The 55,798-nt window shown below is 73.2% G+C and carries 48 protein-coding genes, 3 pseudogenes and 1 riboswitch (1 of these 52 only partly in view); of the genes and pseudogenes, 31 read left to right on the top strand and 20 right to left on the bottom strand.

What is annotated here, in order from left to right; translation table 11 throughout:
- The 4 genes from ACFYTE_RS05075 to ACFYTE_RS05060 form a co-directional block, all read right to left on the bottom strand.
- Positions 1 to 821: the start of an MFS transporter gene (locus tag ACFYTE_RS05075; protein ID WP_388705013.1), read on the bottom strand. The gene continues 901 nt to the left of window position 1, outside the view; only the first 821 of its 1,722 coding nucleotides appear in the window; it begins with the start codon at positions 819 to 821; the stop codon falls past the left edge of the window.
- 84 nt (positions 822 to 905) lie between these two features.
- Entirely contained in the window at positions 906 to 1,373 is a 468-nt protein-coding gene (locus ACFYTE_RS05070) for a MarR family winged helix-turn-helix transcriptional regulator (protein WP_388705010.1), read from the bottom strand.
- Positions 1,374 to 1,467: 94 nt separating this feature from the next.
- Positions 1,468 to 4,842, bottom strand: coding sequence for a pyruvate carboxylase (locus ACFYTE_RS05065; protein ID WP_388705193.1), 3,375 nt, complete (start codon positions 4,840 to 4,842; stop codon positions 1,468 to 1,470).
- Positions 4,843 to 5,022: 180 nt separating this feature from the next.
- Positions 5,023 to 6,030: an ion transporter gene (locus ACFYTE_RS05060; protein WP_388705007.1), complete on the bottom strand. Its 1,008-nt coding sequence runs from the start codon at positions 6,028 to 6,030 to the stop codon at positions 5,023 to 5,025.
- 207 nt (positions 6,031 to 6,237) lie between these two features.
- Here ACFYTE_RS05060 and ACFYTE_RS05055 point away from each other — a divergent pair, with 207 nt between their 5' ends.
- The gene (locus tag ACFYTE_RS05055; protein ID WP_388705005.1) at positions 6,238 to 6,861 is read left to right on the top strand and encodes a TetR/AcrR family transcriptional regulator; all 624 of its coding nucleotides are present in this window, start codon (positions 6,238 to 6,240) and stop codon (positions 6,859 to 6,861) included.
- A 669-nt stretch (positions 6,862 to 7,530) separates the two neighbouring features.
- Here ACFYTE_RS05055 and rpmG read toward each other — a convergent pair.
- Together rpmG and ACFYTE_RS05045 are read right to left on the bottom strand one after the other, a co-directional pair.
- Positions 7,531 to 7,695 carry a 50S ribosomal protein L33 gene (gene rpmG / locus ACFYTE_RS05050; protein ID WP_388705002.1) on the bottom strand — a complete coding sequence of 55 codons (165 nt, stop codon included), beginning with the start codon at positions 7,693 to 7,695 and terminating at the stop codon, positions 7,531 to 7,533.
- A gap of 144 nt (positions 7,696 to 7,839) precedes the next feature.
- Positions 7,840 to 8,103 (bottom strand): hypothetical protein, encoded by a 264-nt coding sequence (locus ACFYTE_RS05045; protein WP_388704999.1) that lies wholly within the window; start codon positions 8,101 to 8,103, stop codon positions 7,840 to 7,842.
- 186 nt (positions 8,104 to 8,289) lie between these two features.
- On the opposite strand from ACFYTE_RS05045, the gene ACFYTE_RS05040 reads away from it, so the two are divergent.
- From ACFYTE_RS05040 to ACFYTE_RS05000, 9 genes are all read left to right on the top strand, one after another.
- Positions 8,290 to 9,936: a multicopper oxidase family protein gene (locus ACFYTE_RS05040; protein ID WP_388704996.1), complete on the top strand. Its 1,647-nt coding sequence runs from the start codon at positions 8,290 to 8,292 to the stop codon at positions 9,934 to 9,936.
- 222 nt (positions 9,937 to 10,158) lie between these two features.
- Entirely contained in the window at positions 10,159 to 10,623 is a 465-nt protein-coding gene (locus ACFYTE_RS05035; RefSeq protein WP_388704994.1) for a hypothetical protein, read from the top strand.
- Positions 10,624 to 10,759: 136 nt separating this feature from the next.
- On the top strand, positions 10,760 to 10,948 hold the full coding sequence (locus ACFYTE_RS05030) for a hypothetical protein (RefSeq protein WP_388704991.1): 189 nt from the start codon (positions 10,760 to 10,762) through the stop codon (positions 10,946 to 10,948).
- A 248-nt stretch (positions 10,949 to 11,196) separates the two neighbouring features.
- Positions 11,197 to 12,207: a substrate-binding domain-containing protein gene (locus tag ACFYTE_RS05025; protein ID WP_388704989.1), complete on the top strand. Its 1,011-nt coding sequence runs from the start codon at positions 11,197 to 11,199 to the stop codon at positions 12,205 to 12,207.
- A gap of 165 nt (positions 12,208 to 12,372) precedes the next feature.
- Positions 12,373 to 14,742, top strand: coding sequence for a nitrate- and nitrite sensing domain-containing protein (locus ACFYTE_RS05020; RefSeq protein WP_388704987.1), 2,370 nt, complete (start codon positions 12,373 to 12,375; stop codon positions 14,740 to 14,742).
- Position 14,743: 1 nt separating this feature from the next.
- On the top strand, positions 14,744 to 15,175 hold the full coding sequence (locus ACFYTE_RS05015) for a roadblock/LC7 domain-containing protein (protein ID WP_388704984.1): 432 nt from the start codon (positions 14,744 to 14,746) through the stop codon (positions 15,173 to 15,175).
- A gap of 1 nt (position 15,176) precedes the next feature.
- Positions 15,177 to 15,533: a DUF742 domain-containing protein gene (locus ACFYTE_RS05010; RefSeq protein WP_388705190.1), complete on the top strand. Its 357-nt coding sequence runs from the start codon at positions 15,177 to 15,179 to the stop codon at positions 15,531 to 15,533.
- Positions 15,534 to 15,596: 63 nt separating this feature from the next.
- Positions 15,597 to 16,277 (top strand): ATP/GTP-binding protein, encoded by a 681-nt coding sequence (locus ACFYTE_RS05005; RefSeq protein WP_388704981.1) that lies wholly within the window; start codon positions 15,597 to 15,599, stop codon positions 16,275 to 16,277.
- 111 nt (positions 16,278 to 16,388) lie between these two features.
- The gene (locus ACFYTE_RS05000) at positions 16,389 to 17,396 is read left to right on the top strand and encodes a polyphosphate kinase 2 family protein (RefSeq protein WP_388704978.1); all 1,008 of its coding nucleotides are present in this window, start codon (positions 16,389 to 16,391) and stop codon (positions 17,394 to 17,396) included.
- Here the strand turns inward: ACFYTE_RS05000 and ACFYTE_RS04995 are convergent.
- The 3 genes from ACFYTE_RS04995 to ACFYTE_RS04985 all read right to left on the bottom strand — a co-directional run bounded on the left by ACFYTE_RS04995 (position 17,388) and on the right by ACFYTE_RS04985 (position 21,150).
- Positions 17,388 to 18,011, bottom strand: coding sequence for an HdeD family acid-resistance protein (locus ACFYTE_RS04995; protein WP_388705187.1), 624 nt, complete (start codon positions 18,009 to 18,011; stop codon positions 17,388 to 17,390). The genes ACFYTE_RS05000 and ACFYTE_RS04995 overlap by 9 nt on opposite strands.
- Before the next feature lie 180 nt (positions 18,012 to 18,191).
- A complete protein-coding gene (locus tag ACFYTE_RS04990; RefSeq protein WP_388704975.1) occupies positions 18,192 to 18,389 on the bottom strand; it encodes a hypothetical protein in 198 nt (65 codons plus the stop codon).
- A 115-nt stretch (positions 18,390 to 18,504) separates the two neighbouring features.
- Positions 18,505 to 21,150 (bottom strand): LuxR C-terminal-related transcriptional regulator, encoded by a 2,646-nt coding sequence (locus tag ACFYTE_RS04985; protein ID WP_388704972.1) that lies wholly within the window; start codon positions 21,148 to 21,150, stop codon positions 18,505 to 18,507.
- A gap of 583 nt (positions 21,151 to 21,733) precedes the next feature.
- Here ACFYTE_RS04985 and ACFYTE_RS04980 point away from each other — a divergent pair.
- Positions 21,734 to 23,188: a glyceraldehyde-3-phosphate dehydrogenase gene (locus ACFYTE_RS04980; protein ID WP_388704969.1), complete on the top strand. Its 1,455-nt coding sequence runs from the start codon at positions 21,734 to 21,736 to the stop codon at positions 23,186 to 23,188.
- 423 nt (positions 23,189 to 23,611) lie between these two features.
- Positions 23,612 to 24,754: a glycoside hydrolase family 19 protein gene (locus tag ACFYTE_RS04975; RefSeq protein ID WP_388704966.1), complete on the top strand. Its 1,143-nt coding sequence runs from the start codon at positions 23,612 to 23,614 to the stop codon at positions 24,752 to 24,754.
- Between the two features lie 28 nt (positions 24,755 to 24,782).
- Here ACFYTE_RS04975 and ACFYTE_RS04970 read toward each other — a convergent pair whose 3' ends face one another.
- The 3 genes from ACFYTE_RS04970 to ACFYTE_RS04960 all read right to left on the bottom strand — a co-directional run bounded on the left by ACFYTE_RS04970 (position 24,783) and on the right by ACFYTE_RS04960 (position 27,138).
- Positions 24,783 to 25,250: an SRPBCC domain-containing protein gene (locus tag ACFYTE_RS04970; RefSeq protein WP_388704963.1), complete on the bottom strand. Its 468-nt coding sequence runs from the start codon at positions 25,248 to 25,250 to the stop codon at positions 24,783 to 24,785.
- A gap of 74 nt (positions 25,251 to 25,324) precedes the next feature.
- A complete protein-coding gene (locus ACFYTE_RS04965; protein WP_388704960.1) occupies positions 25,325 to 25,963 on the bottom strand; it encodes a class F sortase in 639 nt (212 codons plus the stop codon).
- 107 nt (positions 25,964 to 26,070) lie between these two features.
- Positions 26,071 to 27,138 (bottom strand): hypothetical protein, encoded by a 1,068-nt coding sequence (locus ACFYTE_RS04960; RefSeq protein ID WP_388704957.1) that lies wholly within the window; start codon positions 27,136 to 27,138, stop codon positions 26,071 to 26,073.
- 177 nt (positions 27,139 to 27,315) lie between these two features.
- Between ACFYTE_RS04960 and ACFYTE_RS04955 the strand changes: the two genes are divergently transcribed.
- Positions 27,316 to 27,753 (top strand): VOC family protein, encoded by a 438-nt coding sequence (locus ACFYTE_RS04955; RefSeq protein ID WP_388704955.1) that lies wholly within the window; start codon positions 27,316 to 27,318, stop codon positions 27,751 to 27,753.
- 38 nt (positions 27,754 to 27,791) lie between these two features.
- On the opposite strand, the gene ACFYTE_RS04950 is transcribed toward ACFYTE_RS04955, so the two are convergent.
- Both ACFYTE_RS04950 and ACFYTE_RS04945 read right to left on the bottom strand, forming a co-directional pair.
- Entirely contained in the window at positions 27,792 to 28,244 is a 453-nt protein-coding gene (locus tag ACFYTE_RS04950; protein ID WP_388704952.1) for a flavodoxin family protein, read from the bottom strand.
- 115 nt (positions 28,245 to 28,359) lie between these two features.
- Complete coding sequence (locus tag ACFYTE_RS04945; protein ID WP_388705185.1) at positions 28,360 to 30,315, bottom strand: DUF1996 domain-containing protein; 1,956 nt, start codon at positions 30,313 to 30,315, stop codon at positions 28,360 to 28,362.
- Positions 30,316 to 30,660: 345 nt separating this feature from the next.
- Here ACFYTE_RS04945 and ACFYTE_RS04940 point away from each other — a divergent pair, with 345 nt between their 5' ends.
- From ACFYTE_RS04940 to ACFYTE_RS04930, 3 genes are all read left to right on the top strand, one after another.
- On the top strand, positions 30,661 to 31,893 hold the full coding sequence (locus ACFYTE_RS04940; protein WP_388704950.1) for a PP2C family protein-serine/threonine phosphatase: 1,233 nt from the start codon (positions 30,661 to 30,663) through the stop codon (positions 31,891 to 31,893).
- 146 nt (positions 31,894 to 32,039) lie between these two features.
- Positions 32,040 to 32,194, top strand: a riboswitch (cyclic di-AMP (ydaO/yuaA leader).
- Between the two features lie 9 nt (positions 32,195 to 32,203).
- Entirely contained in the window at positions 32,204 to 33,550 is a 1,347-nt protein-coding gene (locus ACFYTE_RS04935) for an NlpC/P60 family protein (protein WP_388704947.1), read from the top strand.
- Between the two features lie 149 nt (positions 33,551 to 33,699).
- Positions 33,700 to 35,064, top strand: coding sequence for an FAD-dependent oxidoreductase (locus ACFYTE_RS04930; RefSeq protein WP_388704944.1), 1,365 nt, complete (start codon positions 33,700 to 33,702; stop codon positions 35,062 to 35,064).
- A 453-nt stretch (positions 35,065 to 35,517) separates the two neighbouring features.
- Here ACFYTE_RS04930 and ACFYTE_RS04925 read toward each other — a convergent pair.
- A pseudogene (locus tag ACFYTE_RS04925) lies at positions 35,518 to 35,727 on the bottom strand (sensor histidine kinase); the annotation flags it as partial.
- 318 nt (positions 35,728 to 36,045) lie between these two features.
- Between ACFYTE_RS04925 and ACFYTE_RS04920 the strand changes: the two are divergent.
- The 3 genes from ACFYTE_RS04920 (at position 36,046) to ACFYTE_RS04910 (ending at position 40,834) form a co-directional block, all read left to right on the top strand.
- Positions 36,046 to 37,215, top strand: coding sequence for a hypothetical protein (locus tag ACFYTE_RS04920; protein ID WP_388704941.1), 1,170 nt, complete (start codon positions 36,046 to 36,048; stop codon positions 37,213 to 37,215).
- 83 nt (positions 37,216 to 37,298) lie between these two features.
- A complete protein-coding gene (locus ACFYTE_RS04915; protein ID WP_388704938.1) occupies positions 37,299 to 37,586 on the top strand; it encodes a DUF1232 domain-containing protein in 288 nt (95 codons plus the stop codon).
- A gap of 500 nt (positions 37,587 to 38,086) precedes the next feature.
- Positions 38,087 to 40,834, top strand: coding sequence for a SpoIIE family protein phosphatase (locus ACFYTE_RS04910; protein ID WP_388704935.1), 2,748 nt, complete (start codon positions 38,087 to 38,089; stop codon positions 40,832 to 40,834).
- 9 nt (positions 40,835 to 40,843) lie between these two features.
- Here the strand turns inward: ACFYTE_RS04910 and ACFYTE_RS04905 are convergent, their stop codons facing one another.
- On the bottom strand, positions 40,844 to 42,688 hold the full coding sequence (locus ACFYTE_RS04905; protein ID WP_388704932.1) for a glycoside hydrolase family 15 protein: 1,845 nt from the start codon (positions 42,686 to 42,688) through the stop codon (positions 40,844 to 40,846).
- A gap of 215 nt (positions 42,689 to 42,903) precedes the next feature.
- Here ACFYTE_RS04905 and ACFYTE_RS04900 point away from each other — a divergent pair, with 215 nt between their 5' ends.
- From ACFYTE_RS04900 to ACFYTE_RS04860, 9 genes and pseudogenes are all read left to right on the top strand, one after another.
- Positions 42,904 to 43,110, top strand: a complete 207-nt coding sequence (locus ACFYTE_RS04900; RefSeq protein WP_388704929.1) for a hypothetical protein — start codon at positions 42,904 to 42,906, stop codon at positions 43,108 to 43,110.
- Between the two features lie 85 nt (positions 43,111 to 43,195).
- Positions 43,196 to 43,318: a hypothetical protein gene (locus ACFYTE_RS04895; RefSeq protein ID WP_388704925.1), complete on the top strand. Its 123-nt coding sequence runs from the start codon at positions 43,196 to 43,198 to the stop codon at positions 43,316 to 43,318.
- 74 nt (positions 43,319 to 43,392) lie between these two features.
- Complete coding sequence (gene sthA, locus ACFYTE_RS04890) at positions 43,393 to 44,781, top strand: Si-specific NAD(P)(+) transhydrogenase (RefSeq protein ID WP_388705182.1); 1,389 nt, start codon at positions 43,393 to 43,395, stop codon at positions 44,779 to 44,781.
- A gap of 237 nt (positions 44,782 to 45,018) precedes the next feature.
- Positions 45,019 to 46,491, top strand: coding sequence for an APC family permease (locus ACFYTE_RS04885; protein ID WP_388704922.1), 1,473 nt, complete (start codon positions 45,019 to 45,021; stop codon positions 46,489 to 46,491).
- Positions 46,492 to 46,504: 13 nt separating this feature from the next.
- Positions 46,505 to 47,464, top strand: a complete 960-nt coding sequence (locus tag ACFYTE_RS04880; protein ID WP_388704919.1) for a hypothetical protein — start codon at positions 46,505 to 46,507, stop codon at positions 47,462 to 47,464.
- Between the two features lie 126 nt (positions 47,465 to 47,590).
- Positions 47,591 to 48,250 carry a DedA family protein gene (locus ACFYTE_RS04875; protein WP_388704916.1) on the top strand — a complete coding sequence of 220 codons (660 nt, stop codon included), beginning with the start codon at positions 47,591 to 47,593 and terminating at the stop codon, positions 48,248 to 48,250.
- A complete protein-coding gene (locus tag ACFYTE_RS04870; protein WP_388704913.1) occupies positions 48,247 to 48,849 on the top strand; it encodes a phosphatase PAP2 family protein in 603 nt (200 codons plus the stop codon). The genes ACFYTE_RS04875 and ACFYTE_RS04870 overlap by 4 nt, the downstream gene beginning before the upstream one ends.
- Positions 48,846 to 49,604 carry a phosphatase PAP2 family protein gene (locus tag ACFYTE_RS04865; protein ID WP_388704910.1) on the top strand — a complete coding sequence of 253 codons (759 nt, stop codon included), beginning with the start codon at positions 48,846 to 48,848 and terminating at the stop codon, positions 49,602 to 49,604. The genes ACFYTE_RS04870 and ACFYTE_RS04865 overlap by 4 nt, the downstream gene beginning before the upstream one ends.
- Positions 49,558 to 49,747 (top strand): annotated as a pseudogene (locus ACFYTE_RS04860) (response regulator); the annotation flags it as partial. The gene ACFYTE_RS04865 and the pseudogene ACFYTE_RS04860, both read left to right, overlap by 47 nt.
- 49 nt (positions 49,748 to 49,796) lie before the next feature.
- On the opposite strand, the pseudogene ACFYTE_RS04855 reads toward ACFYTE_RS04860, so the two are convergent.
- Positions 49,797 to 49,994 (bottom strand): annotated as a pseudogene (locus tag ACFYTE_RS04855) (hypothetical protein); the annotation flags it as partial.
- A gap of 71 nt (positions 49,995 to 50,065) precedes the next feature.
- On the opposite strand from ACFYTE_RS04855, the gene ACFYTE_RS04850 reads away from it, so the two are divergent.
- Positions 50,066 to 50,806, top strand: coding sequence for a response regulator transcription factor (locus ACFYTE_RS04850; RefSeq protein ID WP_388704907.1), 741 nt, complete (start codon positions 50,066 to 50,068; stop codon positions 50,804 to 50,806).
- A 36-nt stretch (positions 50,807 to 50,842) separates the two neighbouring features.
- Here ACFYTE_RS04850 and prcB read toward each other — a convergent pair whose 3' ends face one another.
- The 3 genes from prcB to ACFYTE_RS04835 all read right to left on the bottom strand — a co-directional run bounded on the left by prcB (position 50,843) and on the right by ACFYTE_RS04835 (position 54,295).
- Positions 50,843 to 51,697, bottom strand: a complete 855-nt coding sequence (gene prcB / locus ACFYTE_RS04845) for a proteasome subunit beta (protein WP_388704904.1) — start codon at positions 51,695 to 51,697, stop codon at positions 50,843 to 50,845.
- A gap of 166 nt (positions 51,698 to 51,863) precedes the next feature.
- Positions 51,864 to 52,811, bottom strand: a complete 948-nt coding sequence (locus ACFYTE_RS04840) for a lysylphosphatidylglycerol synthase domain-containing protein (RefSeq protein WP_388704901.1) — start codon at positions 52,809 to 52,811, stop codon at positions 51,864 to 51,866.
- Positions 52,808 to 54,295: a hypothetical protein gene (locus ACFYTE_RS04835; protein ID WP_388705179.1), complete on the bottom strand. Its 1,488-nt coding sequence runs from the start codon at positions 54,293 to 54,295 to the stop codon at positions 52,808 to 52,810. Before ACFYTE_RS04835 ends, ACFYTE_RS04840 begins: the two co-directional genes overlap by 4 nt.
- A gap of 169 nt (positions 54,296 to 54,464) precedes the next feature.
- Here ACFYTE_RS04835 and ACFYTE_RS04830 point away from each other — a divergent pair, with 169 nt between their 5' ends.
- Together ACFYTE_RS04830 and ACFYTE_RS04825 are read left to right on the top strand one after the other, a co-directional pair.
- Positions 54,465 to 54,848 (top strand): BlaI/MecI/CopY family transcriptional regulator, encoded by a 384-nt coding sequence (locus ACFYTE_RS04830; RefSeq protein WP_388704898.1) that lies wholly within the window; start codon positions 54,465 to 54,467, stop codon positions 54,846 to 54,848.
- Positions 54,845 to 55,738: a M48 family metalloprotease gene (locus tag ACFYTE_RS04825; protein WP_388704895.1), complete on the top strand. Its 894-nt coding sequence runs from the start codon at positions 54,845 to 54,847 to the stop codon at positions 55,736 to 55,738. The genes ACFYTE_RS04830 and ACFYTE_RS04825 overlap by 4 nt, the downstream gene beginning before the upstream one ends.
- Positions 55,739 to 55,798: the final 60 nt, after the last annotated feature.

Genomic DNA, 55,798 nt, shown 5'->3' with positions numbered 1-55,798 from the left:
GCGGTGCCGTAGCGGGCCTGCAGACGGGGAGCGAAGAAGACGCTGAAGGCGGCCACCAGCAGACCCCAGCCGGTGAAGACCAGGCCGAGCTGATGGGCGCTCAGCTCCATCGGGTACGGCGCGTACCCCAGCATGGTGAAGAAGCCCCAGTTGTACAGCAGCGCCATGATGCCCATCGTCAGCAGGCCGCGGTGGCGCAGCGCCTTGAGCGGGTCGAGCGGCGAGCTGCGGCGGGCCGGCCGGGGCAGGGTGGGCACGAAGGCGAGGGTGGCGACGAGGGCGATGGCCATCAGCGCCGCGACGCCGAAGAACGGTCCGCGCCAGCTGATCGCGCCCAGTTCCCCGCCCAGCAGCGGGCCGACGGCGATGCCGAGGCCGAGGGCGGTCTCGTACAGGATGATCGCGCCGCCGAACCCGCCGCTGGCCGAGGCGACGATCACCGCCAGTGAGGTGGCGATGAACAGGGCGTTGCCCAGACCCCAGCCGGCCCGGAAGCCGACGATGCCGTTGATGGAGCCGGAGGCGCCGGCCAGCGCGGCGAAGACGACGATGACCGCCAGGCCTATGACGAGGGTGCGCTTGGCGCCGAAGCGGCTGGAGAACCAGCCGACGACGAGCATGGCCACCGCGGTCACGATGAGATAGCTGCTGAACAGCAGGGAGACCTGGCTGGGCGAGGCGTGCAGGCTCTCGGCCAGCGCGGGCAGGATCGGGTCCACCAGGCCGATGCCCATGAACGAGATCACGCAGGCGAACGCGACGGCCCAGACGGCCTTGGGCTGCATGAAGGGACTGGCGGCCTTTCCATGGGATGCACTCATGTGCGTTTCTCTTCCGGAGCGTTGACGGGGACGGGCAACAAAGAGCCCGCGGGGAGAGTGGGACAGAGAGGGAACACGACGGGGTCAGGAGGGGGCCGGGCGCTCGTGGTCGTCCCCGATGACCCGGGCGAGGGCGGGCAGCGCGATGTTCACCGCGTCCCGTTCGGCCTCGGTCAGCTGCGCGACCAGGTCCTGGAGCGCCTCGGCGCGCTCTGCGCGTCGCTGCCGGAAGACATCGAGGCCGGTGCGGGTGGCCGCCACCAGGACGCCCCGGCCGTCGCTGCGGTCGGCGGTGCGACACGCAAGACCGGCCCGCTCCAGCCGGGTGATCAGCTGGGTCATGTTCGGCTGGGAGACGCCTTCGGCGCGGGCCAGTTCGGTCAGCCGCTGGGGGCCCTCGCGGCCGAGCCGGGCCAGCACCGAGGAGGCCGCCGTGCTGAGGCCGCCGGCGGTGGCACTGCGGCGTACGTGGCGGACCAGCTGCTCGACGGCAATGATCAGGTCCTCCGGTGAGGCGCCGGGGCCCGCCGGATCCATAACCCGCTTATGCATAACCGCATTATGCACTTAGATGTAATGTGAAACAAGATGCCGGAACGGATGCCCGGAGCCGACCCCGGTACGTCGGCGACGCTTTGTTCGGGGGTTACGTCAGCTCGGCCAGGAGGTCGCCGCCCTCCACCTGCTGGACGGGGTTGATGGCCAGCCGGGACACCCGGCCCGACCGCGGGGCGGTGATCGCGGCCTCCATCTTCATCGCCTCGATGGTGGCCACCGTCGACCCGGCCGCCACCTCGTCGCCCTCGGCGACCGCGAGCGTCACCACGCCCGCGAACGGCGCCGCCACATGACCGGGGTTGCCGCGGTCGGCCTTCTGCGTGGCCGGCACCTGCGAGGCCGCCGCCCGGTCGCGCACCTGGATCGGCCTGAGCTGACCGTTCAACGTGGCCATCACCGTGCGCATGCCCCGCTCGTCGGCGTTCCCGACGGCCTGCAACTCGATCAGCAGCCGCACCCCGGGCTCCAGGTCGACGGCGTACTCCACCCCGGGGCGCAGCCCGTAGAAGAAGTCCTTGCTGTCCAGCACGCTGGTGTCGCCGAAGGTCTGCCGGTGGGTCTCGAACTCCCGCGTCGGGCCGGCGAACAGCAGCCGGTTCAGCGTCGCGCGCCGGGACTTCTCCAGGCCCTCGCGGTCGTCGGTGGTCAGCTCCGGCACGGGCTTCGCCTCGGCCCGGCCCCGCAACGCCTTGGTGCGGAACGGCTCCGGCCAGCCACCGGGCGGGGTGCCCAACTCGCCGCGCAGGAAACCGATGACGGAGTCGGGGATGTCGTAGCGGTCCGGTGCGGCCTCGAAGTCCTCCGGGCGCACATCGGCGCCGACCAGGTGCAGGGCGAGGTCCCCGACGACCTTGGAGGACGGGGTGACCTTGACCAGACGGCCCAGGATCCGGTCGGCGGCGGCGTACATGGCCTCGATGTCCTCGAACCGGTCGCCGAGCCCGAGCGCGACGGCCTGGGTGCGCAGGTTGGACAGTTGTCCGCCGGGGATCTCGTGGTGGTAGACCCGCCCGGTCGGCGAGGCGAGGCCCGCCTCGAAGGGCGCGTAGATCCGGCGGACGCTCTCCCAGTACGGCTCCAGGTCCCCGACGGCCTGGAGGCCGAGGCCGGAGGGCCGCGCCGTGTGGTCGGTGGCGGCGACGATCGCCGACAGCGACGGCTGCGAGGTGGTGCCCGCCATCGACGCCACCGCGCCGTCCACCGCGTCCGCGCCCGCCTGGACCGCGGCGAGGTAGGTGGCGAGCTGACCGCCCGCCGTGTCATGGGTGTGCAGATGGACCGGCAGGTCGAACTCGCGGCGCAGCGCCGTGACGAGCGTGGCCGCGGCGGGGGCGCGCAGCAGTCCCGCCATGTCCTTGACCGCGAGGACGTGCGCGCCCGCGGCGACGATCTCCTCGGCCAGGCGCAGGTAGTAGTCGAGGGTGTAGAGGCGTTCGGACGGGTCGCAGAGATCGGCGGTGTAGCACAGGGCGACCTCGGCGACCGCGGTGCCGGTCTCGCGCACGGCGTCGATGGCCGGGCGCATCTGTCCGACGTCGTTGAGCGCGTCGAAGATCCGGAAGATGTCGATGCCGGTGGCGGCTGCCTCCTGCACGAAGGCGTCGGTGACCTCGGTCGGGTACGGCGTGTAGCCGACGGTGTTGCGGCCGCGCAGCAGCATCTGCAGACAGATGTTGGGCACGGCCTCGCGCAGGGCGGCCAGCCGCTCCCAGGGGTCCTCGGCGAGGAAGCGCAGGGCGACGTCGTAGGTGGCGCCGCCCCAGCATTCCAGGGAGAGCAGTCCGGGCAGGGTGCGGGCGACGACGGGGGCGACCGTGAGGAGGTCCTTGGTGCGCACCCGGGTGGCGAGCAGCGACTGGTGGGCGTCGCGGAAGGTGGTGTCGGTGACGGCGAGCGTCGGCGACTCGCGCAGTCGGCGGGCGAAGCCCTCGGGGCCGAGCGAGACGAGTCGCTGCCGGGACCCGGCGGGCGGCTCGCCCGCGGGCAGCGGGGGCAGCTTGGTGACCGGGTCGATCAGGTCGGGCCGCTCGCCGTGCGGCTTGTTCACCGTGACGTCGGCGAGATAGGTGAGCAGTTTGGTGCCGCGGTCGGCGGAGGAACGCGCGGTCAGCAGGTGGGGGCGTTCCTCGATGAACGAGGTCGTCACCCGTCCGGCCTGGAAGTCCGGGTCGTCGAGGACGGCTTGCAGGAAGGGGATGTTGGTGGCCACACCGCGGATGCGGAACTCGGCGACGGCGCGCCGGGCGCGGACGATCGCGGCCTTCAGGTCCCGGCCCCGGCAGGTGAGTTTGACCAGCATCGAGTCGAAGTGCGCGCTGATCTCGGTACCGGCGTGGGTGGTGCCGCCGTCGAGACGGATGCCCGAGCCGCCCGGCGAGCGGTACGCGCTGATCCGGCCGGTGTCCGGGCGGAAGCCGTTGGCCGGGTCCTCGGTGGTGATGCGGCACTGCAGCGCGGCGCCGCGCAGGGTGACGGACTCCTGGGTCAGCCCCAGGTCCGCGAGGGTCTGCCCGGCGGCGATCCGCAACTGGGCCTGCACGAGGTCGACGTCGGTGACCTCCTCGGTCACCGTGTGCTCCACCTGGATGCGCGGGTTCATCTCGATGAAGACGTGGTGGCCGGCGCGGTCGAGCAGGAACTCGACGGTGCCGGCGTTGCGGTAGCCGATCTCGCGGGCGAAGCGTACGGCGTCGGCGCAGATCCGCTCGCGCAGCGCGGGGTCCAGGTTCGGCGCGGGCGCGAGTTCGATGACCTTCTGGTGGCGACGCTGCACGGAGCAGTCCCGCTCGAAGAGGTGCATGACGTCGCCGTCGCCGTCGGCGAGGATCTGCACCTCGATGTGGCGCGGATCGACGACCGCCTTCTCCAGGAAGACGGTGGGGTCGCCGAACGCGGAGGCCGCCTCGCGGGACGCCGCCTCGATGGCCTCGCGCAGCTGGGCGGGTTCCGCCACCCGGCGCATCCCGCGGCCGCCGCCGCCCGCCACCGCCTTCACAAACACCGGGAAACCGATGTCGTCGGCGGCCCGGACCAGTTCGTCCACGTCGGTGGAGGGCGCCGAGGAGCCCAGCACGGGCACGCCCGCGGCGCGGGCGGCGGCCACGGCACGCGCCTTGTTCCCGGTCAGTTCGAGCGTGTGGGCGCTGGGTCCGACGAAGGTGATGCCCGCCTGTTCGCAGGCCCTGGCGAGTTCCGGGTTCTCGGACAGGAACCCGTAACCGGGGTACACGGCGTCGGCGCCCGCGCGGCGTGCCGCGCCCACGATCTCCTCGACCGACAGGTAGGCCCGTACCGGATGCCCGGGTACGCCGATCTCGTAGGCCTCGTCGGCCTTGAGCCGGTGCAGTGAATTGCGGTCCTCGTGCGGGAACACGGCGACGGTGCGCGCGCCCAGCTCGTAGCCGGCGCGGAATGCGCGAATCGCGATCTCACCACGGTTGGCGACCAGCACCTTGCGGAACATCATCGACCCCTTCGGCCTGCCGGCGACGAACACCATCGTGTCGGCGACTCCCCTGCCCTGCCACGCGGCAACGTTAGGGGCGGGCGGACGACGGCTGAAAGAGGCGAACATCACATTGACATCCGGGCCCGCCCGGGGGATCGACCGAAGCCCGCTCGCGCCCCGGGGCCCGGCCGGGTGTCAGGGGCCGCTGCCCGGTGCCGGGAGCGTCGGCTCCCCCGCCACGGCGAGCGGGGACCGGGCACGGCCGCGGTCGGCATCCCGTTCGATGTCGCGTTCGGTGGCGCGTCGGAGGTCGCGTTCGGTATCGCGTTGGAGGTCGCGTTCGAGGTCGTCGAGCGCGCGGCGTGCGGTCGCGATGCGTTCCGCGAGGTGCCGCCGCTCCTCGGGTGCGACGGGGGCGGGGCGCCGCGCGGGCGACTCGTCCCGTTCCAGTTCGCGGGCCTCTTCGAGCGAGGTCAGGACCACTCCGATGAGCACGTTGACCAGGACGAAGGAGGCCAGCAGGACGTAGGAGGCGTAGTAGAGCAGGCTCCAGCGGGACACCTCAAGGCCGGCCCGGACCGCGTCCCCGATGCCGTCCAGCGTCATCAGGAGGAAGAGGGAGAGGACGGCCCGGCCGACGGACCCGTAGTGCTCGGGGTCGGACCCGCCGAAGAAGACCCAGCCGACCATGGCGTACACGTACAGCAGCAGCGCGCCGACGAGGAGGAAGCTCAGCGTGCCGGGCAGGCTGCGGGCCACGGCGACCAGCACGATGCGCAGTTGCGGCAGGAACCGGGCGGTGCGCAGCACCCGGGCCAGCCGCAGCAGCCGCAGCACGGTGGTGTTCTCGCGGACGACGGGCAGGAAGGCGCACAGCACGACGGCCAGGTCGAAGAGGTTCCACGGGTCCTTCCAGAACTCCCGTGGCCGGTCCGCGTGGGCCGCCAGGCGCAGCAGGATCTCGACGGTGAAGACGGCCAGACAGGCGTGTTCGGCGAGCCTCAGCCAGTGCTGCCAGTCGGCGACGAGGCCGGTGTAGGTCTCCACGCCCAGCAGCGCCGCGTTCGCCAGGATCACCGTGAAGACGGTGAGGGCGAACCAGCGGGCCTCCGTGACGGCCCGGCAGCGCCGGGCCAGATCACGCCGGGCGGATAACGGCACCGGCTCGGCCGCGTGCTGGTGCTGGTCCGACTCGTCCGACATGGTGCTGCTTCCGCTCCTTCACGCGCCGCGCTCACCCGGCCGGCCGGGCCCGCCGGCACGGCTGTCGAGTGATCACCTTCCGAGAGATTTCTACAGCACTGTAGAAAGCGGCGGGGAACGGGCGGGCGGCTCGGGCCCGCGGGTTGCGGCACGGCGGCGCGGCCCCCGGGCCTAGAATGGACCCGCGAGTCCACAAGGAGGCGTCCTATGTCCAGCCCGCACCGGACGAAGCTCACCGCCAAGGGCGCGGCCACCCGGCGGCGCATCGTCGAGGGCGCCGCGGCCGAGATCCGCGCCCGGGGTGCGGCGGCCACCACACTGGACGACATCCGCGCGCGGACCGCCACCAGCAAGAGCCAGATCTTCCACTACTTCCCCGGCGGCAAAGAGGAGTTGCTGTACGCGGTGGCCGCCCGGGAGGCCGACCGGGTGCTTCAGGACCAGGAGCCGCATCTGAGCGACCTGAGCACCTGGCAGTCCTGGCGGGACTGGCGGGACGCGGTGGTCCTGCGCTATCGGCACCAGGGCGTGGACTGTCCGCTGGGCGTACTGGTCACGGAGTTGGGCCGCACCACACCGGCCGCGCAGGCGCTCACCGGCCGGTTGATCGAGCAGTGGCAGCAGGCGCTGCGGACGGGGATCCGGCGCATGCAGGACGGGGGCGCGATCGACCGGCGGCTGGACGCCGACCGTACGGCGGCCGCGCTGGTCGCCGCGGTACAGGGCGGGGTGGTCATCCTGATGTCGACGGGCGGCATCACCCATCTGGAAGCGGCGCTCGACACGACGCTGAGCCTGCTGCGCCGCTCCACCCCACCACCCGCAACCTGACCACGCCGTCCGCCCCTGTCACCCCCCGCCCCGCGACCCGACACCGCCGGGCCACCACGGCGGTTGCCGGACGGCTCAACGCGACCGGGGCACGGGCCGGAGCGACCGTCAGCGGGCCACCCGGGCAGATGGCGGGCGGCTCAGCGCGGCCGGGGCACGGGCCGAGGGCGACCATCGACAGGCCACCCAGGCGGATGGCGGGCAGCCCAGCACGGCCAGGACACAGGCCGAGGGCGACCATCGACAGGCCACCCAGCACGGCCAGGACACAGGCCGAGGCGACCGTCAGCGGGCGACCCAGGCGGGTCGAGGGCGGCTCAACGCGACCGGCACACGCGCCGAGGGCGACCATCGACAGACCCCCCAGGCAGATGGCGGGCAGCCCAGCACGGCCAGGACACAGGCCGAGGGCGACCGTCGGCGGGCCACCCGGGCGGGCGCCCGCGGCCGGGGCACGGGTCGGGGGTGAGGCGGCCGACGCCGGGAGCGCGGCGTACTCGGACGCGCGTCCAAAACGTCGGCCGAGGGCGCCCGGCCCCCCACGGACGCGCCCCCTCGGCCGCCAGCCGGGCCCGCAGCCGGCCGGCGTCCGGCGACGCGGCCCGCTTGACGGGAGCCGTCGGCAGGCCTGAGGCCGCCGACCGTCTGCCCGGGGTGCTCTCGGCAGGGTCAGCGTTCCTCGCGGAAGGCGACGTGCCGCCCCGCCACGGGGTCGTACTTGCGCAGAACGAGCCGGTCGGGGTCGCTCAGTCGGTTCTTGCGGGTCACATAGGTGACACCGGTCGCGGCCGTCGACCTCAGCGTGACGACGGGACGCGTGGTACTGCGTGCCATGGGAATCTCCTCTCCGGCCGCATCCGCACTTTAGTAGTGCGCATGACAGCCACGGACCCTGCAACAAGATCCCCGGGGCCCGCATTCCCACCCGCCACGGGCCACCCTCACGCCGGGTTCGGCCGCCGGGTCCGGCCGCCCCGGTCAGGGCGCGTCGCCGCGCCAGTCGTAGTGGCGGCCGTCCGCCCGGGGCGCGTACAGGGCCCGGCCGCCGGGGCCGTAGCGGCCCAGCTCGGTCACCAGCGCCACCTGCTCCCCCGTCGCCCGCTCGGGTCGCCCGGTGACGTCCAGGAGCAGCCCGTCCAGGGGACCCCCGACCAGCTCCGCGTAGCTGCGGCCGGGCCGGGGGCCCGCGTCCTCGTGATCGGCCCCGTACACCCGGCCCCGCATGAACTCCCGCTCATCCATGCCGTGCAGGGTCGCATCCGACACTGACAGCGCACACTGACAGCGCACCGCGCCCGGGTCCCGGCACTCCTTCCCGCCCCCGCATCACCACGCCCCGCCTGCGGCATCATGACGCGCCACCCTCGACATCATGACGCGCCGCCCCAGATACCGGACATATCAGCTTCAAACGTGTGTTATTCATCCATGCACAAACCTTCGCGGCGTACCTTGCTCACCGCCTCGGTCGCGGCCGTCGGCTCGGGACTCCTGTCGGCCTGCACCGGAAACGGCTCGCACCCGCAGTCCCGACCACAAGCCGGCGCGACGGCCAAGGGCCCCAGCCACGGCTTCGTCCCCCCGGGACCCAGGGGATTCGTGAACCCCTCCGGTCCCGAGGTGCACGCCGTCGAACGCAGACGCGGCTCCGGGCCCGTACGCAGGTTCAAGTTCACCGCCGCCGAGACGACCGTGGACCTGGACGGACGAAAGTTTCGCACCTGGGCCTACGGTGACAGCCTGCCGGGCCCACTGGTCCGCGTCACCGCCGGCGACGTCCTCAGCCTCACCGTCGCCAACCACCTGCCCGCCGAGACCACGCTCCACTCGCACGGCGTGCGCATGCGCTGCGACATGGACGGCGTGCCCAGCCTGACCCAGGACGCCATCGCGCCCGGCTCCGACTTCACCTACCACTACACCGTCAGCCACCCCGGCACCTACCTGCTGCACTCCCACTCCGGCATGCAGCCCGACCGCGGCCTGTACGCCCCGTTCATCGTCGACGACCCGAGGGAGCCGCTGCACTACGACAAGGAGTGGCTGATCGTCCTCGACGACTGGATCGACGGCGTCGGCGGCTCCACCCCGGACGGTGTCCTCACGGAACTGCGGCACGGCAAGACCATGTCCATGGACGGCATGGGCATGGACAAGGGGATGGGCAACGGCCCCGAAGCCGGCGGCCACGGCGCCCCCGCCGCGCCGCACCCGGCCCCAGCGAAGCCGAAGGGGCCCTCCCGCATGCTGCACGGCAAACGCAGCGCCATCCTGCACAGCGTGGGCGGCAACGTCGCCTACCCCCACTACCTCGCCAACGGCCGGCTGCCCGGCAACCCGTCGGTGTTCCGGGCCCGGCCCGGCGAGCGGATCCGGGTGCGCATCGTCAACGCGGGCTCGGACACCGCCTTCCGGGTCGCCCTCGGCGGGCACAGGATGATCGTCACCCACACCGACGGCTACCCCGTCGAGCACACGGAGACCGACGCGCTGATCCTCGGCATGGCGGAACGCTACGACGTGCTGATCACCGCGAAGGACGGCGTCTTCCCGTTCGTCGCGCTCGCCGAGGGCAAGGGCTCCCGTGCCATGGCCCTGCTGCGCACCAGCGGCAAGGAGTCCGCGCCGCGGGCCGACGCCTACCCGGCGGAGCTGGACCGTGAGTTGGTGCCGGCCCGGCGGATCAATCCGCACGAGTCCGTCGCCCTGGCCGAGCGCAAACCCGACCGTGAGATCCGGATCAGGCTCACCGGCGACATGAAGCAGTACAACTGGTCGTTCGACCACAAGCCGTACTCGCTCACCCAGCGCCATCCCGTCCGGCAGGGCGAGCGCGTCCGACTCACCCTCATCAACGGCACCGACATGTGGCACCCCATGCATCTGCACGGCCACACGTTCGCGGTCGTCGGCCTCAACGGGGTGGGCGCCCGCAAGGACACCTCGATCGTGCTCCCGCACCGCAAGCTCGTCGCCGACTTCGACGCCGACAACCCCGGGCTGTGGATGCTGCACTGCCACAACCAGTACCACTCCGAGTCGGGCATGATGACCATCCTCGGCTACCGGAGATGACCCCCGGCCGGTGCCGGCCGCCGTCCCCGGACAGCGGCCGGCGCCGGCCGCGCACGGCTCCGAACCCGTCCGCCGGCCCGGCTCGGCCGCCCCTCACCGCACATCGCGGGCCGCCGCGGGGTGCGAGTGGTGGATCTCCCGGGACGGTCGTAGCGTCTATACCGAGGCGGTGGCGTCCGAAGCGGCGGGGCCGCGAGTGCACCAAGGCGGGCGGGAGCGACCATGCGCAGACGGGTGCGGCGTACCGCGATCGTGCTCTCGGCGGGCGTACTGCTCGCGGGAGCCGCGACGACGGGCGCGGCGGCCCCGTCGGCGCCGGTGCCCGCCGGTCACCAGGCGCGGCAGAGCGCGACGCCCGTCCTCGTGGACTGCTTCTGGAACTCCAGCGTGCGGCCCGGCGACTTCATCCTCGCCTGCGGGGACGGCAACAGCCGCCTCACCGGGCTGCGCTGGACGCAGTGGGACCGGGACACGGCGACGGCCCAGGGCGTCAACTTGGTGAACGACTGCAAGCCGTACTGCGCCGCGGGCAAGTTCCACGCCTACGAGGTCACCGTCCGCCTCGAACACCCCGAGCGCTGGCAGCGACACCCGAGCCTTGACCACTACACCCGGATCAGCCTCACCTATGCCGACGGCCGACCGACCGGATACGAGCGGGTAACGACGCTGCCCCTGTGGAGCTGACCGCGCCGGAGGGCGTCGGCATCGACCTCGGTGTTCCCGATCCTCGCTGGCACTCAGTGACACGCATCACTGACATATTTGACATAAAGGGACAGACTGGGGGCACCGCGACCGCGACTTCGAGGAGCCGCACCGCATGGCACACGGAGCCCACCGCAGCCCCTTTCTGCCTCCACACCCGGACCTGAGCCTGGCCCATGACTGCGAGCACTGCCTCGGCTGGGGAACCGTCGTCACCTTCGACGGCCGCCACGAGTTGTGCCCCACCTGTCAGCCGGGCACCGGCGACGACGAGGCCACCCCCGACACCGCCGCCCCCACATGAGGCGACCGCCGGGCCGGCAGCCGCCACGGCACTGAGTGCCTGGCGGTCTCTCCCGCCCTGCCGCCCCACGGCACACGCATCATCACGATGCGGCACCGACACCCCCTGACGCCCTCGGCACACTTGACTACCCGCGGTCACACGCGATTGGCTCCGGGCCCGGAGAGCGGACCGGTCGGCGCGCCCGAGCACCGGGCCGGCGCTCCCTTCCGCTCATGCTCGGCCGCACAGCGAGGTGCCGCACCCCCATGAACACGTCTCCCCCACGCCCCTCCCCCGGCAGACCGGCGCATGCCACGGCGCTGACCGCCGCCGCCGCGGCGGGCTGTCTGCTGGTGGCCGGCTGCTCCGGCACCGACGGCACGCGGTCGTCGGCCGACACCGGCGGGGCGGGCGCCCGGCTGAAGATAACCCTGATCAGCCACGGCGACCGGGGGGACGCCTTCTGGGACCTGGTGCGCAAGGGAGCCGAGGCGGCCGCGGCCAAGGACGGCGTCGAGCTGACCTACGCGAACGACCCCGACGCCGCCGGGCAGGCCGAGTTGGTCCGTGACGCGATCCGCGACAAGGCCGACGGCATCGCCGTGACGCTGGCCAAGCCCGAGGCCATGAAGAGCCCGCTCGACCAGGCGAAGGCGGCGGACATTCCCGTGGTCGCGCTCAACTCCGGCATCGACGCCTGGCAGTCGGCGGGCGCCCTGGAGTACTTCGGCCAGGACGAGAGCGTGGCGGGCCGTGCCGTCGGCGACAAGCTGGACGACCTGAACGCCAAGCACACCCTGTGTGTGATCCACGAGCGCGGCAACATCGCCGTCGAGGCGCGGTGCGCCGGTGTGAAGAAGACCTTCGACGGCCGGACCACCATCGCCTACGTCGACGGCACCGACATGGGCGCGGTCACCGAGGCCGTCGCGGCCCAGCTGCGGCAGAACCCCGACATCGACGAAGTGGTCACCAACGGGGCGCAGTTCGCGCTCGCCGCGGTCAAGTCCGTCAAGCAGGCCGGCAGCCGGGCCCGGGTGGCGACCTTCGATCTCAACAACGACCTGGTCAAGGCCGTGCGCAGCGGTGATGTGCAGTTCGCGGTGGACCAGCAGCCCTACCTCCAGGGCTATCTCGCCGTGGACGCGCTGTGGTTGTACCGGACCAACGGCAACGTCAGCGGCGGCGGGGTGTCGCCCGTGCTCACCGGCCCCGCCTTCGTGACCAGGACGAACGTGGCCTCGGTGGCGAAGTTCGCCGCCAGCGGGACGCGTTGATCCGGCCGTTCGTCCGGGCCGACGCCAACGATTCGACCACTCACGGCACATGCGGTCACATGTGCGGATAGCATCCTGCGCACCCCCTCGTGCCGCATCGGACACGTGGTCACCCGCCGCGCCTGTCCCCCCGTCCCGCCCCCGAAGACCGCCTCTAGGACGACGATGTCTGAACGGACAGGTGCCCGGCGCCGTCTGGGCTCCATACGGCTCTCCCTGATCCTGCTGGCCCTCGTGCCGAGCGTCACCCTCGCCGCCGTCTGGGGTGTGACCACGACCCAGATGTTCTCGGAGGGGCTGCGGCTGCGGACGCAGACGCAGTTGAGCCGGTCGACGGGGGCCATGGGCACCGAGGCCACCCTCGCGTTGCAGCAGGAACGCCGGCTGTCCGCCGCGTGGCTCGCCTCCCCGCACGGCTCCCGGGCGGCGCTCGACGCCCAGCGCAGGACGACGGACGCGGCCGTGGCCCGGCTGGTCGGGCAGACGAAGGAGATCCGTCGGGCCCCGGCCCGCGTCAAGGACCGCATGTACTCGGTCGTCGCCTCGGTCGGCAGCCTGGAGTACTACCGGGGCCAGGTCGACGACCCCACCGACATCACCGCCGAACAGGTGCTGGACCAGTACACCGCGATCATCGACGACCAGATCCACGCCTTCCAAGAGCTGTCCCAGGTCGACGACGGCGACCTCACCTCGCAGGCGGGGCCGCTCGTCGCGCTGGAGCACGCGGCCGAGCAGGTCTCCCGGGAGGACGCGCTGCTCGCCCTCACCTGGTCGTCCGGGCAGCTCACCGACGACCAGTGGACCACGTTCACCCAGCTGGTGAACGCCCGCCGCTGGCTGGTCGAGGACCAGGCGGTGCCCGCGCTGCGCGGCAGCGCCAAGACACAGACCGAACAGATCCTGCAGAGCGCCGAATGGAAGACGCTGGAGGGCGTCGAGGACAGGATCCTCGCCGCCCGGTCCACGGCAGGCGCGGTAGACGGCCGGATCGCGCTCCCCGACGCGCGGGCCGAGTGGAGCGCCGCGCTGACCGAAGTGGGCGCGCGCTACTCGGAACTGATCAAGCGTCAGACAACTGCGCTGCTCGACCGCAGCGCCGCGCGGGCGCACGACCTGCTGGTCACGGCCGGTTCGTTGAGCGTCGGCGGGCTCGTCGCCCTGCTGCTGTGCGTCGGCATGTCCTGGCGTATCACCCGCTCGCTGTCCCGGCGGCTGCGCGGGCTCAGGGAGGCCACGCTCGGCCTGGCCGAGGAGCGGCTGCCCGACGTGGTCGCCCGGCTGGAGCGCGGCGAGCGGGTCGACGTGGAGCTGGCGGCGCCGCCGCTCGACTACGGGCGCGACGAACTCGGCCAGGTGGCCCAGGCGTTCAACACCGCCCAGCGCACGGCCGTGCACACCGCCGTCGAACTCGCCGACACCCGGCGCGGGTTCCAGAAGGTCATCCTCGGCATCGCCCGGCAGAGCCAGAACCTGGTCAACCTCCAGCTCAGCAAGCTGGACGCGCTGGAACGGCAGCACAACGACCCGGACGTCCTCCAGGGCCTGTACGAACTGGACTCCACGGCGAGCCAGTTGCGCCGCTACGAGGAGAACCTCGTCATCATCAGCGGTGAGCAGCCACGGCGCAGCTGGAGTGAACCGGTCGCGCTGATCGACATCCTGCACAGCGCCGTCGGCGAGGTCGCCGAGTACCAGCGGGTCGAGGTGCGCGCCGACGACGAGGTGAGCCTCGCCCCGCCCGCGGTCGCCGACGTGATCCATCTGCTCGCCGAACTCATCGACAACGCGACCGTGTACTCGCCCGCGCCCAGCCCGGTCGGGGTGCGGGCCGCGCTGGTCGCCAAGGGACTGGCCATCGAGGTCGAGGACCGCGGCCTCGGCATGTCCGAGGAGGACTACGCCTCGCTCAACGCCCAGCTGGCGGTGGCGCCCCCGTTCGACGTGGTCGGGCTCGCCGACGACCTGCGGCTCGGCATGTTCGTCGTCGCCCGGCTCGCCACCCGGCACGGCATCGCCGTGACCCTGCGCCCGTCGCCGTACGGCGGGACCACGGCGATCGTGCTGGTGCCGCACGAGATCGTCGTGCGGGAGATGCCCGACAAGCCCGCGGCCCGGGATCCGCGCAGGGACGCCACGGAGCGCACAGCGGGGCACGCGGCGGGGCAGGGACCGGGCGGCGGCGCGGGAAGCGCCGTGGTGACGGCCGTCGCCGAGCGGACCCGGCAGGCCGGCCCGGCCAGGCCCGCCGCGGCCCCCCGCCCGGAGGAGACCGCGGGCGTCGGCGGTCTCGCGCCGCTGCCGCGCCGGGTGCCGCAGACCAGCCTGGTCCTGGAGCTGCGCGAGGAGGCGCCGCCGGCCGGGGAGACGGGCCATGACGACTTCACCGCGGAACGCGCCGCCTCCTCGCTCGGCGGCTTCCAGCGCGGCACGCTGCGGGCCCGTGACGAGGACCCCGCGCCGCCCGCGGAACCGCCCGAGACCGAGGACCTCGATGTCCGACTCCGCCCGCCGACCGCTCACGAAGGACGCTGACATGACCCGCCCCACCCCCGCCACGCACACCCAGCTCGACCAGCTGCTCACCGGTCTCGTCGACCGGGTCGCCGAGGTCAACCACGCCGTGGTCCTCTCCGAGGACGGACTCGTCGTCAGCAAGTCCACCGGGTTCCTGCGCGACGACGCGGAGCGCCTCGCCGCGACCGCGTCCGGCCTGATGAGCCTCAGCAAGGGCGTCAGCATGGACTTCCGCGGCGGCCCGGTGCGCCAGGCGCTCATCGAGATGGCCAACAGCTTCCTGCTCCTGACCTCCGCGGGACCGGGCGCCCATCTGGTCGTCCTCACCGGCCAGGGCGCGGACGTCGGCGTGGTGGCGTACCAGATGAACATGCTGGTGAAGAAGATCGGTGAGCATCTGAGCGCGGCACCGCGCGCGGGTGCCGTCACCGCGTCCGACCGCGGCGAGTGAGGTGAGCGGCGGCGACCCGGCGGGCCGTCTGGTACGACCGTTCACCCTGACCGGCGGGCGAACCCGGCCGAGCCGCGCCGACTTCACCCTCATCACCACGGTGACCGCGGTCGAACCGCAGCCCGCCTGGGCCGGGCGGCTCCAGCCCGAGCACACCCGCATCCTCAAGCGGTGCGCCCGGCCGATCGCCGTCGCGGAACTCGCCGCCCACCTCGACCTTCCGGTGAGCGTCGTCGTCATCCTGCTCTGCGACCTGCTGGAGGACGGCCGGATCACCGCCCGCCCGCCGCACCCCGTCTCCGGCACACCCGACCTGGAACTGCTGCGGAAGGTACGCGACGGCCTCGGCCGGCTCTAGATCCGGTCGATCCGCGGCCGTCGGGCCGGCTCTCCCGCTTCGACGAAAGGGCATCCCCGCCTCATGGTCAGCAAGATCGGCCGCCCGCTCCCCGGCTCCCCCGCCGGGGCGGTCGCCGCCCCCGACACCGTCAAGATCCTGATCGCCGGGGGGTTCGGCGTCGGCAAGACCACCATGGTCGGATCCGTCAGCGAGATCGTCCCGCTGCGCACGGAGGAACCGCTGACGGCCGCCGGCCTCGGCGTCGACGACCTCGACGGCATCGAGGAGAAACGGGCCACCACCGTCGCCCTGGACTTCGGCCGCATCAGCATCGGGCAGGACCTCGTGCTGTACCTGTTCGGCACCCCCGGGCAGCAGCGGTTCTGGTTCATGTGGAACGACCTGGCGATCGGCGCCCTGGGGGCGGTGGTCCTGGTCGACGTGCGCAGGCCGCGGTCCAGCTTCGCCGCCATCGACTTCTTCGAGCGGCGGGGCATCCCGTTCGTGGTCGGCGTCAACGGCTTCCACGGCCGGCATCCGTATCCGGCCGACGACGTGCGGGACGCGCTCACGCTGCCGGCAAACACCCCGGTGCTGCTGTGCGACGCGCGGGAACGCGGGTCGTGCCGGGACGTGCTGATCGCCCTGATCGACCGGCTGATCGCCGCCGCGGTCACCGGCGGCCAGGACCACGCCGGCGACCGGTCCGGCCGACCGCACGCCCCAGGAACCGGGGCCGCGGGAGTCACCCGGGGAGGGTGAGACCGAGGGCCCGTCTGCCCGGACATCCTGCGGGTACCGGGGTACCCGGGTACCGGTACCGGGGATGCGGCGATGCGGGGCGGTGCACGGCGTGGAAGGGACGAACGGGCCATGGCGGATGACAGGGTCCGACGGCTCACGGACTTCATCGAGCCGCTGCGGGTCGAACCCGGCTCGACGGTACGTCTGAAGGACGACTTCGACCCCGGCTACCGGGCGGGCCTGCGCAAGAAGCAGGACGGCGTCGAGTTGCTGCGCGCCGGAGTCGATCTGCTCGCCGACTACCAAAGACGGCTGGCCGCCCAGGACACCTTCGGCGTGCTGGTCTGCCTCCAGGGGCTGGACGCGGGAGGCAAGGACGGCACGATCCGGCACGTGATGAGCGGACTCAATCCGCAGGGCGTCCACGTGGCCGGGTTCAAGGTGCCCTCGGCGGAGGAACTGGACCACGACTATCTGTGGCGCTATGTCCGCCGGCTGCCCGCACGCGGCGAGATCGGCATCTTCAACCGGTCCCACTACGAAGAGGTCCTGGTGGTGCGGGTGCATCCGGAGAACCTGACCCGGCAGAAGCTGCCCGCCGAGGCCCGGGGCCCGGACGTCTGGGAGCGGCGCTACCGGGAGATCAACGACTGGGAGCGCCATCTGACGGACAACGGCTTCAGGATCGTAAAACTGTTCCTCAACCTGTCCAGGGAAGAGCAGCGGATCCGTTTCCTCAAGCGCATCGACGTACCCGAGCGCAACTGGAAGTTCTCGCCGGCGGACGTCCGTGAGCGCGCCCACTGGGACGACTACCAGGAGGCGTTCTCGCAGATGCTGTCCGCCACCAGCACGCTGTGGGCTCCCTGGTATGTGATCCCGGCCGACCACAAGTGGTTCGCGCGCGCCTGCGCGGCGGCCGTACTGGTGCGCACCCTGGGGGACATCGACCCGCAGTACCCGGAGGTCAGCGCGGCGACTGAGCGTGAACTCGCCGAGGTCCGGCGGGAGTTGGAGCAGCAGGCGCCCGAAGGGGCGGAGCCCGACCCGTACGCGGGGAAGGCCGGCCGGTCCGGAAACGGCGGGAAGGCGCGCAAGGGCAGGAAGTCCGGGAGGACGGGCGGCGGGTCAGCGTAGCCTGCGCAGGGCGGATCGCAGCGCGAAGGCCGTCGTCAGCTCCATCAGCCCGAGCAGGACCAGCCACAGTCCGAGCAGCCGGGTCAGGACCACCGCGGAGGCGGCGGGCAGCGCGAGCACCACGATGCCCGCGGCGACACCCAGCACGCCCGCGGCGAAGAGGACTCCACGGTGCGGCAGTGCCTTGAAGGAGACGGCCGTGTACAGCGTGAGCATGCCGGACACCAGCCAGGTCGCCCCGACGATCAGCGACAGCGCGGCGATCGTCTGCAACGGGTGGCGCAGGCACAGCACACCGGCCAGGACGAACAGCAGGGCGACCAGCACCCCGGTGGTCCGTTCGCCGTGCCCCTGCCCGGCGAAGGCGGTGACCAGCCGGAACACCCCGCCCAGCAGCAGATAGAGGCCGATGATGACGGCCAGCACCTGCAAGGTCTCGTTCGGCCAGACCAGGATCAGGATGCCGGCCAGCAGGGTGACCAGGGCCGAGCCCAGGGCCCACAACCAGGACGCCCCGAGGGCGGCCAACACCTCCGCGACATCCCGATCCTGACCCGACGCGGAGGGGCCCGGCCCGGGTGCAGAGGGGCCCGGCCCCGAGGCGGAGGGGTCCAGCCCGGGGGCGGAAGGGCCCGGCCCTGGGGCGGAGGGGTCCGGCCCTGGGGCGCCGGGGTCCGGCCCTGGGGCGCCGAAGTGTGGTCCGGGGGTGGCTCGGGGTTTCGGTCGAGGGGGTTCGGTCATGGCTCCTCCTCACCTGGTCGTGCGTTCGGGGCGGGTCCCCGACGGCACGGCGCGTCATTCCGGCAGCCGGCGCATCTCCAGGACGCACAGACCCAGCGACTGGCACCGGGCCAGCAGCCCGTACAGGTGCGCCTCGTCCACCACCGGCCCGTACAGCAGGGTCTGGTCGGACACGAGGACGTGGTCGAGTTCGGGAAAGGCCTCGGCGAGCGTCTTGGACAGATGCCCGTCGATGCGGATCTCGTACCGCATGAGCTGTTCTCCCCGCGGGTGGCGTGTACGCAGGCGAACCGTGCCCTTCCCCGCGATCGTCCGCCCCGCGGGGAGCCACGGCCTCACCCGGCACAGGTGATACCGCCGCGGCGCCTCACAGCAGGCGCAGCGCGCGGGCCCGGCGCACCGCGTCCGCTCGCCGGTTGACCGAGAGCTTGCGGTAGGCGCTCTTGAGGTGGGTCTTGACCGTGTTGACGGACACGTACAGGTCCGCCGCGATCTCCTCGGTGGACATGAGCTGTGCGAGCCGGCGCAGCACATCGCGCTCGCGCGGGCTCAGCTCCTCGACGACCGGGGCGGGCCGCCGGTCGGGCTCGCCGCGGGCGCCCCCGCCGCCCGGGGCGAGCCAGTCGTGGGCCGGGGCGGTGGCGAGCAGGGGCCGCAGCCACGGACCGGCTTCACGGAACGGCCGGCGCAGCCGCTCGCGGTACGCCTCGCGCAGCGCCCGGGCGACCAGGCGGCGTGCGGCGGGGACGTCCCCGGCCAGGTCGGCGGCCTCGGCGCGCACGAGGGCGGCCCGCACGGTCAGCGCGGGGCCGACCGGACCCGCGGCCGGCAGCGCGTCGAGCAGGCCGAGGGCCGCACGGGTGTCGCCCGCCGCGAGCCGGGCCCGTGCGGCCGCCACGGCGCAGTCGGGCAGGCGACGGGCGACGGGTTCGAGTGCGGCCGCCGCCGCGTGCGGATCGCCGTCGGCCAGCCGGGCGGCGGAGGCGATCAGCGCGGCGTGGTCCTCGGCCCAGGGGGAGGCGACCACGGCCGTGACGCGGTCCGCGCAGGCGGCGACGGCGGCCCCCGGATCGCCCCGGGCCAGCAGCAGCCGGGCCGTGGCAAGGGCCCGGCCCGCCGCCACGACGGGGTCCGCGGTGCCGTCGCCGTCCGTCGCGACCTGGTCGAGCAGGGCCTCGGCGGCGTCCAGTTCGTCGCGTTCGACGGCCACGGCGGCCAGGACGAGCCTGCCGACGCCGGAGCGGGCGGGCACGGGCAGGCCGTACCGGTCGGCCTCCCGCAGCGCGGCGAGCGCCCTCTGCTCCGCCCCGGCCGTCCGGCCGGCCAGCCAGTCGATCAGCGCGAGATGGCCGAGGGCGTCCTGGCGGGGCAGTGCGGTGGCGGCGCCGCCCGGACGGGTGACCGCCTCGGCGAGCGCGGCGCGCGCCTCCTCGACGTGCCCGGCCCACAGCCGCACCGAGCCGACGTGCGCCAGCAGCAGGGCGAGCAGTTCGGGATGCCGGTCCAGGCGTTCGGCCGGCACGGACCGGCTCAGGTCCCGGGCGAGTGCGGCAGCACGTTCGGCCCGGCCGGGCGAGCCCGTCAGGCGTGCGGCGAACGCCTCCAGGAGGGCGCAGCCGAGCCGGTCGGGCACCTGGTCCGTGCCCTCGCCGTCGAGGAGTTCCGCGGCGTGGCGCAGCCGGGCCAGCCCATGGCCCAGGTCGCGGCCGGCCAACGCACGGGCCGCCAGGACGAGTTCCTGGGCGGGGCTGTCGGTGCCTGCGGTCATGCGGGCGAACGGCGACACCAGGTCGTCGGGACAGCGGCCGGTGAACAGCCGGCCGATCGCGAGGTCGTCGACGAGTGCGCGGGCGGCGAACTCCCAGTCTCCGGCGGCGCAGCCGTGGGCGAGCGTCTCCGTGAGCGATCCGGACCGGCTCAGCCAGCGTGCGGCCCTGCGGTGCAGCACGGTCTCCAGGCCGGGGTGCCGCACCCGCAGATGGGCCCGCAGGATCTCCGCGAACAGCGGGTGCAGTCGGTACCACGTCTGTCCGAGGGGCTCGATGAAGGCGTTCTCCCGGCACAGCCGGGCCAGGATCCGCTCGGCGTCGCACCGTCCGGTCAGCGCGTCGGCGAGCCCCGGCCGGAACCGCTCCACGACGCTCACGCGCAGCAGCAGGTCCTGCGTCCCGGCGGGCTGCCGGCCGAGCACTTCGGCGAGCAGATAGTCGGCGACGATGCTGTGTCCGGCCTCGAACTCCTTGAGGCAGCGCTCCGGGTCGGTGCTCTGCCGCGCGGCCAGGGCGCACAGGCGCAGTCCGGCGGCCCAGCCCCGGGTGCGGCGGACCAGGGCGTGCGCGGCGTCCTCGGTGAGCCGCAGGCCGTGGGACGCCAGCAGGGTGGCCGCCTCCTCGGTGGTGAACGCCAGTTCCGCGCCGCGGATCTCGGTGATGGTGCCGGCCGTCCGGTGGCGGTGCAGCGGGAGCAGCGGTTCGCTGCGGGTGACGAGGATCAGCCGCAGTCCGGCCGCCGCGTGGTGCAGCACGAACTCCAGTTGTTCGGCGAGGTCCGCGGTGGGCACCCGCTCGAACTCGTCGACGACGACGATCGCGGGGTCGGCGCGGCCGCTCAGGTCGGCCGCGAGCCGCGCCAGCAGGGCCCGGTCGACGCTTGCGGGGTGCGCCGGGGAGCCGATGCCGGGCGACGGCCCAAGGCCCGCGGCCCGCAGGGCCTGGAGCAGATAGGCCCAGAACAGTCCGGGGGCCCGGTCCGCCGGGTCGGCGGTGAGCCAGGCCACCGGCCGGTCCAGGTGCGCGGCCCAGTCGGCGACCAGGAGCGTCTTGCCCGCCCCGGCCGGTCCGTCGACCAGCGTCAGCGGGGTGCCGAGGCCCTGGTCGAGGTGGTCGAGGAGGCGCGCGCGGCGCAGGAAGGTGGGGGGCCGCCCGGGGGCGGCGAAGCGGGTGCCGAGGAAGGGTTCGCCGCGGGGGTCGACGCACGGATCCGGTGCGGTGCGGTCCCGGTGCGGACTGGCCATGGCGCTCACCACCACCGTCCGTCAGGTCGTGGCCGACGGTCCTTCCGGTCAGTGTGTCAGCCGCGCCGGGCATGTGCACGCCGACCGATCCGGTCGGATGTTCGATATACGACGGCTCGGGCCGCATCGACGCGGAACTCCCCGAGGCCGCCGGCGACCGCTACGACGAGGCAGGCATGCGAACCGTGAACCGCTGAACACGGGCAACGGCACACACCGGTGGAACGTCCCACGGCGGGCCGGGCGCGGCCGCGTTGTGGCCGGTCGCGCCCACGCGGCGAAGCCGCACGTTGACACAGCCCCGCGCCCCTTCGGGGCGTGCCGTCGTCCGGGGTCAGGAGCCGGGCGTCCTCGGCGAGGTCGGCGAGCGAGACCTGCGTCGCGCCCTTGAGCCGGTACCGGGCCGGAAGGGCGACGAAGCTCGGTCCGGTCCGGCGACCCCGCGAGCCGCCGGCGCGCCACTGCACAGACAGGGGCAAATCTCGCCAATCGCCGCCGTCCATCCCTCGTTTCACCACCCGGGGAAAGATCGCATCGAGAGGTGGTTACCATATGAGCGCCGCCTAGCTCGAAAGATAGATCTGTGACTGTCACCGAGGACTCGTTCACCAACTGGAAGAACCGCGAGGAAATCGCGGAGTCGATGATCCCGCTCATCGGGAAGCTGCACCGGGAGCGCGACGTCACCGTCCTGCTCCACAGCCGCTCCCTGGTGAACAAGTCGGTGGTCAGCATCCTCAAGACCCATCGGTTCGCCCGGCAGATCGCCGGCGAGGAACTGTCGGTCACCGAGACCATGCCGTTCCTGCGCGCGCTGACCGCGCTGGACCTCGGCCCGTCCCAGATCGACATCGGGATGCTCGCCGCGACGTACCGCACCGACGGGCGGGGCCTGTCCGTCGCGGACTTCACCGCCGAGGCCGTCGCCGGCGCCACGGGCGACGACAAGCTGGAGCGCCGCGAGGGCCGCGACGTCGTCCTCTACGGCTTCGGCCGCATCGGCCGGCTCGTCGCCCGCCTGCTCATCGAGAAGGCGGGGTCCGGCAACGGCCTGCGGCTGCGCGCCATCGTCGTGCGCGGGGACGCCGGCCGGGCGGCCGAGGACATCGTCAAGCGCGCCTCGCTGCTGCGCCGCGACTCCATCCACGGCCAGTTCCAGGGCACGATCACGGTCGACGAGGCGAACGGCACGATCATCGCCAACGGCAACGAGATCAAGGTGATCCACGCCGACGACCCCGCGTCCGTGGACTACACGGCGTACGGCATCAAGGACGCCATCCTCATCGACAACACCGGCAGGTGGCGTGACCGCGCGGGCCTGTCGCAGCATCTGCGCCCCGGCATCGACAAGGTCGTCCTCACCGCGCCGGGCAAGGGTGACGTCCCCAACATCGTGCACGGCGTCAACCACGACGCGATCAAGCCGGACGAGCGGATCCTGTCCTGCGCGTCCTGCACCACCAATGCGATCGTTCCGCCACTGAAGGCCATGGACGACGAGTACGGGGTGCTGCGGGGACACGTGGAGACCGTCCACTCGTTCACCAACGACCAGAATCTGCTGGACAATTACCACAAGTCCGAGCGCCGTGGCCGCTCGGCGCCGCTCAACATGGTCATCACCGAGACCGGTGCGGCCTCCGCGGTCGCCAAGGCGCTGCCCGACCTCAAGGCCGGCATCACGGGCAGCTCGATCCGGGTGCCGGTGCCGGACGTCTCGATCGCGATCCTCAATCTGCAACTCGCCCGGCGGACCACCCGCGAGCAGGTGCTCGACCACCTCCGGAACGTGTCCCTGACCTCACCGCTCAAGCGCCAGATCGACTTCATCAACGCGCCCGACGCGGTGTCGAGCGACTTCATCGGTTCACGTCACGCCTCGATCGTCGACGCCGGCGCCACCAAGGTGGAGGGCGACAACGCGATCCTCTACCTCTGGTACGACAACGAGTTCGGCTACTCCTGCCAGGTCGTCCGGGTCGTCCAGCACGTCTCCGGCGTGGAGTACCCCACCTACCCGGCCCCGGCGGTCTGACCCGGCGGCGGCCGCGCGAGCCGCCCGCGACCGTACGCACGCCCCGTGATGCCGTCGACCGACACCGGTCGACGGCATCACGCGTTTCGGCCACCGGCCGGCCGCACCGCGGCGCCGCGGACCGATCCGGCGCACGCGTCGACGGCGCCCACCGTGCCGCACCGGGCACGGCCGAGGCCGAAGTGCCGGTGCGCGCAGGGTGGTTGACGGCTCCACCACCGCCTGCCATGGTCTAGACCTAGCCCGGTCAGAAGACTGCGCAGCACCCCTTCTCGGTCCGGTCCGCCCGGCCGCACGGTTCCGCTCGTCACGCCCTCGCCCGCCCCGGCCGTGCCCCGTGCCCGAGCCGCTCGGCGGCGCCGCCCGACGGCCCGCCGGTGTGTCCGCACTCCGCCTCCCCACCGTCAAGGAGCCACGTCCACCATGGCCACCCCCCACGCCGGCCGTCCGTCCGGCAGACGCATCGCCCCCGCTCGCACCCTGGTCGGCGCTCTCCTCGCCGCCCTCCTCGCCACGTTGTTCGCCACGACTCCCGCCCAAGCCGCCGACGGCCAGATCACCGGGCTCGCCGGAAAGTGCGTCGACGTGGCCGGCGCCGACAGCGCCAACGGCACCGCCGTACAGCTCTACGACTGCAACGGCACCGACGCCCAGCGCTGGTCCAACCCGGGCGATGGAACCCTGCGGGCGCTCGGCAAGTGCCTCGACGTCGTCGACCGCGGCACCGCCGACGGCGCCGCGGTGCAGTTGTGGGACTGCTCGGGCGGCGCCAACCAGCAGTGGGTGGTCACCGCCGCCCACGACATCGTCAACCCGGCCGCCGACAAGTGTCTGGACGTACGGCACAACAACAGCGCCAACGGGACCCGGCTGCAGATCTGGAGCTGCTCGGGCGGCGCCAACCAGAAGTGGAACGCGCCGGCGAGCGGCGGGGGCGGCAATCCGTCCGGATTCGTGGTCAGCGAGGCGCAGTTCAACCAGATGTTCCCGAGCCGGAACCCGTTCTACACCTACAGCGGGCTGACCGCCGCGCTCGGCGCCTACCCCGGCTTCGCCACCACCGGTGGCGACACCGTCAAGAAGCAGGAGGCCGCGGCCTTCCTCGCCAACGTCAACCACGAGACCGGCGGCCTCGTCCACATCGTCGAGCAGAACACCGCCAACTACCCCCACTACTGCGACTGGAACCAGCCCTACGGCTGCCCCGCAGGCCAGGCCGCCTACTACGGCCGCGGCCCGATCCAGCTCAGCTGGAACTTCAACTACAAGGCCGCGGGCGACGCCCTCGGCATCGACCTGCTGAACAACCCCTGGCAGGTCGAGAACAACGCCTCCGTCGCCTGGAAGACCGGCCTGTGGTACTGGAACACCCAGTCAGGACCCGGCACCATGACCCCGCACAACGCCATGGTGGGCGGCGCCGGCTTCGGCCAGACCATCCGCTCCATCAACGGCTCCCTCGAATGCGACGGCCGCAACCCCGCCCAGGTCCAAAGCCGCGTCGACGCCTACCAGCGCTTCACCCAGATCCTCGGCGTCACACCCGGCGCCAACCTCTACTGCTGAGCCGCCGCTCCCCCACCCGGGCGGGACGTCAGCGGCGCTCTCGGCCCTCGACGAGACGGACGAGCTTGTCGAGGGCCATCCGGGTGCCGAGTTCGTTGTCCTCGCGGGGGACGACGTCCGGGATGCCCTTGTGGAACATGACGACCTCTGTGACGCCGTCCTCCTCGGTGAGTGAGGTCGTCAGCGTCATCGGGCCGCGCAGCGCCTCCTCGTCCGTCTCGAACTCGATGGTTTCCACGATCAGTTCGTCCGGCACGAGCCGGGTGAAGCGACCGTGATACGTGTCCGTGTGCGGGCCGGACTTTCCCGTGCCGTGCGGGTCGTCATAGCTGAGGGACACCCGGAACGCACCGTCCTCGCGGGCGTCGAAGGAGTGCACGACGGCGGCCATGCCGTCGGGCACCCGCCACAGGGCGACCGCGGCCGGATCGAGCAGCGCCCGGTAGACGGCGGCACGGGGCGCCCGCACGCGCCGGGAGACTCGGGTGGCATACATGCCGTCACCGTACTGCGCCCCACCGACAACCGCGGCCCGGACGTGCGCCGGGCCGCGGGGCCGGATCCCGGGCGTCAGACGAGGTGGGCGAAGACCACCAGGTTCTCCGTATAGTCCTCGGCCGCGTGGTCGTAGTCCCCGGCGCAGGTGATCAGGCGGGCCTCGGCGCGGGGCGTGTCGGCGTAGACGCGGCGGCTCGGGAAGGCGTCCTTCTCGAACGTCTCGGCGCTGTCGACGACGAAGACGGCGTCCTTCCCGTCGGCGCGCCGCACCGTGAACCGGTCGCCGGTGGCCAGTTCCTCCAGTCCGGCGAAGACGGCGGCGGACGTCTTGGTGTCCACGTGTCCGGCGACGATCGCGGTGCCGGTCTCTCCGGGGGAGGCGCCCTTGGTGTACCAGCCGACGAGGTTCACGTCATCGGCGGGCGGCGGCTGCAACTGCCCCGACGCGTTCAGGGAGAGATCGGTGAACGGGGCGTCGACATCGATCTTCGGGATGAGCAGCCGCGTCGGCCGGGCACGGGGCAGATGTTTTCCGGTCGGCCGGGCGACGGACGTGGCGCCCCCGGCCTGTACCGGTTCGGCCTTGTGGTGTGTCTTTCCACCGATCAGGCCGGCGGCCAGAAGGACGATCGCGACACCCCACACCACCAGGCGCCCGGAGGATTGCGATCCCTGCTCGGCGGGGGTCGGGGACGAGTCGGGAGCTGCCATCGGACACCACCTCACTAGGGCACGGCAGCACAGCGGTCACGGCATGCGGGCTGCCGGCCGCCGGCACGAGCGCTCGGCGGCCGCGGCCCGTGGGTCGCCATTGCGGGTCAGAACACCGACCCGTCGGCGTGCTTGCGGCGCAGCGCGTAGAGGCAGGCGCCGAGGAAGGCCACGACGGCCAGGCCGCCGGCGGTGACACCCGACGTGGCCAGTGCGCCGCCACCGGTGTGCACGCCGCCCCTGGGCCGGTCCTCCCGGTCGCCCCCGCTCCACGAGTCCTTGTTGCGTTCGCCGTCCGCGCCCTTCTCCTTGTCGTTGCCCTTGCCGGAGTTGTCCCTGTAGGTCTCGGGGTCGAACCTGCTGGTGTCGCCGCTGTCCGCGTTCCAGCTGTCGTTCACGGCCGCGGTGAGCGCGCCACCGCCCGTGTGCACGCCGCCCCGCGGCTCACCGCCCCGGTCGCCATGAGCCTTCGCCGCCGCGAGGGCGCCGCCACCGGTGTGCACTCCACCACGCGGCTCACCACCCCTGTCCTCACCCCGGTCCTCACCCTTGTTCTCACCCCGGTGCTCGTCACCACGAGCCGTCAGCGCGGTGAGCGCACCGCCCCCCGTGTGCACGCCACCGCGCGGCTCGTCGCGCCTGTTGTCGTCATCGCGACCCGGCAGCGCGCTGAGCGCGCCACCACCGGTGTGCACTCCACCACGCGGCTCACCACCCCTGTCCTCACCCCGGTCCTCGCCCTTGTTCTCACCCCGGTCCTCGTCACCACGAGCCGGCAGCGCGGTGAGCGCACCGCCTCCCGTGTGCACACCGCCGCGCGGCCGGTCCTCCTGGCCGTCACCACGTGCGTCCACCGAGGTGAGGGCGCCACCACCGGCGTGCACTCCACCACGCGGCTCACCGCCTCGGTCCTCACCCCGGTCCTCACCCTTGTTCTCACCCCGGTCCTCACCCCGGTCCTCGTCACCGCGACCCGGCAGCGCGGTGAGGGCGCCACCGCCCGTGTGCAATCCGCCACGCGGTTCGTCGCGCCTGCTGTCGTTGCCGTTCTCCTTGTTGTACGAAGAATCACCGCGGCCTCCTTCGTCGCCGCCCGAGGCATGGGCGACGGGTGCGGTGATCGCGATGGCGGCCGAGGCGACCGCCGTGGCCAGGATCATGCGAGCAGAACTCATCAGGGAATCCTTTCGCCGTGGCGCGGGCAGCCGATACCGCATCAGCTGAGATCACCCGGGCTCCGACATGAACCACCGTCAAGCACACACTCCGCTCGCACCATCCGGGCCGCCCAGCCGGGTTACCGTCGCACTCCACCCGGCCCACTGCGCCCCGATCCGGGGCACAGTGCCGGTATGCCCCCACAGGACACGAACCCTCTGGCCCAGGGCCGGGTCGCGACCCGGCTCCCCGCGCAGGACCTGGAACGCGCGCGGCGCTTCTACTCCGAAAAGCTCGGCCTGGAGCCGGTCGACGAACGGCCCGGCGGCCTGCTCTACCGGTGCGCATCCGGGGAATTCCAGCTGTTCCGGTCGGCCGGCACCTCGCCCGGAACATTCACCCAGATGTCCTGGCAGGTCGACGACATCGAGACGGCCGTATCGGAACTGCGGCGACGCGGAGTGGTGTTCGAGGAGTTCGAGCTGCCCGCGGTGTACGGCGGCGGCCGGACGCGGGACGGGATCGCCGAGGTCCAGGGGCACTACCGGGGCACGGGCGCGCGGGGCGACCGCGGGGCCTGGTTCCGCGACAGCGAGGGGAACATGCTCAGCATCGGCCAACCGGTCTACTGACCCGCTCGTGACGCGCCGCCCGGCGCGACCGGTTCCGCTCAGCCCGCGAGCCCCGCGGCGACGGTCGCGCCCAGCTCCCAGCACGCCTCGATGTCACCCTTGGCGGGCTCGCCCGTCACGGTCACGGGCTCGGCCGCGCGGCGCCAGCCGAGACCGGTGGTGATCGACTCGATCCCGCGCACCGCCCCGGTGACGTCGTTCCCGCCGTGCACGTAGTAGCCGAAGGGCCGGCCGCGGGTCTCGTCCAGGCAGGGGTAGTAGATTTGGTCGAAGAAGTGCTTGAGGGCGCCGGACAGATAGCCGAGGTTCGCCGGGGTGCCGAGCAGATAGCCGTCCGCGGCCAGCACATCGCTCGCGGTCGCGGACAGCGCGGCCCGCCGCACCACCCGTACGCCTTCGATCTCGGGGGTCGTCGCGCCCGCCACGACGGCCTCGAACATCGCCTGGCAGTGCGGCGACGGGGTGTGATGCACGATCAGCAAGGTAGCCACACCCCGCACCCTGCCGTGGCGGGACTCCCGCGCGCAAAACGGCGCCCGGCGCGGCGCTCGACGCGCCGGCCGGGCGCCTGATCCGGGAGGGCACGGCCGAGGCCGGGCGAGCATGTCAGGCGCGGTGTCCCGCCCGGCGCAGGACCACGAAGCCCGCGATCACCAGCGCCGCGCCGAGCGCGCCCGGCCACAGCTGCGCGCCGGTGTCCGCGAGGCCGCCCTGGACCGCCTGCGGCGCCGGCTGCCCGGTCGCGGTGGGATCGCCGGCCTGCGGGGCGACCGACGTCCCGGCCGGTGCGGGCGCCGTGGTTCCGGTGCCGTCGCCGGCGTCCGCGCCGCCCGGTGCCGCGGCCGGCTCGGTCCGCTCGGGCGAGGCCGTGGCGTAGACCCGGGGTGCCGTGGTGCCGGAGACGGTGGGCGCTCCGGTGTCGGCCGGCTCGGTGACCGGGGTGTCGGCCGGCTCGGTGGCCGGGGTGTCGGCCGGGGGTGCGGTGGGCCGCTCGTCGGCGCTCTTACCGGGTTCCGGCTTCGTGCCGGTGCCGTCCGTGGGGGCGGCGCTCGACGCCGGCGGCTCACCGGGCTCGGGCTCTTCGCTCGGCGCGGGGGCGGCGCCGGCGCCGCACGTCCTGCCGCTGTTGATGCAGTCCGTCATCTCCCGCATCAGATCCTCGTCGAAGACGTTGATGAAGTCTCCGTGGTCCGTGACGGGCTTGTGCAGCTGCTCGGGGAAGGAGTCCACGGCGAACAGCGGGACCGTTCGCCCGCCGTCGGTCAGGCTCGGCGCGTCGACGTCGTAGACGATGCGCTGCACCAGCTGCGGAATCGCCCGGAACCCCGCGGGGCAGCCGCCGTCGGCGGTGGTGAAGGCCACGTGGGTGCGGTGGTTGGCGCTGTCGGTGTTGCGGCCGTCCCAGCAGCTCTGGAACGCGAAGGTGCGCACGACGTCGCTGCCGGCCGGGCACAGCGGGTACTTGTCCTTCAGCTGCCGGTCCTCGAACCCGGTGCAGCTCCAGGAGGCGTTGGCGTTCGCGGGCCCGTTGACGAACGCTTTCGCGTCTCCGGTGATGATCCGCAGCAGCCGCGGCATGGCCGTGACCTTCTCGCGCGGGTTGCCCCCATAGGTGAGGGTGACCTGCTTGGGGGTGACGATCTGACCGGCGTTGCCCTCGGTGCCGCCGCCGGGCGCGTCGGCATCCCGCTCCCGGGTGCCGTTCTGCAGGCGCAGCACCGGCCAGTAGTACGAGGACTTGTCGCCCTTGTCCACGCAGCTGGTGTCCGCGCCCGCCAGGTCGTCATCGCCGGCGAACGCGTTGTTGGCCTGGTTGCCGATGTAGTCGTGGAAGTGGTGGGCGCCGTTGGAGACACCCGGGGCCACGATCACGTTGTCGGAGTTGAACAGGCCGTCCGCGTTGACGCCGCAGTCGCTGGTGAAGCTGCCCCGGGAGGCGTCGGCGGCCGGTGGCTGACTCTGCGGGCCGGGCTGGACCGTGGTGATGTCCTGGTAGTCCGAGGCGACCGGCCCGTTGCCGCCTTGGCCGCTGCCCTGGCCCGGCGCACCGCCGGCCTGGTCCTGACCGGCACCGCCCTGCTCCTGACCGGCGCCGTCCTGCTGCTGTGCGGCACCGCCCTCGTCCCGGCCGCCGTCCGTGCCGTCGCCGGACCGGTCATCGGCCGGGCGCAGGGTGCACTCGGCCAGTTCGTCCAGCCCCTGCGGGCCCTCCCCCGCCCGGTCGATCGCGTCGGCGATCCGGCCGATGGTCGCCGCCCGCTTCTCCTTGAGCGGGTCCATGATGGCGCCGCCGGCGAACCCGGGGTCCTGGCGCCGGTCCTGCGGCGCCTGCTGGAGTTGCCGGTAGGCGGCCGCGATCTGCTCGTCCAGCAGGGCCAGTTCGCGGTCGACCTCACCCCGGGCGGCGTCCGGCACGCTGGTCAGGCGCGTACCGACGTCGGGGCAGTCGATCGTGGCCGCGCCCGCGGCCGACAGCGGGCCGCTCCCGCTCGGCTCCTGACCCCCGCCTTCGGTGGCCGACGCGTAGACGTTCGCCGCTATCAGCCCACCTCCACCCAGCATCAGTGCGACCGCTGCGAAGGTCGCGCGCCGTGCGCCCGTCGGCCGTCTGCGCGTGTTGCGTCCCACGGAAGTACCCCTGCGTCTCAGGTCGTCTCGGCATGGAAATCCCCCGCCCCATACGGATGCGGGCAGCCATGTGTTCAACCGCCCCACAGATTCATGGACACCTCATACAGAACGCAATGCGGCAGCACCCCCACAAGACTCGGCGCCGGTCACGCCATGTGCGCGTCTCGTCCCGGACCGCGACAGTTCCCCCGCGTTCGAGGGTCATGGGTCATACTTCATGAGAAAATGGTGTGAAAACGTCGCTCGACTGGACGGTATCCGACGGACGGCAGGGGCATGAAGGACGCGGATGACATCGACTACGCGGCTGTGTTCCACGCGCTGCCCGGCATGGTCGCCCTGCTGACACCCGACCTCGTGTACACGGACGCCAGTGAGGAGTTTCTGCGCGCCTCCGGCCGCAAGCGGGAGGACGTGGTGGGACGGCACCTGTCCGAGGTTTTCCCGGACAACCCGAACGAACCCGCCGCGACCGGCATGCGCAGCCTGGAGGCGTCCCTGCTGCGGGTGCTGGCCACCGGTGAGCGGGACGCGATGGCCCCGCAACGCTACGACCTCCAGCACCCCGACCGGCCCGGCCACTGGGACAGCCGGTACTGGAGCCCGGTCAACGCTCCGGTGCTGGACCGGGACGGCAGGGTCGCCCTGTTGGTGCACCGGATCGAGGAGGCCACCGAACTCGTACGGGTGCGGCGCGAGACCGCTGCCGGCCGGGGCGAGGTGCTGGAGTCCGAGCTGTACCGGCGCGCCTGCACACTCCAGGACGTCAACGAGCGGTTGCGTCAGGCGCATGCGCGCGAGCGCGAGGTGGCGCTCGCGCTGCAGAAGGCGATGCTGCCCGCCCCACGGCAGATCGGCTGCCACCGGGCCGCCGTGCGGTACCAGCCCGCCGTCGGCGCGCTGAACGTGTGCGGAGACTGGTACGACCTCGTCGACCTGGTCGACGGCGACCGCATCGGCGTGTCGGTCGGCGACGTGGTCGGGCACGGCCTGGAAGCGGCCGGTGTCATGGGGCAGTTGCGCAGCGCCCTGAGCGCCGCCTCACGCGTCGCCGTGGGCCCCGCCCAGGCCCTGGACGTCCTGGGGCGCTACGCCCATGTGGTCGACGGCGCCGAATCGGCCACGGCGGTGACGACGTTCATCGACTTCGACGCGCGCACCATCGCCTACAGCAGCGCGGGCCACCCGCCGCCGGCGCTCGTCCACGCCGACGGCCGTGTGGAGTTCCTCGACCGGGCGACCGATCACCCGCTCGACGCCCAGCCCGATCCCCGGCCGCGCCGGGAGGCCCTGACCACGTTCGGCCTCGGCGCGTCGCTGGTCCTGTACACCGACGGACTGGTCGAGCGGCGGCACGAGGACATCGACGCCGGTCTGGCCCGCCTCGCCGACTCCCTCGGCCGCCATCGCACCGCCGAACCGGAGGTTCTCGCCGACGTCGTGCTGCGGGAGTTGCTGCCGCCCGAGGGCGCCACCGACGACACCGCGCTCATCGTCGTCAGGCTGTGACGACCGGGTCCGGGGACGGATCTCACACCCGCGTATCGGGCATTCCGCGCTCCAACCTTCACACGAGGGACACATGTTGGCTAGGTTGACGCCCAGGCCGCCCGGTCCACCCGGCGAACCCCGTCGGGCCGCGCGGCCGCCGCCGAGTCCGGTGGCCGCCGAGCCGACCGGAGCCGGGGACCCGACCGACGATGGGGTGAATCGGCCCGACTGCCCTGCGGGCAGGGGCCGTAGGGCACGCCTTCCGGAACCGTACGCCCGAACCCGACGGCTGACTCGGCAGGCGGAGCACGGAAGGAGCGCGTCGCCCATGGCGCCGGAGAGCCGCGACGAGGTCCGGCAACGGATCGACAGCCTCTACGACCAGGCCGAGAACGCCACCGGGAACTACAACGCGACGCGTGCGATGACCGCCAGAACACGGACGCGCGGTGTCCCGCTGCGCAAGCGGCCGGGCGGGCGCGGCGATCCCGCCCTCGACGAGGTCGCCCGGCAGTGGTTCGACGTGGCGCGCGCGAAGCTCGGTCCGACCGTTCCGGCCGTGCTCCCGGCCGACCGGATGCCCGAGCGGCCGGTCGGAGACCGCCCCGGCCCTCCCCCGTCGGACGGCGGGCCGGAGGCCGCGGGCCGCCCCGTGCCCGAACTGCCCCCGGGACCCACCCGTCGCACCGTCGCGGAACTGACCGGCGGCCCGGCACCGGCACTGCCCGGCGGCCCGCTCCCGGCACTGCCGGCCGGCTCGGCACCGGCACTGACCGGCGGCCCGGCACCCGAGCCCACCGGCCGCTCGCTCCCGGAGACTGCCGCTCGTTCCGGTCCCGAGCCGGCCGCGGGGCCCGTCGCCGCGCTGCCCGCCGTGCCCGCGCGGCAGCGACAACCCGAGGCGCCGAACGCGTCGGCGCTGCCCGCGCCCGCTATCGGGCGGCACAGGCCCTCACCGGCCGATTCCAAGGAGAGCAACCGCCGCAAGCTCGCCGCGGCACGCGAGATGCTGACCCGGCACGCTGTGCGGCAACCGGAGGCGGTGACGGCGATCGAGCCTCGGCCTGAAGCAGCGGCGGCGTCCGAGCCCCGGCCTGAAGCGGTGGCGGTGGTGGCGTTCGAGCCCCAGCCGGAAGCTGTAGCGGTGGCGGCGGCGATCGAGCCGCGGCCGGGAGCAGTGGCGGTGGCGGCGTCCGAGCCCCGGCCTGAAGCAGCCGTGCCCTCCGGCTCTTCCGGCACCGGCTCCCCCGTCGGCACGGAGTCCTTCGCCGCCGGCACGCCGACCGTCACGGATTCCTTCGCTCCCGTGGGGGCCGGGGGCCGGGCAACCCAGGCCGTGGCCTTCGCCCGGGCGCAGATCGGCCGGCCGTGTGTCTGGGGTGCGACCGGGCCCGACTCGTACGACTACGCCGGCCTCACCCAGGCCGCGTGGAAGGCCGCCGGGGTGTCCCTGCCGCGCTCGGCGCAGGAGCAGGCCCTCGCGGGCACCCCGGTCGCACTCACCGGCATCCGCGGCGGCGACCTCGTCTTCTTCTTCGACAACGACGGCCACGTCGGCCTCTACGTCGGCGACGGCATGATGGTGCACGCCCCCGGCCCGGGCTCGGCCGTCCGCGAGGAGTCCATCTACGGCGCCGGCGAGTCGGCGATCCACCGGGTGATACGGCCGGCCTGACCCCGTGAGCGGCCGCTCCAGAGGGCCGACCCGGCGGGGCATAAGGCCGGTTTATGGGGTCATAGGGCCGACCCGCGTACTAACTTAGGTGTGCCTTAGTTTAGGCTTCCCGTTCGAGTCGCCCGTTGTCACTCGAAGGGAACCTGATCATGCCGCGCCCCCTGCGGGTAGCCATCGTCGGAGCCGGCCCCGCCGGGATCTACGCCGCCGACGCCCTGCTGAAATCCGAGGTGGCGGCCGAACCCGGCGTCTCCATCGACCTCTTCGAACGGATGCCCGCACCCTTCGGCCTGATCCGGTACGGCGTCGCTCCCGACCACCCCCGCATCAAGGGCATCGTCACAGCCCTGCACCAGGTGCTCGACAAGCCGCAGATCCGGCTGTTCGGGAACGTCGACTACCCGCGCGACATCAGCCTCGACGACCTGCGCGCGTTCTACGACGCCGTGATCTTCTCGACCGGCGCGATGGCCGACCGGGACCTGCGCATCCCCGGCATCGACCTGGACGGCTCGTACGGCGCCGCCGACTTCGTCTCCTGGTACGACGGCCACCCGGACGTGCCGCGCACCTGGCCGCTGGAGGCCGAGAAGGTGGCCGTGCTCGGCGTCGGCAACGTCGCGCTCGACGTGGCCCGCGTCCTGGCCAAGACGGCGGACGAACTGCTGCCGACGGAGATCCCGCCGAACGTGTACGACGGCCTGAAGGCCAACAGGGCCCGGGAGATCCACGTCTTCGGCCGCCGCGGACCGGCCCAGGCGAAGTTCAGCCCGATGGAGCTGCGCGAGCTGGACCACTCCCCGAACATCGAGGTCATCGTCGACCCCGAGGACATCGACTACGACGCGGGCTCGATCGAGACCCGGCGCGGAAACAAGCAGGCCGACATGGTCGCCAAGACGCTGGAGAACTGGGCGATCCGCGACGTCGGCGACCGGCCGCACAAGCTGTTCCTGCACCTCTTCGAGTCGCCCGCGGAGATCCTCGGCGCGGACGGCAAGGTCGTCGGCCTGCGCACCGAACGCACCGCCCTCGACGGCACCGGCAACGTGAAGGGCACCGGGACCTTCAAGGACTGGGATGTCACGGCCGTCTACCGGGCCGTCGGCTATCTGTCCGAGAAGCTGCCCAAGCTGCCGTGGGACCTGGATTCGGGCACCGTCCCGGACGAGGGCGGCCGGGTCATCGAGGAGAGCGGCGCCCACCTTCAGTCCACTTATGTCACCGGCTGGATCCGGCGCGGTCCCGTGGGTCTGATCGGCCACACCAAGGGCGACGCGAACGAGACGGTGTCCCACCTCCTGGACGACCACGCGAACGGCCGTCTGCACACGCCCGAGTCACCCGCGCCGCAGGCCGTGGACGCGTTCCTCGCCGACCGGAACATCCGTTTCACCACCTGGGGCGGCTGGTACCGACTGGACGCCGCCGAGAAGGCGCTGGGCGAGAGCGAGGGCCGCGAGCGCGTGAAGATCGTCGAGCGCGAGGACATGCTCCGGGAGAGCGGGGCGTAGGCAACGAAGGCGTCCGTGGGCCCGGCGCTCGTCGACGACCCGCCGAACCCACGGGCACCGGACCCACGCCCCGGACCCGCGGGCGCCGGACCCACGCCCCGGACCCACGGGCACCGAACCCACGCCCTGGACCCACGGGCGCTGGACCGACCGGCGCCGGACCGGCTGGCGCGCCCCACGGCCCGGTGGGGTGCGCCCCCTGGATCGCGCCGGCCGCGAAGGGCCGTCGGCGGCGCGGGCCCCGGGGGCGAAGCGTTCGCCGACGAGGCGGTGGAGGGCCGCCTCCGGGCGCGGCTCGCCGGGCAGCGGCAGCCGGGCGTGGTCGGCCCCGGCGTACGGGTCGTGGCCGCCGAGGCGGTACCGGTTCGGATCCTCGGCCGCCCGCGGGGCCACGGGCCGCGCCGACTCGTCGCGGATGACCTTCAGGGCCGGCTTTGCCGTCCGCTCCACCGTGTCGCCCGCGGCCGCGAGCCGGCTGCGCTGGTCGCGCTCGATCTCCAGCCGGGCCGCCCGATCCCGCAGCCCGGCCAGCTGGGCCCGCCGGATCCGCACCATCAGGCCGAGCGCCACGGCGGCCGTCGCCGTGCTCAGCAGCAGGAACAGCGCGTCCCATACGGACACCGCGACCAGTGCCATCGCCGCCGCCATCACCCCGCAGGCCCACGCGGCCCCGGAACCGCGGCCGGCCCGCGCCGGGCGTGAACGGGGCCCGCCCCCTGAGCGGATGGGCGGGCGGGCCCCGTTCGGCACCCCATTGTCGTGGGCCGCGAGGGCTCACCGGCATGGGTGAACCAGGGCCGTGAGCGGTGCGCCGCGCACACCCCGGGTGCGCCGGGCGCTCCCGGACGCGCCGCGCGCTCCCCGTGCGCGCGGGCCGGGGCGGAACCGGCGCCACGCGAACACGCCCCGACCCGGCCGCCGGGCCGCGTTGCGCAGCGGTGATACTGGAAGGCGCACGCCGCCTCCACCGCAGATGGGCCCATGTCGAACTCCGCCAGTGACCGCTCCCCGATCCCCGGCACGGTGTGGCAGGCCCGCGGCCGCCATGCCGGCACCTCTTCGGAGGACGTTCTACGCCGCACCCTGCGTCGGCACAAGGGCGGCAGGATCCTCGACGACTTCGCCGAACCCCCCGTGCCACCGGACACCGCCGGGCGGGTCTTCGAGGCGCGCTGGCGGGTCGACGGCGAGGTGCCGGTGCGGGCCCGGCTGACGCTCCTGCCCCCGCGGGACCGGGCGGACGGGCGCGAGTGGCGGCTCGTGGCGGAGGCGGAGCGGCCGTGGGAGGACAACTGGCCTTCCCCCGCGACCATGTTCTGGCCCGACACTCACGACACTCCAGACGCTCCAGACACTGTCGACGTCCCCTGGGACCACCACCACGCCGTCACCGGGCTGCGCCTGCGCGACATCAACCCGCTCCCCGCGGACGACAAGGCCATGCGGCGGATCTTCCGCGACACCGCGCGCGGGTCCTGGTCCGTCCACCTGGTCGTGCACGAGGCCATGACTCCGGACGAGCGGGGCAGGCTGCCGCTGGCCCGGCTGCTGCCGCCTGGGCTGCGCCATCGCGTCATGGAGCACCGGGCCGCGCCGCACCAACTGCGCGCCGTCAACTGGGCGCTGCGCGACCAGGGCGTGGAGGTGCCACGCGGCGGGGCCGTCCTGCTGCCGCCGCAACCGGCCCCGGACGGCTACGACGCCATGGAGTACGCCGTGCGCAGCGTCTTCCTGGACGGCTCGGAACCCGCCGAACTCCTCGACGCGCTGCGGCGCTTCACCGCCCTGCCGAAGCCGTCGCCCGAGGGCGCCGCAAAGGCGCTGGCCGACCTGCGTGACAACTGGACGCTGATGACCGTGGAGGAGGAACTGGCCCGTGAGCGCGGGCTGGTGGCGATGTACGCCGAGGCGCTGGAGGCGATGACCAGGTCCCGCGACCTGTACCGGGAGGCAGCGGAGAAGGCCCATGAGGCACTGGCCGCCTACCGCGACGCACCCGCCCCGCCGGCCGAGCGGCCCGGGCCGGCCGCGCCGCCTGCGGCGTCCCCGCTGCGGCAGTTCACGCGGACGTTCGCCTGGCTGACGGGCGGCGCCAAGGGGACGCGTACGCCGGGCGGTGACGACGCCGACGAGGTGAAGGGGCCCCCCTGATCCGGGGCGAAGCGGTACGGCGGCTGCGGACCGGGAAAGCGAAGGAGTAGCCGGGCAAGAGCAGGAAACGGACAGGAGTCTCCATGGACACGACCACGACCGTGCTTCTGGTCGCCGCGGTGCTCGCGGCCGCCGTCCTCGTCGTGGCCCTCGTCCTGCTGGTCCGGCTGGTCCGCGCCCGGCAGACGCTGCGGCGGGCCGGGCTGCCCACGGGGCCGCGCTGGATCTTCTGGGGCGCCGTCCTCTACCTGGTGCTGCCGGCCGATCTGCTGCCCGACCCGGTGTACCTCGACGACATCGGCGTGCTGCTGCTCGCGCTGCGCTCTCTGCGCAGCGGCTCGACACTGCCGACGGACGGCACGAAGCCCTGATCACCTCCCCCGCCCGGCCGGTGGCGGCCGGCATCGGGACGTGTACGCCCTGCCGCCACAGCAGGGCGCCGTCGAGGGACAGGCCCTGGCCCTCCCCCGGTCGCGCCGGGCCTGTCGGACCGCCGGAGTCGGGGCCCCGTCGCGAACCGCCCACCGGCGCTGCGCGGGGTCCCTTCCGGAACGGAACCTCCGGGCCGTGGGTGCGGCCGGGGTGGCGTCACTCACACGGCGGGCGCGACCGGGACGGAACCGAGGCCCGGGAGGAAGGAAACGGGCGGCGCGCACGGCCGGAACCGCCGCACGGCGGCGTCGGGCCCGGGGCCCTTCGCGCCCCCGGGCCACGGCGCGCCCGCCCGCCGGCGAACGCTGCGGGCGGTCGGGCCGCCCGGCGGGGCACTCACGGGATGGTCACCGTGGGTGAGCCCGGGGTGCCGGATCGCCGGCCGTCGGCACCTGCGACGCCTCTCGCCTCACACGGCCGGGCAGTGTAGACATGGCACATGGACCGCCCGCCCGGCCAGTCCCGTACTCGGCCGCCCCGTCCTCCCGGGCACAGTCACGCACCCCCGGCCTCGCGGGTGCAGGCCGTGGCCGGTCCGCGCCGCACCGGCCGCGGACGGCTGCGGTCGGCGCTGGGCGGGCGCAGCGTCGCCGTGCAGGTCTTCGTTTTCCAGGTGGTGATCGTGCTGCTGCTGGTCGTGTCGGCCGTGGTGGCGCAGGTCCTCCAGGTGCGGCACGACAGCACGATGGAGGCCCGCAGCCGTTCACTCTCCGTGGCCGAGACGTTCGCCAACGCGCCGGGCACGGTGGAAGGGCTGCGCAGCCCGGATCCGACCGCCGCACTGCAACCCAGGGCGGAGGCGACCCGCAGGGCGACCGGTGTCGACTTCATCGTCGTGATGAACACCGACGGGATCCGCTACACGCACCCCGAGGCGGACCGCATCGGCAAGAAGTTCGTCGGGAACATCGGCCCGGCGCTGGCCGGAGGCACCGTCACCGAGGAGGTCGAGGGGACCCTCGGCCCACTGGTGCAGGCCGTGGTGCCCGTGAAGGCGCCCGACGGCAGGGTGGTGGGCCTGGTGTCGTCCGGCATCACCACCGCGCACGTGGGTGTCCTCGCCGACCAGCAGCTGCCGCTGCTGCTGGCCTCCGCAGCCGCCGCACTCGCCCTGGCCACCGCGGGCACGGCGCTGGTGAGCCGCCGGTTGCTGCGGCAGACCAGGGGACTGGGCCCGCACGAGATGACGCGGATGTACGAGCACCACGACGCGGTGCTGCACGCGGTCCGCGAGGGTGTGCTCATCGTCGGCGGCGACGGCCGGCTGCTGCTGGCCAACGACGAGGCGCAGCGCCTGCTCGGCCTGCCGCCGGACGCCGAGCGCCGGCACGTCCTGGACCTGGGCCTGGACGCGGACACTGCCGGCCTGATCGCCTCGGGCCGCGCCGCCACCGACGAGGTGCACCTCGTCAAGGACCGGCTGCTGGCGATCAACCAGCGGCCCACGCACCTGCGGGGCGGTCCGCCGGGCAGCGTCACCACGCTGCGCGACTCCACGGAGCTGCGCGCCCTGTCCGGCCGGGCGGAGACGGCCCGCGAACGCCTCGACATGCTGTACGACGCCGGGGTGGGCGTCGGCACCAGCCTGGACGTGACCCGCACCGCCGAGGAACTGACGGAGGTGGCCGTCCCCCGCTTCGCCGACTTCGTCTCCGTGGATCTGTACGAGGCCGTCCTCGGCGGGGAGGAGCCGCAGCCCGGCGCCGCGCTGTGCCGCGTGGCCTGCAACGGCCTCGGCAAGGACGCCCCGCTCTACCAGGTGGGCGAGCGGATCCGTTTTGTGCCGTCCGCGCCGCAGGGCCGCAGCCTCGCGACCGGCCGCGCCGTGGTCGAAGCGGTGCTGAGCGAGGCGCCGGGCTGGCACGCGCAGGACGTGGAGCGTACCGCCCGGGTGATGGAGTACGGCATCCACTCGCTGGTCACGGTGCCGCTGCGAGCGGGCAGCCTGCTCCTGGGCCTCGCCAACTTCTGGCGGTCGGAGCGGCCCGAGCCGTTCGACCGGGAGGATCTGGCCCTGGCCGAGGAACTGGTCGCGCGGGCCGCGGTGTCCATCGACAACGCGCGCCGTTACACCCGCGAGCACAGCATGGCGGTGACGCTCCAGCGCAGTCTGCTGCCGCGCAGCCTGCCCGAGCAGGGCGCGCTGGAACTCGCCTACCACTATCTGCCGGCGCAGTCCGGGGTGGGCGGTGACTGGTTCGACGTACTGCCGTTGTCCGGTGCCCGGGTGGCGCTGGTCGTCGGCGACGTGGTCGGGCACGGGCTGCACGCCGCGGCCACGATGGGCCGGCTGCGCACGGCGGTGCACAACTTCGCCGCGCTGGATCTGCCGCCCGACGAACTCCTCGGCCTGCTGGACGAGTTGGTCGGCCGGATCGACCAGGACGGGACGCCGGCCGACCGCGGCGCGGCGGTCACCGGCGCGACCTGTCTGTACGCGATCTACGATCCGGTGTCCCGTCGCTGCACCCTCGCCCGAGCCGGTCATCCGCCGGCCGCGCTGGTCCGGCCCGACGGCACCGTGGAGTTCCCGGACGTGCCGGCCGGGCCCCCGCTCGGCCTCGGCGGTCTGCCCTTCGAGACGGCCGATCTGGACCTGCCCGAGGGCAGCCGGCTCGTGCTGTACACGGACGGGCTCGTGGAGGACCGGGACCGGGACATCGACGTCGGTCTCGATCTGCTGCGGACCGCGCTGGAACAGGCCGGCGGCTCGCCCGAGGACACCTGCCGGGCCGTCCTGGACGGGCTGCCGGCCCGCCCCCACGACGACATCGCCCTGATCGTCGCGCGCACCCGCGCACTCGGCCCGGACCGGGTGGCCGACTGGCGGGTGCCGTCCGATCCGGCCGCCGTCTCGGAGGTACGGGCCGCCGTGACCAGGCAGTTGACCGAGTGGCGCATCGAGGAGATGACGTTCACCACGGAGCTGATCCTCAGCGAGCTGGTCACCAACGCGATCCGCTACGGCCGCGCCCCGGTCGGCGTGCGGCTGCTCCGCGACCGGTCCCTGATCTGCGAGGTCGCCGACAGCAGCACGACCTCGCCGCACCTGAGGTACGCGGCGAGCACGGACGAGGGCGGACGCGGCCTGTTCCTCGTCGCCAAGATCGCGGACCGCTGGGGCACCCGGTACACGCCGTCCGGAAAGGTCATCTGGGCGGAGCAGAGCCTGCCGGCGGTGCCGTGAGGCTCCCGCTCAGCCGAGGGCGCGGTCCAGGTTGAACGCGGCACTGATCAGCGAGAAGTGGGTGAACGCCTGCGGGAAGTTGCCCTGCTGCTCACCGGTGCGGCCGATCTCCTCCGCGTACAGGCCCAGGTGGTTGGCGTAGGTGAGCATCTTCTCGAACGCCAGCCGGGCCTCCTCAAGACGCCCGGCACGCACCATCGCCTCGACGTACCAGAACGAGCAGATCGAGAACGTGCCCTCGTCGCCGCGCAGTCCGTCGGGGCTGGCCTGCGGGTCGTAGCGGTAGACGAGCGAGTCGGAGACCAGGTCATCGGTGAGGGCGTCCAGGGTGGACAGCCACTTCGGGTCGGTGGGCGCGATGAACTTGGCCAGCGGCATCATCAGCAGGGAGGCGTCGAGGACGTCGCCGTCCTCGTACTGGACGAAGGCATGGCGTGCCGTCGACCAGCCGTGGTCCATGATCCGCCGGTAGATCGAGTCGCGGCTCTGCCGCCAGCGGAGCAGGTCGGCGGGCAGTCCGCGCCGGTTGGCGAGGCGGATGGCGCGTTCGATGGCCACCCAGCACATCAGCCGTGAGTAGAGGAAGTTCTTGCGGCCGCCCCGGGTCTCCCACACCCCCTCGTCCGGCTGGTCCCAGTTGTCGCAGACCCAGTCCACCAGATGGCATACGTCGTCCCACTGGTCGCTGGGGATGGGCTGGGCCCACTTGTCGTAGAGGTAGATCGAGTCGATGAGGGCGCCGTAGATGTCGAGCTGGAGCTGGTCGGCGGCGGCGTTGCCGACCCGGACCGGAGCGGAGCCCTGGTGGCCCTCCAGGTGCGGCAGCTCGCGTTCGGGCAGGTCGGTGCGGCCGTCGATGCCGTACATGATCTGCAGCGGCCCGGCGGCACCGCCGTCGCCGACGCTGATGTGGGTGGTCAGGAACCGCATGAACCCCTCGGCCTCGCTGCTGAAGCCCAGCCGCAGCAGCGCATAGACGCAGAACGCCGCGTCGCGCACCCAGACGTAGCGGTAGTCCCAGTTGCGTTCGCCGCCGACCTGCTCGGGGAGGCTGGTGGTCGGGGCGGCGACGATGGCACCGGTCGGCGCGTAGGTGAGCAGCTTCAGGGTGAGCGCCGATCGGTGCACCATCTCGCGCCAGCGTCCGCGGTAGCGGGACTGGTGCAGCCAGCGGCGCCAGTAGGCGACCGTGGCGGCGAACTCGCGCTCGGCCTCCAGCCGGGCGCAGCCGCGGGGTGCCACGGCGTCGCCGACCCGGTCCAGGGCGAACACCGCGGACTCGCCCTCGGCCAGCTTGAAGTCGGCCCGGGTGTCCACGCCGTCGCTCTCCAGCGCCACGGTGGAGGTGAGCCACAGGGACAGCTTCGGGGACTCGAACAGGGCGCTGCCGTTCCGCATGACCACGGCGTGCGGGTCGGCACCGTAGTTGAACCGCGGGGCCACCCGGACCCGGAAGGGGACGGCTCCGCGGACGCACACGACGCGGCGGATCAGGCGGTGCCGGTCGCCCTCGGCGGAGCCCGCGGGCTCCCCTTGCACCGGCATGAAGTCCTGGACCTCGCCCACGCCGTCCTCGGTGAAGAAGCGGGTGATCAGCACGTTGGTGTCGGGGAAGTAGAACTGCTTGGTGCGGGCCGGTACGGCGGCCGCCAGCTCGAAGGCTCCGCCGCGCTCGGCGTCCAGGATCGCCGCGAAGACGCTGGGGGCGTCGAAGGACGGGCAGCAGTACCAGTCGATGGTGCCGTTGCTGCCCACCAGGGCCACGGTCTGCAGGTCGCCGATCAGGCCGTGCTCGGCGATCGGCAGATAGCGGGGGTTGCCGGGTTCGTCCCGGCGGAACGGCGTCTCGGACATCAGGGCAGCCTCCCGGAGAACGGGTGTGCGGGCTGCTTCCAGCTTAGGAGCGAAGGTTTTCCCGTGGCACGGCCGCGGCACGGCCACGGGCCGGGCGGCGGGGCGAGGACACCCTTCCGGATGCAGGGCGGGCCGTGGCGGTGAATCGTGAGAGTGTGCCACGGTCTCGCGGCACGGGTACCGATGCGGCCACACGGACCCGAGGAGGAGACATCATGTCGACGTCAGAACCCGAAACATCCCGGTCGTCCGACGACCGCTGCACCCCGGACGCCCTGCTCCACTCCGCCCCCGGCTCCGGCATCGGCCCGGAGGACCTGGTCCTCGCCGCCGGCAGGGACATCACTCCGGCCACCCTCGAATGGGCCCGCCGAAAACTGGCCGCAGAGGGTCCGGCCGCCATCGAAAAACTACTGCCGTAGCGGCGCACAACCACAACCGCCGCACGACACGACCCACCCGGGGGCCGGAACTCCCTGGGTGCGATCAGCCCGCCTGGGGGGCACGGTGAACAGTTCGGTGTGCCGCTCCGGGGTGATGCCCGTGGCCGCGCCGGACGGCACGTCGGTGTGGGGCGAGATGCCGACGCATGCCGACGCTCTCGCCGAGGGCGATCGCGCCCCGCTGTGATCGTTTCTGGTGTGGTCTTTCGGTGGGGGCTCGGGGGTGTCAGACTCCGGTGGGTGCCCGACTTCGACTTCGACATGCTCGTCATCGGATCCGGACCCGGCGGCCAGAAGGCCGCCATCGCCGCGGCCAAGCTCGGCCGCCGGGTCGCCGTCGTCGACCGCCCCGACATGGTCGGCGGGGTCTCCATCCACACCGGCACCATTCCCTCCAAGACGCTCCGCGAGGCGGTGCTGTATCTGACCGGCCTCACCCAGCGGGATCTGTACGGGCAGAGCTACCGCCTGAAGGAGGACATCACCGTCGCGGACCTGACCGCGCGCACCGAGCACGTGGTCGGCCGCGAAGTCGACGTCATCCGCAGCCAGTTGTCCCGCAACCACGTCTCCCTGTTCGCCGGCACGGGTCGCTTCCTCGACCCGCACACCGTCGCACTGCGCGACGTCACCGGGCACGAACGGCTGTTGCGCGCCGAGCACATCGTGATCGCCACCGGTACCCGCCCGGCCAGGCCGGACAGCGTCGAGTTCGACCAACGCACGATCATGGACTCGGACAATGTGCTGTCCCTGGAACGGGTGCCGCGGTCCATGGTGATCGTCGGCGCCGGGGTCATCGGCATGGAGTACGCCAGCATGTTCGCCGCGCTGGGCAGCAAGGTGACGGTCGTCGAACGGCGCCCGGGAATGCTGGACATGTGCGACGTCGAGGTCGTCGAGTCGCTCAAGTACCATCTGCGGGACCTCGCCGTCACCTTCCGGTTCGGGGAGACCGTCGCCGCCGTGGAACGCCATCCCCGCGGCACCCTGACCGTCCTGGAGAGCGGCAAGAAGATCCCCGCGGACACGGTGATGTACTCCGCGGGCCGGCAGGGCCTCACCGACGAACTCGACCTGGACAAGGCGGGCCTGACCGCCGACCGGCGCGGCCGGATCACGGTGGACGAGCACTACCGCACCGCGGTGCCGCACATCTACGCCGTGGGCGACGTCATCGGCTTCCCGGCGCTCGCCGCGACCTCGATGGAGCAGGGCCGGGCGGCGGCCTACCACGCCTGCGGTGAGCCGGTCGGGCGCATGCACAACCTGCAGCCCATCGGCGTCTACACCATCCCGGAGATCAGCTTCGTCGGCCGCACCGAGGACCAGCTCACCGAGGACCGGGTGCCGTTCGAGGTCGGCGTGGCCCGTTACCGGGAGCTGGCCCGGGGGCAGATCATCGGCGACTCGCACGGCATGCTCAAGCTGCTGGTCTCCGCCGAGGACCGCACGCTGCTCGGTGTGCACTGCTTCGGCACGGGCGCCACCGAACTGATCCACATCGGGCAGTCGGTGATGGGCTGCGGCGGAACGGTCGGCTATCTCGTCGACGCGGTCTTCAACTACCCGACGCTCGCCGAGTCGTACAAGGTCGCCGCCCTCGACGCCACCAACAAGCTGCGGCAGATCGACCGGCTGGCCGACTGACCGGCCGCGAAGGGCGTTTAAAGGGGCAAGGGCCACCGCTATCATCACACCCACACTCGGTGTAACCGAACGCCGACGCAGAGCTGAACGGTGCCCACCGCCTCCTTTCCTCCCCATGGCCCGCCCCCGACCCCGAGGCCATCCCTCTCCGGGTCCGTGACGGGTCCGCACCCCCCACTTCGTACGCCGTCGGGCCGGGCCGCCGGGCGCCGTGCACGACCGGAAAGCAGCGCAACCATGAGCAACAGCAGGGGCAGAGGGCTGCAGGCCAATGCCCTCGGTACGTTCGACACCGTCGTCATGGCCGTCGCGGGCAGCGCCCCGGCCTACTCGCTGACCGCCACCACCGCCGTCCTGGTCGGCGCGGTGGGCCTGGCCGGCCCGGCGGCGCTGCTGTACTGCGCGATCCCGATGCTGGGCATCGCGCTGGCGTTCGCACAGCTCGGCCGGATCGATGTGAACGCGGGCGCCGGCTACTCGTGGGTGGGGCGCACGCTGCATCCGTGCCTGGGCTTCGTCAGCGGCTGGGCGCTGGTGGTCTCGGCGACCATCTTCATGGTGGCCGGGTCGCTGCCCGCCGGTTCGATGACGCTCGCGCTGTTCGACGAGCGGCTGGCCGAGGACACCGCCCTGGCCACGGTGGTGGGCGCGGGCTGGTTCCTGCTCATGCTCGGCGTCGTACTGGGCGGTGCCCGGATCACCGTACGGGCGCAACTGCTGTTGTCCGGCGCAGAGTTGGCCCTGCTGACGCTGTTCGCGGTACTGGCCGTCCTGCACACCGGCAACGCCCGCCCGTTCGACTGGTCCTGGCTGGGCTTCGGCCAGTTCGACGGGATGTCCGGGTTCGCCTCGGGCGCGCTGATCGCCGCCTTCTACTACTGGGGCTGGGACGTCGCGAGCAACCTGAGCGAGGAGACCCGCAACAGCCGTCGTACGACCGGACTCGCGGGCCTGATCGGACTGGGGGTGGTGTTCCTGCTGTTCGAGGCGTTCACGATCGCCGCGAACGTCATCCTCTCCTCGGGGCAGATCGCCCGGAACTCGGCCAATGTGCTGGTCGTGCTCGGCGAGGAGATCTGGCCCGGCTGGGGCGGCAAGCTGCTGATCGTCTCGGTGATGCTGTCCACCGTCGCCACGCTGGAGACGACGCTCATCCAGGTGACGCGGTCGCTGTTCGCGATGGGCCGGGACCGCACGATGCCGTCCGTGCTGGGCCGGGTGCACCGCACCTGGAACACGCCCTGGGTGGCGATCACCGTGGTCGGCGTGGTGGCGCTGGGGATGCTCGTCGCCGCCAACGCCCTCGGCTCGGTCGGTGAGATCCTCTCCGACGCGATCTCGGCGATCGGCCTGCAGATCGCCGTGTACTACGGTCTCGCCGGGCTCGCGGCGGTCGTCGCCTACCGCAAGCTGCTGTTCACCTCTCCGGCCCGGCTCGTCCTCAGCGGTCTGTGGCCGCTGTTCGGCTCGCTGTTCATGTTCTGGGTCTTCGTCGAGTCACTGGGCCAACTCAGCGGCGCCGCCGTGGCGATCGGCATCGGCGGCCTGGCCGTCGGACTGGTGCCGATGCTCTGGTACTGGCACCGGGGCAGCGACTACTACCGGCCGGCCAGGCTGGACGCCACACGCACCGTCGAGACCGCGTACGTCCTCGACGACCGCGCGGTCACGCGGTCCCACGTCCACGAGGGCCTCCCCACCGACTTCTGAGGGGAGGAGTCCGATGGCGCGGGACCGTTTCACGCCCGACTTCGACCCCGACTGCGGGGACGCGCTGCTCACCTCCGCCCGCCACGACATCGTGATCGGCCGCTGGCAGGGGCTCCGCGACCTGCTGCGGGCCACCGGCGCCGACTGGCTCACGCGGGGGCACCGGGTGCGGCTGCTGGCACAGGCGTGCGCGGGCAGTACGACGGTGGAGTCCTGGCTGGCCGCCGAGCCGCACAGCGCCGACGCGCTGGTGCTGCGCGCGGCGACGGAGACGGCACGGGCCTTCACGCTGGCCGTCGCGGCGGGCCGGGGGGTGCCGATCGACCGGGAACGGATCGACACCGCCGTGCTGGCCTGTCTGCGGGCCACCGAGGCATGGCCCGAGGACCCGACGCCATGGGTCTCGCTGATCTCGATGGCCCGGCTGTATCCGACGGGGGTACGACGGCGGGAACTGGACCGCTGGTGGGACGAGTTGCACCGGCGCGACCGCTACACCGTGGAGGGCCACCTCCAGGTGCTGCACTACTACTCGGCGCGCTGGCACGGCAGCCATGGCCTGATGTACGACTTCGCCCGGGACGCGGCGGGAGTGGCGCCGCCCGGCTGTGCGCTGCCGGTGCTGGTGCAGTACGCCCGGGTCGAGGAGTTCCGGTACGCCCTGGACCGCGCTACGGGGCAGCATGCGGCGGTCGGCATGGGCCAGCACTGGAGCAACGACGGCGCGGTCGGCGATGTGCGCCGCACCTGGCACCGCTGGCTCGCGGGCCGGGGCGACGTCGCCGTGGCCCCGGCCGAGCTGCGCGACCTGAGCCATCTCGCCCATGCGGCCTGCCACGCGGGCACCACGGACATCGCCGCGGCCGTAATGCACATGATGGGCCGCCGGGCCACCCGCACCCCGTGGTCGTACACGGGCGACCCGGAGAAACAACTCATCCGCCGGCGCGGCGACCTGGGCCTGCGAGGCTGACACACAGCGCCCCGAAGCGGCCGGGGGAACCACGCGACCGGCCACGGGAACGCGGAACGCCCGTCGATCGTCTACAGTCCCGTAGACCGTCTACGTCCATGTAGTCGAATGAAGGGGCGCGCGACGATGATCACTGGTGCACATCTGTCGTCGCAGCTCGCTGTCAACGTGCTGGATGCCCACTCGCTGCTGGCCGCCTTCGGCGTGCTGGGCGTCGGCGTGGTGCTCTTCGCCGAGACGGGGCTGCTGATCGGTTTCTTCCTGCCCGGCGACTCACTGCTGTTCACGGCGGGCCTGCTGTGCACCGGCACCGCCGACCAGGGACTGCGGCTGTCCCTGGCGCCGCTGCTGGTCGCCGCCGCGGCGGGGGCGCTGACCGGCTCGCAGTGCGGGTATCTGCTCGGCCGCAACGCGGGCCGCACGCTGCTCGCGCGCAGCCGCTCGGCGCGGCTGCACGAGGGTGCGCGGCGCGCCGAGGAACTGCTCGACCGCTACGGGCACGCGAAGGCGATCGTCCTCGCCCGGTTCGTGCCCGTGGTGCGCACGGTGCTCAATCCGATGGCCGGGGCACTCGGCGTGCCCGCCCGGACGTTCACGATGTGGCAGGTGATCGGCGGACTGGTGTGGAGCGCCGGCCTGACCCTCGCCGGGTATGCCCTGGGCTCCTCCGTCCCGGACATCGACAGATACCTGCTGCCGGTGATCGCGGTGATCGTGGTGGTGTCCCTGCTCCCGCTCGTCGCCGAGGTGCTGCGTTCCCGCAAGGCGGCGAAGGAGGCCCGATGATCCTCGCGTTCTCGCCCGCGGCGCTCGACGGGGAGTCCTACACGGACGTCGTGGGGCTGGCGCACCGCTCACCCGGCTGGCTCGACGACGCGGTGACGGCCTGGTCGGCCTACGGCCTGGCCCTCTTCGCGGTGCTGATGACCATCGGCTGGTGGCGCTCGCGCCGCGCGGGGGCGCAGCCTGCCATGACGGCCCTGGCCGTTCCCCTGGCCGTGCTCGCGGCGTTCGGCGTGGACACCGGGCTCAAGGCGCTGGTGCGGGAGAGCCGGCCATGCCGGAGCCTGCGGGTCAGCACGCTGGAGGCGTGTCCGGCGCCGGACGACTGGTCGTTCCCGAGCAATCACGCGGCGATCGCGGCCGCCGCGGCGGTGGCCCTCTGCTTCGTCTCCCGCCGGCTGGGCGCCGTCGCCGCCCTGGCCGCCGCCGCCATGGCGGTCTCCCGGGTGTGGATCGGCGTCCACTACCCGCACGACGTTCTCGCGGGCGCCGTGCTCGGCGGGCTCGTCGCGTTCGTGTCGATGACGGTGCTGCGGCGATGGCCGAGCGGGCTCGCCCGACGGCTGTCGGCGACCCGGCTGCGCCCGCTGCTGGTGTCATGAACCGCAAGGGCATCGCCGGACTCGCGGGCGGCATCGGGCTCGCCGCCTGGACCGCCTTCGGAGTGCTGGCCGCGGTCGTGGCCGGCGTCCACGGCGCCCCGCTGTTCCCGGACGAGGCCCTGCTGCGCTGGTCCCTCGGTCACCGCCCGGCCGTGGCGCTGGCCGTGGCCCGGGGGCTGACCGCCACCGGCACGGGCGTGCTGCCGTACGCCCTGGTGGTGGTGGCCGCGCTGGTCGCGGGGCGCACCGTGCGGCAGCGGCTGGCCGCCGTGCTGCTGGGCGCGGCCTGCCTCGGCGCGGGACAGGCCGCGCGCTACGGCGTCATGGACCTGGTCGCACGGGCCCGCCCGCCCCGGCCCGACTGGCGGACGCACGCCTCGGGCTGGGCCTTCCCCTCGGGCCACAGCACCACGGCGGCCCTCACCGCCGGGCTGGTGATCCTCGTGATCTGTGTGCGCGCCCCGCGCGGCAGAACGCCCCTGTGCCTGGCCGTCGGCTGCTGGGGCGTGCTGGTCGGGCTCACCCGGGTCCATCTCGGGGTGCACTGGTTCACCGACGTGCTCGGCGGCTGGCTGTTCGCCGCCGGCTGGCTCGGTGTCTGCCTGTACGCGGTGGCCCGGTGGCTGCCCGCACGGCTCGTCACCGGCACGGCGAGCACGACAGGCGCGATGAACGCAACGAACGCGAGGAACGCGACGAGCGAGGAAGATGCGTCCCAAGATCCTGGTCGTCGAGGACGATCACGCCCTGCGTGATCGTCCTGCGCCGCGGCCTGCGCGACGAGGACTTCGACACGGTGTCCGCCCCGGACGGGGCGACGGCCCTGCGGCCGGCGACGCCCGACGTGGCCGCCGCGGTACTGGACGTCTCACTGCCCGACGCCGACGGCCGGGACGTGTGACGGGCACGGCGGGGCGGGTCTCGGGCTGCCGCTCGCGCGGCGCCCGGCCCAGCCCCGGGCCGCCGTCGCCGGCCGGCTGCGAGAGGTAGTCGCCGACCGAGGCGCCGAGCGGGCGGGTGAGGACGTAGGCGATCCAGAAGCTCAGCAACGCGTCGAGGCCGCGCGCGAAGTGGGCGACGCCGACCGCCGCGATGGCGAGGGCGAGGGCGAGGGCGAACAACACGGCGGACAGCCGGTGGCCGACGGCGAAACCCGAACGCATCCTGACCGCCGGCCGCCGCTCCCTCCCCGGGGGCCGGCTCTACGCTGGCGGTCATGCGCACACCCGCGGCAGTACCGGACCCCCGCCCCTTCCGCGTTCTCCTCGTCGAGGACGACGACACGACCGGCCGCCGGCTGGAGAGCGGGCTGCGCGGCAACGGCTATGCGCCGACCTGGAGCCGCACCGGGGCGGATGCGCTGGCCGAGGCCGAACGGGCGCCGTACGACGCGCTGCTGCTGGACCTGGGGCTGCCGGACATGGACGGCCTCGATGTCGCCCGCAGGGTACGGGACCGGCTCCCCCACCTGCGGATCGTCGTGTTCACCTCCCGCGAGGACGGCGCCGACGTGGTCGCCGGGCGGGAGGCGGGCGCCGACGACCATCTGACGAAACCGTTCGGCCTCGACGCGCTCCTGAGCCGGCTGCGGGTACATCTGCGCCCCCGGTACTCGGCCGCCCCGCTGAGCGATCCGGTACGCCTCGGCGACCTCATGATCGAAGTGGCGGCCCGGCGCTGCACCCTGGGCGACGCCGAAGTCCCGCTGCCGCCCGAGGAGTTCGCCGTGCTCGTCGTGCTCGCCCGGCACCGGGACACGGCCGTGACCGGGCAACTCCTGGCGGCACGGGCACGGGAGGAGGACCCTTCAGGAACGGCGGCGGCGCTCGACGTCACCGTGGCGAGCCTGCGCCGCCGTCTGGCCGACGCGACCCGGACCGCGCCGCATCCGGTGCGGCTGCCCCGGATCTCCACCCTGCGCGGCCACGCCTACCGCCTGGAGACGGACCTTCCCTAGCGACTCGTCGGCGACCGCCCGTGCGCCGCAACCCGGTCAGGGGGTGGCGCCGGGGCCGTCCGGGCGGCTGCGGCGCTGTTCCACCATGTCGTGGCTGAGCGCTTCCGTCTCGGTCTCGGACAGCCGCTCGAAGCCGTCCTCGGTGATGACCGAGACCTGGGGGAAGATCCGCCGGTTGATGTCGGGACCGCCGGTCGCCGAGTCGTCGTCCGCCGCGTCGTACAGCGCCTGGAGGGCCGCGAGGGCGGCGTCACGGCGGGGCATGCCGGGCCGGAACAGCTTCTTCAGCGCGCCACGCGCGTACGGGGAACCGGAGCCCTCCGCGTGGAAGTCGGACTTCTCGTAGCGGCCGCCGGCCACGTCGAAGCTGAAGATGCGGCCCCGCCGCCCCTCGGGCGCCGACGGATCGTATCCGGCGAGCAGGGGCACGACCGCGAGACCCTGCATGGCCTGGCCGAGGTTCTGCCGGATCAGGCCGGCCAGCCGGGTCGCCTTGGCGCTGAGGGTCATGGGGATGCCCTCTATCTTCTCGAAGTGCGCCAGCTCGACCTGATAGAGCTTCACCATGTCAAGCGCAAGCCCGACCGTGCCGGCGAAGGCGACGGCCGCGTGGTCGTCCGCGGGGTGCACCTTCTCCAGGTCGCGCTGGGCGATCAGGTTGCCCATGGTGGCCCGGCGGTCACCCGCGATCAGCACGCCGTCGCGGTAGGCGAGGGCGAGGACCGTGGTGCCGTGCGGAAACCGGTCGTCCGCGGCCCGTACCCCGTCCGGGAAGGGGCGGCGCGTCGGCAGCAGCTCGGGCCGGTGCGCGGCGAGGAACTCGGTGAAGGACGCGCTGCCGGGTGTGAAGAACTCCTCCCCCAGCCGCCCGCCGGTGTCGTCTCCCACCATGGCATTCCCCCTCGTTCGTGGTCGTTCGTCATCGTTCAGCGCTGTTCAGTGGTCATCGTCATCGTTCAGCGCTGTTCGCCGTTGCTCGGCTTGTCCGGCGGCTGGTTGGGCCGTCGCCGACATCCGACTCCTACCTGATGCGGGCCCGCGGGAAACGCCGTGCCGCTCACAGCGCGTTGCGCCGCATCAGCACCCCCAGAACCAGCAGGCCCGGAACCAGGGGCAGCCACACGGTCAGCAGACGGTAGCCGAGCACGGCGGAGGCCGCCGCGGCGCCCGAGGCCCCGTTGACGGTGAGCGCGAAGGCGAGCGCGGCGTCCAGGGAGCCGATGCCGCCCGGGGTGGGCAGCAGCGCGGCGGCGCTGCTGGCGGCGAGGTACAGCAGTGCCACCCGGAGCGGGGACAGCGGCAGTTCGACGGCCTGGGTGACGGCGATCAGCACCAGGGAGTGCAGCGCGGCGAAGGCCAGCGAGCCGCCCCACAGGGCGGCGGCGCGCGGCGGGTTCGCGTGCACGGCGCGGACGTCGGCGAGCACCGCCCCGACGGCCCGTCGGCAGCGGGGCCACAGCCGGGTGCGCGGCAGCACCGCAAGGAGGGCGACCGCGGCGAGAGCGGCGCCGCACGCGACCGGAGGGATGCGCGGCAGGCGCAGCAGACCCGGGCAGGCCGCGGCGAGCGCCGCGATCAGCGCGCCGCGGGTGGCGGCGCCCGCGGTGGCCTTGACCGCGAGGGCGCTCGCCGCGCGGCCCGCCGGGAGCCCGCAGCGCATCAGGAAGCGGAGGTTGACGGCACCCGCGCCGAGGCCGGCGGGCAGCACATGGTTGGCGGCGGAGGCGGCGAACTGCGCGGCCACCAGCCGGCCGCCGGGCAGCCGGCGCGGCACCGCGCCCTGCTGGGCGAGTGCCGAGGACATCCAGGTGGCGACCGTCGCGGTGGCGCCCACCAGCAGCCAGCCCTGGTCGGCGACGGCCAGACGCACGGCGCCCGTCTCGACGGTCGGCCAGTGCCGCCGGGCCAGACAGGCGGCGACGACGAGGACGGCGAGGCAGCAGCCGGTGTGCCAGTAGGCGCGCCGCCGGCCGGTTGCGGCGGCGAGGTCCGCGGAGGCCGTCATGAGCCCGCCTTCGGTGTGACGTGATAGAGGCGCAGTTCTCCGAAGGCCGTGGACGGCCAGGAGCGCGCGTACGCGGGTGGCCGGCCGCCCGCCGTCACGAGCGTGGCCACGGGGGTGTGGCGCGCGGCCTGTTCGATGCCCGCCCGGGTGGTGTTGGCGTTGTGGCCCGAGGTCGCGGCCGAGGAGCAGCCGGCGTAGAAGGCGATCGGGATGGCGTCGTGCCCGGTGAGCAGGCAGGGCGGCCGGACGCCCAGGCGGTGCAGTTCGGCCGCGGTGCGCGCCCAGTCGCGGTGGGCGGCCGTGGTGCGGGCGACGGTGTGCTCCAGCACGGCGATCTGCACCGCGAGGTGTGCGACGAGCCCGGCCGCGACCAGGCCGACGGCCGCCGTCCGCCGGGCCCGGCCGGTCACGGTCACGAGGTGGACGAGCGCGCCGGCCACCGGGATGGCGAGCAGGGCGTAGGCGGGCAGCAGGAAGCGGGGCGCCGCGTATCCGATCAGGAACAGATAGGGGAAGGCGGCGGTGGCCGCGCAGACCGAGGGCAGCAGGGTGCCGGCGGTGCGCCGGGCCCGTACGGCGACGGCCAGGCCGTACAGGGCGAGCACGGGCAGCACGAACCACCACACCGTGACCAGCGGATGCGGCATCGCCCCGGTGCACGGCCGGCACAGGGCACGGCCGCCGAGGCTGCGCAGCTGGTCGGCGACGGCGAGGTGCCAGCCGAGGCCGCCCTGGATGTCCGAGCCGTCGGACAGCCGCCGTGCGAGGCCGCCGTAGCTCACGTACGCCTCGATGACCCACTCGGCGGCGCCGGCCGCGAGACCGGCCAGGAGGGCGGCGAGCGGGCGCCAGTGGCGGCGGTACAGGGCGGCGGCGAGCAGCGGCAGGGTGGTCCAGGCCGCGTCGGTGGGCCGCATCCAGGCCATCAGCGCCGCGCTCGCGGCCAGGCCCCACAGCGCGGCGCGGTCGGCCCGGTCGGCGCGGGCGCGCAGGAAACAGGCCACGGCGGCGAGCGCGCCGACCGCGACCCAGTAGTTGGGCATGGCCTGCGGGCCGTAGAAGAGCGTCACCCACAGGGAGGCGAACAGGGCGCCCGCGAGGGCCAGGACGCGGATTGGGAACAGGCCACGCCAGGCGCGCAGCGCCAGGAACAGGGCGAGCCCGGAGAGCACGGCGAGGTAGCCGCGCAGCAGCGGCGTGGACGAGGACCAGCTGGTCACGGGCGCGACGAGCAGGGAGATGCCGCGGGCGCGGGGCGCGCTGAAGAAGGCGGCGGGGGCGTGCCCGCTGACCTGGCTGACGTACACGGTCTCGTCCCAGCCGAGGCCCATGGCGGGCCGTACGAGGACGAGTTGCGCGAGGGTGAAGGCGGCGGCCACCGCGGCCAGCGGGCGGTCCGCGCGGAACGTGCGGGTGGCTCCGGATCGGGGGCGCCGTCCGTCGCGGCGTGTCCCGGTGAGCGTGACGTTCGCGCTGTCGGCCATCATCCACCCCTCCAGCCCTACAGTGTGTAGGGTTTCCGATACCCTACAGGCTGTAGTACCGAGGGCGGGAGCCGAGGACAAACACGAGCAAAATAACCCTCCTCGGATGGCCGTGCGGCGCGTCTACGGCCATAAGTAGGACGGCCCTACGCGCTGTAAGGTTGGGGGCATGGCTGGCACGGATTCCCGCGGCAGGGCGGAACGGCGCAGCGCCGGGGAGTTGGAGAGCGAGGTGCTGGCCGCGCTCTGGGCGACCGAACGGCCGCTGACCCCCGCCGAGGTCCAGGCGGACATCGACGGCGGGCTCGCCTACAACACGGTGCACACCATCCTCAAACGGCTGTACGACAAGGGGCTTGTGCTGCGGGACGCCGACGGGCGGCGCGGCGCGTACCGGCCGGCGAAGAACGCGGCCGAGCTGACCGCCGAGGCCATGCACGAGGCCCTGGACCGCGGCCCTGACCCGATCGCCGCCCTCCAGCAGTTCGTGACCGGGCTGAGCGCCGAGGAGGAGCGGGCCCTGCGCGACCTGCTGGGCGGGGGCGGCGCATGAGGGTGGACGTCTACACACCACTGCTGCTGTCGCTGCTGCTGCCCGCCGTCAGCCCGGTGATCGGCCGCCGGATGGCCCCGGCGCTGGCCGCCCGCGTGCTCACCGCCGCGGCCGTGCTCACCGCAGCGGCCACCACCTGGTCCCTGGTGCTGCTCGCCACCGCGCTGGTCGGCAGCGCGCCCTCGGTGGTCGCCGAGGCCCGCGAGGACGGGCACCGGCTGGCCGACCCGGTGCCGGAGGCGATCGGCATCGCGGCGTGCGCGGCGCTGGCCGTCGTCGCTTGGCGGGTGCACCGCGCGGTGCGGGCCGAACGCGCCACCCGGCGGGCCCTGCGGCGCCTTGCCCAGGGGCATCCCGCGGACACCGAGCTGATCGTCGCCGCCTCCCCCGTGCCGCAGGCGTTCGCCATCCCGGGCCGTCCGGGACGGATCCTGGTGACCTCCGCCATGCTGGGCGCGCTTGAGCCGGCCGAGCGGCGGGTGCTGCTCGCCCATGAGCGGGCCCATCTCGCCCACCGCCACGGGGCGTTGATGACGGCGGTCGCGCTGGCCGCCGCGGCCGATCCGCTGCTCGCCCCGACCCGCCGGGCCGTGGCGTTCCTGGTGGAGCGCTGGGCCGACGAGCAGGCCGCGGGAGCGGTCGGGGACCGCGGGACCACCGCGCGCGCCCTGGCCCGGGCCGCGCTCAGCGCGGGCCGCGCCCGGACGGCGTGTGCTCTCGGGTTCACGGACCGTGCCGTCACCCGACGGATCGCCGCCCTCCAGACGGCACCGCCCCCACATCTGTGGACCGCCGCACTCGCCGTCCTCGCCCTGGGCGCCCTGTCAACCCTGTCCGCCGCCGACGCCACGAACGACCTCCTGACCCCACTGACAAGCCTCCTCCTTTGAGCAACCGGCACGGACGCGGGTCTACGGGAGGCCCGGCGTCCGGGCTGCCCGGTGATGCCG

The sequence above is a fragment of the Streptomyces sp. NPDC004629 genome (genome assembly GCF_042873595.1).
GTDB lineage: Bacteria > Actinomycetota > Actinomycetes > Streptomycetales > Streptomycetaceae > Streptomyces.
This window is presented reverse-complemented; position numbering and strand designations above follow the sequence as displayed.

Excerpts from the sequence above, each read along its gene's own strand:
- ACFYTE_RS05070 (WP_388705010.1), bottom strand. The coding sequence starts at position 1,373 with ATGCATAAGCGGGTTATGGATCCGGCGGGCCCCGGCGCCTCACCGGAG.
- ACFYTE_RS05065 (WP_388705193.1), bottom strand. The coding sequence starts at position 4,842 with ATGTTCCGCAAGGTGCTGGTCGCCAACCGTGGTGAGATCGCGATTCGC.
- ACFYTE_RS05060 (WP_388705007.1), bottom strand. The coding sequence starts at position 6,030 with ATGTCGGACGAGTCGGACCAGCACCAGCACGCGGCCGAGCCGGTGCCG.
- ACFYTE_RS05055 (WP_388705005.1), top strand. The coding sequence starts at position 6,238 with ATGTCCAGCCCGCACCGGACGAAGCTCACCGCCAAGGGCGCGGCCACC.
- rpmG (WP_388705002.1), bottom strand. The coding sequence starts at position 7,695 with ATGGCACGCAGTACCACGCGTCCCGTCGTCACGCTGAGGTCGACGGCC.
- ACFYTE_RS05045 (WP_388704999.1), bottom strand. The coding sequence starts at position 8,103 with ATGGATGAGCGGGAGTTCATGCGGGGCCGGGTGTACGGGGCCGATCAC.
- ACFYTE_RS05040 (WP_388704996.1), top strand. The coding sequence starts at position 8,290 with ATGCACAAACCTTCGCGGCGTACCTTGCTCACCGCCTCGGTCGCGGCC.
- ACFYTE_RS05035 (WP_388704994.1), top strand. The coding sequence starts at position 10,159 with ATGCGCAGACGGGTGCGGCGTACCGCGATCGTGCTCTCGGCGGGCGTA.
- ACFYTE_RS05030 (WP_388704991.1), top strand. The coding sequence starts at position 10,760 with ATGGCACACGGAGCCCACCGCAGCCCCTTTCTGCCTCCACACCCGGAC.
- ACFYTE_RS05025 (WP_388704989.1), top strand. The coding sequence starts at position 11,197 with ATGAACACGTCTCCCCCACGCCCCTCCCCCGGCAGACCGGCGCATGCC.
- ACFYTE_RS05020 (WP_388704987.1), top strand. The coding sequence starts at position 12,373 with ATGTCTGAACGGACAGGTGCCCGGCGCCGTCTGGGCTCCATACGGCTC.
- ACFYTE_RS05015 (WP_388704984.1), top strand. The coding sequence starts at position 14,744 with ATGACCCGCCCCACCCCCGCCACGCACACCCAGCTCGACCAGCTGCTC.
- ACFYTE_RS05005 (WP_388704981.1), top strand. The coding sequence starts at position 15,597 with ATGGTCAGCAAGATCGGCCGCCCGCTCCCCGGCTCCCCCGCCGGGGCG.
- ACFYTE_RS05000 (WP_388704978.1), top strand. The coding sequence starts at position 16,389 with ATGGCGGATGACAGGGTCCGACGGCTCACGGACTTCATCGAGCCGCTG.
- ACFYTE_RS04990 (WP_388704975.1), bottom strand. The coding sequence starts at position 18,389 with ATGCGGTACGAGATCCGCATCGACGGGCATCTGTCCAAGACGCTCGCC.
- ACFYTE_RS04985 (WP_388704972.1), bottom strand. The coding sequence starts at position 21,150 with ATGGCCAGTCCGCACCGGGACCGCACCGCACCGGATCCGTGCGTCGAC.
- ACFYTE_RS04975 (WP_388704966.1), top strand. The coding sequence starts at position 23,612 with ATGGCCACCCCCCACGCCGGCCGTCCGTCCGGCAGACGCATCGCCCCC.
- ACFYTE_RS04970 (WP_388704963.1), bottom strand. The coding sequence starts at position 25,250 with ATGTATGCCACCCGAGTCTCCCGGCGCGTGCGGGCGCCCCGTGCCGCC.
- ACFYTE_RS04965 (WP_388704960.1), bottom strand. The coding sequence starts at position 25,963 with ATGGCAGCTCCCGACTCGTCCCCGACCCCCGCCGAGCAGGGATCGCAA.
- ACFYTE_RS04960 (WP_388704957.1), bottom strand. The coding sequence starts at position 27,138 with ATGAGTTCTGCTCGCATGATCCTGGCCACGGCGGTCGCCTCGGCCGCC.
- ACFYTE_RS04955 (WP_388704955.1), top strand. The coding sequence starts at position 27,316 with ATGCCCCCACAGGACACGAACCCTCTGGCCCAGGGCCGGGTCGCGACC.
- ACFYTE_RS04945 (WP_388705185.1), bottom strand. The coding sequence starts at position 30,315 with ATGCTGGGTGGAGGTGGGCTGATAGCGGCGAACGTCTACGCGTCGGCC.
- ACFYTE_RS04940 (WP_388704950.1), top strand. The coding sequence starts at position 30,661 with ATGAAGGACGCGGATGACATCGACTACGCGGCTGTGTTCCACGCGCTG.
- ACFYTE_RS04935 (WP_388704947.1), top strand. The coding sequence starts at position 32,204 with ATGGCGCCGGAGAGCCGCGACGAGGTCCGGCAACGGATCGACAGCCTC.
- ACFYTE_RS04930 (WP_388704944.1), top strand. The coding sequence starts at position 33,700 with ATGCCGCGCCCCCTGCGGGTAGCCATCGTCGGAGCCGGCCCCGCCGGG.
- ACFYTE_RS04920 (WP_388704941.1), top strand. The coding sequence starts at position 36,046 with ATGTCGAACTCCGCCAGTGACCGCTCCCCGATCCCCGGCACGGTGTGG.
- ACFYTE_RS04915 (WP_388704938.1), top strand. The coding sequence starts at position 37,299 with ATGGACACGACCACGACCGTGCTTCTGGTCGCCGCGGTGCTCGCGGCC.
- ACFYTE_RS04910 (WP_388704935.1), top strand. The coding sequence starts at position 38,087 with ATGGACCGCCCGCCCGGCCAGTCCCGTACTCGGCCGCCCCGTCCTCCC.
- ACFYTE_RS04905 (WP_388704932.1), bottom strand. The coding sequence starts at position 42,688 with ATGTCCGAGACGCCGTTCCGCCGGGACGAACCCGGCAACCCCCGCTAT.
- ACFYTE_RS04900 (WP_388704929.1), top strand. The coding sequence starts at position 42,904 with ATGTCGACGTCAGAACCCGAAACATCCCGGTCGTCCGACGACCGCTGC.
- sthA (WP_388705182.1), top strand. The coding sequence starts at position 43,393 with ATGCTCGTCATCGGATCCGGACCCGGCGGCCAGAAGGCCGCCATCGCC.
- ACFYTE_RS04885 (WP_388704922.1), top strand. The coding sequence starts at position 45,019 with ATGAGCAACAGCAGGGGCAGAGGGCTGCAGGCCAATGCCCTCGGTACG.
- ACFYTE_RS04880 (WP_388704919.1), top strand. The coding sequence starts at position 46,505 with ATGGCGCGGGACCGTTTCACGCCCGACTTCGACCCCGACTGCGGGGAC.
- ACFYTE_RS04875 (WP_388704916.1), top strand. The coding sequence starts at position 47,591 with ATGATCACTGGTGCACATCTGTCGTCGCAGCTCGCTGTCAACGTGCTG.
- ACFYTE_RS04870 (WP_388704913.1), top strand. The coding sequence starts at position 48,247 with ATGATCCTCGCGTTCTCGCCCGCGGCGCTCGACGGGGAGTCCTACACG.
- ACFYTE_RS04865 (WP_388704910.1), top strand. The coding sequence starts at position 48,846 with ATGAACCGCAAGGGCATCGCCGGACTCGCGGGCGGCATCGGGCTCGCC.
- ACFYTE_RS04850 (WP_388704907.1), top strand. The coding sequence starts at position 50,066 with ATGCGCACACCCGCGGCAGTACCGGACCCCCGCCCCTTCCGCGTTCTC.
- prcB (WP_388704904.1), bottom strand. The coding sequence starts at position 51,697 with ATGGTGGGAGACGACACCGGCGGGCGGCTGGGGGAGGAGTTCTTCACA.
- ACFYTE_RS04840 (WP_388704901.1), bottom strand. The coding sequence starts at position 52,811 with ATGACGGCCTCCGCGGACCTCGCCGCCGCAACCGGCCGGCGGCGCGCC.
- ACFYTE_RS04835 (WP_388705179.1), bottom strand. The coding sequence starts at position 54,295 with ATGGCCGACAGCGCGAACGTCACGCTCACCGGGACACGCCGCGACGGA.
- ACFYTE_RS04830 (WP_388704898.1), top strand. The coding sequence starts at position 54,465 with ATGGCTGGCACGGATTCCCGCGGCAGGGCGGAACGGCGCAGCGCCGGG.
- ACFYTE_RS04825 (WP_388704895.1), top strand. The coding sequence starts at position 54,845 with ATGAGGGTGGACGTCTACACACCACTGCTGCTGTCGCTGCTGCTGCCC.